Annotated in this window: 45 protein-coding genes and 1 pseudogene (1 of these 46 running past the window's edge); 10 read left to right on the forward strand and 36 right to left on the reverse strand. The window is 61.8% G+C overall.

All coding sequences use genetic code 11. The annotated features are described in order from the left end of the window. From AC04SI_RS11005 to AC04SI_RS11020, 4 genes are all read right to left on the reverse strand, one after another. Positions 1-1,393 carry the 5' portion of an ABC transporter ATP-binding protein gene (locus AC04SI_RS11005; protein WP_404277452.1) on the reverse strand. The gene continues 227 nt to the left of window position 1, outside the view, so the window shows 1,393 of its 1,620 coding nt (coding positions 1-1,393); it begins with the start codon at positions 1,391-1,393; its stop codon lies beyond the left edge, outside the window. Between the two features lie 17 nt (positions 1,394-1,410). Then, entirely contained in the window at positions 1,411-2,538 is a 1,128-nt protein-coding gene (locus AC04SI_RS11010) for an ABC transporter permease (protein WP_404277280.1), read from the reverse strand. Further along, entirely contained in the window at positions 2,531-3,454 is a 924-nt protein-coding gene (locus AC04SI_RS11015) for an ABC transporter permease subunit (RefSeq protein WP_192183720.1), read from the reverse strand. Before AC04SI_RS11015 ends, AC04SI_RS11010 begins: the two co-directional genes overlap by 8 nt. 173 nt (positions 3,455-3,627) lie before the next feature. Next, positions 3,628-5,220, reverse strand: coding sequence for a peptide ABC transporter substrate-binding protein (locus AC04SI_RS11020; protein WP_488474214.1), 1,593 nt, complete (start codon positions 5,218-5,220; stop codon positions 3,628-3,630). A 387-nt stretch (positions 5,221-5,607) separates the two neighbouring features. On the opposite strand from AC04SI_RS11020, the pseudogene AC04SI_RS11025 reads away from it, so the two are divergent. Further along, a pseudogene (locus AC04SI_RS11025) lies at positions 5,608-5,736 on the forward strand (hypothetical protein); the annotation flags it as partial. A gap of 6 nt (positions 5,737-5,742) precedes the next feature. On the opposite strand, the gene bglA reads toward AC04SI_RS11025, so the two are convergent. The 10 genes from bglA to AC04SI_RS11075 form a co-directional block, all read right to left on the reverse strand. Then, positions 5,743-7,371 (reverse strand): beta-galactosidase BglA, encoded by a 1,629-nt coding sequence (bglA, locus tag AC04SI_RS11030; protein ID WP_404277278.1) that lies wholly within the window; start codon positions 7,369-7,371, stop codon positions 5,743-5,745. After that, positions 7,372-9,384, reverse strand: coding sequence for a glycogen debranching protein GlgX (glgX, locus tag AC04SI_RS11035; protein WP_488474215.1), 2,013 nt, complete (start codon positions 9,382-9,384; stop codon positions 7,372-7,374). Positions 9,385-9,578: 194 nt separating this feature from the next. After that, positions 9,579-11,207 carry an alpha-D-glucose phosphate-specific phosphoglucomutase gene (locus tag AC04SI_RS11040; protein WP_404277276.1) on the reverse strand — a complete coding sequence of 543 codons (1,629 nt, stop codon included), beginning with the start codon at positions 11,205-11,207 and terminating at the stop codon, positions 9,579-9,581. A gap of 3 nt (positions 11,208-11,210) precedes the next feature. Then, entirely contained in the window at positions 11,211-12,656 is a 1,446-nt protein-coding gene (glgA, locus tag AC04SI_RS11045; protein WP_488474216.1) for a glycogen synthase GlgA, read from the reverse strand. A 22-nt stretch (positions 12,657-12,678) separates the two neighbouring features. Then, the gene (gene glgC / locus AC04SI_RS11050) at positions 12,679-13,944 is read right to left on the reverse strand and encodes a glucose-1-phosphate adenylyltransferase (protein WP_192183714.1); all 1,266 of its coding nucleotides are present in this window, start codon (positions 13,942-13,944) and stop codon (positions 12,679-12,681) included. Positions 13,945-13,979: 35 nt separating this feature from the next. Next, positions 13,980-16,193: a 1,4-alpha-glucan branching protein GlgB gene (glgB, locus tag AC04SI_RS11055; RefSeq protein WP_404277273.1), complete on the reverse strand. Its 2,214-nt coding sequence runs from the start codon at positions 16,191-16,193 to the stop codon at positions 13,980-13,982. Between the two features lie 121 nt (positions 16,194-16,314). Beyond that, positions 16,315-18,777, reverse strand: coding sequence for a glycogen/starch/alpha-glucan phosphorylase (locus tag AC04SI_RS11060; RefSeq protein ID WP_404277272.1), 2,463 nt, complete (start codon positions 18,775-18,777; stop codon positions 16,315-16,317). A 143-nt stretch (positions 18,778-18,920) separates the two neighbouring features. Then, positions 18,921-19,703, reverse strand: a complete 783-nt coding sequence (locus AC04SI_RS11065; protein WP_404277271.1) for an ATP-binding cassette domain-containing protein — start codon at positions 19,701-19,703, stop codon at positions 18,921-18,923. A gap of 2 nt (positions 19,704-19,705) precedes the next feature. Then, a complete protein-coding gene (locus AC04SI_RS11070; protein ID WP_404277270.1) occupies positions 19,706-20,767 on the reverse strand; it encodes an ABC transporter permease in 1,062 nt (353 codons plus the stop codon). A gap of 157 nt (positions 20,768-20,924) precedes the next feature. Then, complete coding sequence (locus tag AC04SI_RS11075; RefSeq protein ID WP_404277450.1) at positions 20,925-21,902, reverse strand: sugar ABC transporter substrate-binding protein; 978 nt, start codon at positions 21,900-21,902, stop codon at positions 20,925-20,927. A 269-nt stretch (positions 21,903-22,171) separates the two neighbouring features. On the opposite strand from AC04SI_RS11075, the gene AC04SI_RS11080 reads away from it, so the two are divergent. The 4 genes from AC04SI_RS11080 (at position 22,172) to AC04SI_RS11095 (ending at position 26,239) form a co-directional block, all read left to right on the forward strand. After that, entirely contained in the window at positions 22,172-23,395 is a 1,224-nt protein-coding gene (locus AC04SI_RS11080) for an ROK family transcriptional regulator (RefSeq protein ID WP_404277269.1), read from the forward strand. 3 nt (positions 23,396-23,398) lie between these two features. Next, positions 23,399-23,845 (forward strand): RbsD/FucU family protein, encoded by a 447-nt coding sequence (locus tag AC04SI_RS11085; protein WP_404277268.1) that lies wholly within the window; start codon positions 23,399-23,401, stop codon positions 23,843-23,845. Further along, positions 23,842-24,765 carry a carbohydrate kinase family protein gene (locus AC04SI_RS11090; RefSeq protein WP_404277267.1) on the forward strand — a complete coding sequence of 308 codons (924 nt, stop codon included), beginning with the start codon at positions 23,842-23,844 and terminating at the stop codon, positions 24,763-24,765. The genes AC04SI_RS11085 and AC04SI_RS11090 overlap by 4 nt, the downstream gene beginning before the upstream one ends. 331 nt (positions 24,766-25,096) lie before the next feature. Then, positions 25,097-26,239 (forward strand): DegT/DnrJ/EryC1/StrS family aminotransferase, encoded by a 1,143-nt coding sequence (locus tag AC04SI_RS11095; RefSeq protein ID WP_404277266.1) that lies wholly within the window; start codon positions 25,097-25,099, stop codon positions 26,237-26,239. A 29-nt stretch (positions 26,240-26,268) separates the two neighbouring features. Here the strand turns inward: AC04SI_RS11095 and cysQ are convergent, their stop codons facing one another. The 3 genes from cysQ to cysD are packed head-to-tail and all read right to left on the reverse strand — an operon-like array spanning position 26,269 to position 29,913. Continuing rightward, positions 26,269-27,057 carry a 3'(2'),5'-bisphosphate nucleotidase CysQ gene (cysQ, locus tag AC04SI_RS11100; protein WP_404277448.1) on the reverse strand — a complete coding sequence of 263 codons (789 nt, stop codon included), beginning with the start codon at positions 27,055-27,057 and terminating at the stop codon, positions 26,269-26,271. 10 nt (positions 27,058-27,067) lie between these two features. Then, entirely contained in the window at positions 27,068-29,005 is a 1,938-nt protein-coding gene (gene cysN, locus AC04SI_RS11105; RefSeq protein WP_404277265.1) for a sulfate adenylyltransferase subunit CysN, read from the reverse strand. Positions 29,006-29,007: 2 nt separating this feature from the next. Continuing rightward, a complete protein-coding gene (cysD, locus tag AC04SI_RS11110; protein ID WP_006206275.1) occupies positions 29,008-29,913 on the reverse strand; it encodes a sulfate adenylyltransferase subunit CysD in 906 nt (301 codons plus the stop codon). A 492-nt stretch (positions 29,914-30,405) separates the two neighbouring features. On the opposite strand from cysD, the gene AC04SI_RS11115 reads away from it, so the two are divergent. Both AC04SI_RS11115 and AC04SI_RS11120 read left to right on the forward strand, forming a co-directional pair. Beyond that, a complete protein-coding gene (locus tag AC04SI_RS11115) occupies positions 30,406-31,671 on the forward strand; it encodes an O-antigen ligase family protein (protein ID WP_404277264.1) in 1,266 nt (421 codons plus the stop codon). Between the two features lie 30 nt (positions 31,672-31,701). After that, on the forward strand, positions 31,702-32,646 hold the full coding sequence (locus tag AC04SI_RS11120; protein ID WP_488474246.1) for an NAD-dependent epimerase/dehydratase family protein: 945 nt from the start codon (positions 31,702-31,704) through the stop codon (positions 32,644-32,646). Here the strand turns inward: AC04SI_RS11120 and AC04SI_RS11125 are convergent. The 9 genes from AC04SI_RS11125 to AC04SI_RS11165 form a co-directional block, all read right to left on the reverse strand. Continuing rightward, complete coding sequence (locus tag AC04SI_RS11125; RefSeq protein ID WP_488474217.1) at positions 32,634-33,170, reverse strand: sugar transferase; 537 nt, start codon at positions 33,168-33,170, stop codon at positions 32,634-32,636. The two genes, AC04SI_RS11120 and AC04SI_RS11125, sit on opposite strands and share 13 nt — an antisense overlap. Before the next feature lie 3 nt (positions 33,171-33,173). After that, positions 33,174-34,085 (reverse strand): glycosyltransferase family 2 protein, encoded by a 912-nt coding sequence (locus AC04SI_RS11130; RefSeq protein ID WP_404277262.1) that lies wholly within the window; start codon positions 34,083-34,085, stop codon positions 33,174-33,176. 100 nt (positions 34,086-34,185) lie between these two features. Continuing rightward, entirely contained in the window at positions 34,186-36,174 is a 1,989-nt protein-coding gene (locus AC04SI_RS11135; protein ID WP_404277261.1) for an SDR family NAD(P)-dependent oxidoreductase, read from the reverse strand. 253 nt (positions 36,175-36,427) lie between these two features. Beyond that, positions 36,428-37,318 carry an NAD-dependent epimerase/dehydratase family protein gene (locus tag AC04SI_RS11140; protein WP_404277260.1) on the reverse strand — a complete coding sequence of 297 codons (891 nt, stop codon included), beginning with the start codon at positions 37,316-37,318 and terminating at the stop codon, positions 36,428-36,430. Further along, on the reverse strand, positions 37,318-38,544 hold the full coding sequence (locus tag AC04SI_RS11145) for a methyltransferase domain-containing protein (RefSeq protein WP_488474218.1): 1,227 nt from the start codon (positions 38,542-38,544) through the stop codon (positions 37,318-37,320). Before AC04SI_RS11145 ends, AC04SI_RS11140 begins: the two co-directional genes overlap by 1 nt. Further along, positions 38,541-39,104: a dTDP-4-dehydrorhamnose 3,5-epimerase family protein gene (locus tag AC04SI_RS11150; RefSeq protein WP_488474219.1), complete on the reverse strand. Its 564-nt coding sequence runs from the start codon at positions 39,102-39,104 to the stop codon at positions 38,541-38,543. Before AC04SI_RS11150 ends, AC04SI_RS11145 begins: the two co-directional genes overlap by 4 nt. Next, complete coding sequence (gene rfbG, locus AC04SI_RS11155; protein ID WP_404277257.1) at positions 39,101-40,177, reverse strand: CDP-glucose 4,6-dehydratase; 1,077 nt, start codon at positions 40,175-40,177, stop codon at positions 39,101-39,103. Before rfbG ends, AC04SI_RS11150 begins: the two co-directional genes overlap by 4 nt. Then, on the reverse strand, positions 40,174-40,944 hold the full coding sequence (gene rfbF / locus AC04SI_RS11160; protein ID WP_192183697.1) for a glucose-1-phosphate cytidylyltransferase: 771 nt from the start codon (positions 40,942-40,944) through the stop codon (positions 40,174-40,176). Before rfbF ends, rfbG begins: the two co-directional genes overlap by 4 nt. A 42-nt stretch (positions 40,945-40,986) precedes the next feature. Beyond that, positions 40,987-45,570 carry a glycosyltransferase gene (locus tag AC04SI_RS11165; protein ID WP_488474220.1) on the reverse strand — a complete coding sequence of 1,528 codons (4,584 nt, stop codon included), beginning with the start codon at positions 45,568-45,570 and terminating at the stop codon, positions 40,987-40,989. A gap of 404 nt (positions 45,571-45,974) precedes the next feature. Between AC04SI_RS11165 and AC04SI_RS11170 the strand changes: the two genes are divergently transcribed. Both AC04SI_RS11170 and AC04SI_RS11175 read left to right on the forward strand, forming a co-directional pair. After that, positions 45,975-46,787, forward strand: a complete 813-nt coding sequence (locus AC04SI_RS11170) for an ABC transporter permease (RefSeq protein WP_404277255.1) — start codon at positions 45,975-45,977, stop codon at positions 46,785-46,787. A 4-nt stretch (positions 46,788-46,791) separates the two neighbouring features. Next, positions 46,792-47,535: an ABC transporter ATP-binding protein gene (locus AC04SI_RS11175; protein WP_404277254.1), complete on the forward strand. Its 744-nt coding sequence runs from the start codon at positions 46,792-46,794 to the stop codon at positions 47,533-47,535. Between the two features lie 82 nt (positions 47,536-47,617). Here AC04SI_RS11175 and rfbD read toward each other — a convergent pair whose 3' ends face one another. The 5 genes from rfbD to AC04SI_RS11200 all read right to left on the reverse strand — a co-directional run bounded on the left by rfbD (position 47,618) and on the right by AC04SI_RS11200 (position 51,903). Next, positions 47,618-48,514 (reverse strand): dTDP-4-dehydrorhamnose reductase, encoded by an 897-nt coding sequence (rfbD, locus tag AC04SI_RS11180; protein WP_404277253.1) that lies wholly within the window; start codon positions 48,512-48,514, stop codon positions 47,618-47,620. Beyond that, on the reverse strand, positions 48,511-49,608 hold the full coding sequence (gene rfbB / locus AC04SI_RS11185) for a dTDP-glucose 4,6-dehydratase (protein ID WP_404277252.1): 1,098 nt from the start codon (positions 49,606-49,608) through the stop codon (positions 48,511-48,513). The genes rfbD and rfbB overlap by 4 nt, the downstream gene beginning before the upstream one ends. 25 nt (positions 49,609-49,633) lie before the next feature. Beyond that, positions 49,634-50,188 (reverse strand): dTDP-4-dehydrorhamnose 3,5-epimerase, encoded by a 555-nt coding sequence (gene rfbC / locus AC04SI_RS11190; protein WP_404277251.1) that lies wholly within the window; start codon positions 50,186-50,188, stop codon positions 49,634-49,636. Further along, the gene (gene rfbA / locus AC04SI_RS11195; RefSeq protein ID WP_192183691.1) at positions 50,189-51,070 is read right to left on the reverse strand and encodes a glucose-1-phosphate thymidylyltransferase RfbA; all 882 of its coding nucleotides are present in this window, start codon (positions 51,068-51,070) and stop codon (positions 50,189-50,191) included. It abuts the gene before it with no gap. 239 nt (positions 51,071-51,309) lie between these two features. Beyond that, positions 51,310-51,903: a biotin transporter BioY gene (locus AC04SI_RS11200; RefSeq protein ID WP_192183690.1), complete on the reverse strand. Its 594-nt coding sequence runs from the start codon at positions 51,901-51,903 to the stop codon at positions 51,310-51,312. A gap of 114 nt (positions 51,904-52,017) precedes the next feature. Here AC04SI_RS11200 and AC04SI_RS11205 point away from each other — a divergent pair, with 114 nt between their 5' ends. Further along, positions 52,018-52,938, forward strand: coding sequence for an MBL fold metallo-hydrolase (locus tag AC04SI_RS11205; RefSeq protein WP_404277250.1), 921 nt, complete (start codon positions 52,018-52,020; stop codon positions 52,936-52,938). Between the two features lie 4 nt (positions 52,939-52,942). Here the strand turns inward: AC04SI_RS11205 and AC04SI_RS11210 are convergent, their stop codons facing one another. From AC04SI_RS11210 to AC04SI_RS11230, 5 genes are read right to left on the reverse strand one after another with little or no spacing between them, the layout of a single operon-like run. Further along, the gene (locus AC04SI_RS11210; RefSeq protein ID WP_488474221.1) at positions 52,943-53,863 is read right to left on the reverse strand and encodes a phosphorylase family protein; all 921 of its coding nucleotides are present in this window, start codon (positions 53,861-53,863) and stop codon (positions 52,943-52,945) included. Between the two features lie 14 nt (positions 53,864-53,877). After that, positions 53,878-54,669: an ABC transporter permease gene (locus AC04SI_RS11215; protein WP_404277249.1), complete on the reverse strand. Its 792-nt coding sequence runs from the start codon at positions 54,667-54,669 to the stop codon at positions 53,878-53,880. Then, complete coding sequence (locus tag AC04SI_RS11220) at positions 54,662-55,546, reverse strand: ABC transporter permease (protein ID WP_488474222.1); 885 nt, start codon at positions 55,544-55,546, stop codon at positions 54,662-54,664. Before AC04SI_RS11220 ends, AC04SI_RS11215 begins: the two co-directional genes overlap by 8 nt. Then, positions 55,543-56,580 (reverse strand): ABC transporter ATP-binding protein, encoded by a 1,038-nt coding sequence (locus AC04SI_RS11225; RefSeq protein WP_404277247.1) that lies wholly within the window; start codon positions 56,578-56,580, stop codon positions 55,543-55,545. Before AC04SI_RS11225 ends, AC04SI_RS11220 begins: the two co-directional genes overlap by 4 nt. Positions 56,581-56,609: 29 nt before the next feature. Beyond that, positions 56,610-57,653 carry an ABC transporter substrate-binding protein gene (locus AC04SI_RS11230; RefSeq protein WP_488474223.1) on the reverse strand — a complete coding sequence of 348 codons (1,044 nt, stop codon included), beginning with the start codon at positions 57,651-57,653 and terminating at the stop codon, positions 56,610-56,612. Positions 57,654-57,671: the final 18 nt, after the last annotated feature.

A 57,671-nucleotide genomic window follows, 5' to 3' on the forward strand; every position in this document is an offset into this window, starting at 1 on the left:
CGATCTGCTTCTGCACGGAGCGGTCGAGGGCCGAGGTCGGCTCGTCCAGCACCACCAGCTTCGGCTTCAGGATCATGGCCCGCGCGATGGCGATGCGCTGGCGCTGGCCGCCGGAGAATTCATGCGGATAGCGGTTGCGCGAATTGGGATCGAGCCCGACCTCAAGCAAGGCCTCGACGGCACGCTGGTCACGCTGCTTGCCCGAAAGGTTCGGCTCATGCACCAGGAGCCCTTCGGTGATGACCTGGCCGACGGTCATGCGCGGTGACAGCGAGCCGAACGGATCCTGGAAGACGAGTTGCATTTCGCGCCTGAGCGGCCGCATCGCCTGCCGGCCGGCACCGGAAATGTCGCGATCGCCGAAGCGGATCAGGCCGTCGCTGGGCAGCAGCCTGAGCAAAGCGCGGCCGAGCGTCGACTTGCCCGAGCCGGATTCGCCGACGATGCCGATCGTCTGGTTGCGCTGCAGCCGGATTGAGATGCGGTCGACGGCGCGCAGCATCAGCGGCTCGCCGGAAAGAAAGCCGCCGCCGATCCTGAACACCACTTCGACATTCCTGCCTTCGAGCAGCACCGGCGCGTTGACCGGCGGCGGCGCCTTGGAACCGGTCGGCTCGGCGGCAAGCAGCATCTTGGTGTAGGCGTGCTGCGGGCTGGCGAAGAGCGCTTCGGCGTCGCCCTCCTCGACCACTTCGCCCTGGCGCATGACGTAGACGCGGTCGGCGAAGCGCCTGACGATGCCGAGATCGTGGGTGATGAAGACAATGGCCATGCCGAGCTTGCGCTGCAGTTCGGCGAGCAGCATCAGGATCTGCGCCTGGATGGTCACGTCAAGCGCCGTCGTCGGTTCGTCGGCGATCAGTATGTCGGGATCGTTGGCCAAAGCCATGGCGATCATGACGCGCTGACGCTGGCCGCCCGACATTTCGTGCGGATAGGATTTCATCCGCCGCTCGGGATCGGGAATATGCACCAGCCGCAGCAGCTTGAGGGCCTCCTCGCGTGCTTCGGTCGCATTCAGCCCGCGATGCCTGCGGATAGGCTCCATCAGCTGGTTGCCGATCGAATAGAGCGGATCGAGCGAGGTCATCGGCTCCTGGAAGATCATGCTGATCTTGCGGCCGCGGACCTTGTTTAGCTCGGACTTGCTCAGCGTCAGAAGGTTGCGGCCACGGTAGTCGACACTGCCGGTGGCTTCGCCGTTGGAGGCCAGCAGGCTCATCGCCGCCATCATCGTCTGGCTCTTGCCGGAACCGGATTCGCCGACCACGGCAACGGTTTCGCCTGCCTTGACGTGGATGTTGATGCCCTTGACGGCTTCGACTGCGCCGTCGAGCGTGCGGAAGCGGACACGAAGGTCCTTGACGCTGAGGATCGTTTCGGGAATTCCCATATCAACGGTTGCCATCTTTATCGATCTCTCGGGTCGAGCGCGTCGCGCAGGCCGTCGCCGACGAAATTCAGCGCGAACAGCGTCGAGACGAGGAAGAAGGCGGGGAACAGGAGCAGCCAGTTGGCGGTGCCGATGTTCTTGGCGCCGACCGATATCAGCACGCCCCAGCTGGTCATCGGCTCCTGCACGCCAAGGCCGAGGAAGGACAGGAAGCTTTCAAGGATGATGACCTGCGGCACCAGCAGCGTCATGTAGATCACCACCGGTCCGAGCAAATTGGGGATGACATGGCGGATCAGGATGCCGCGCTGGCCGACGCCCATGGCCTCGGCCGCCTGAACATATTCCTGGCGCCGGATCGACAGCGCCTGGCCGCGCACGATGCGCGCCATGTCGAGCCATAGCACCGCACCCACCGCCAGGAACATCAGCACGAAGTTGCGGCCGAAGAACACCACCAGCATGATGACGAAAAAGATGAAGGGCAAGGAATAGAGCACATCGACGATGCGCATCATCACCTCGTCGATCTTGCCACCGGAAAAGCCGGCCGCCGCCCCGTAGAGGACGCCGATGACCACGGCGACAACGCCGGCAAGCAGGCCGATGGCGAGCGATATGCGGCCTGCCATCAGCGTGCGGGACAACAGATCGCGGCCGGTATTGTCGGTTCCGAACAGGAAATATTGCTGCTTGACCGAGGTACTCATCGTCACTTCGAGCCCGTCAGGCGACTTGCTCTCTATCTTGGTGTCGTCGAAGGCATCGGAGCGGTCGAGATAGCGGATGTTGCGCTCGTCGATCGGCTTGGTCGAGGTGACGGTTACGGTGACGCGATCGCCCTTCTGCTTCCACTCCTTGATGTCGACGCGCATGCGCTTGATCGCATCCTTGAGCGCAGTCTCGATCATGTCGGCCTTCGGATAGGCTGAAAAACTTGGCGGCGTGCGCACGTAGTCGGCGTAGATGGTGGTGTATTGATGCGGCACGAACCAGGGGCCGAACACGCTGATGACGCCAATGAAGGCGAGATAATAGAGGCTGAACATGGCGGCGCGGTTGGCCTTGAGCCGCGCCCAGGCATCGCCCCAGAGTGAGCGGCCGACGACGGCCGGAGGAGCGGCGGTGGCTGCGATGTCAGTCATAGCGCACCCTCGGGTCGACGACCGCGTACATGACGTCGACGATCAGGTTGAAGACGATGGTGAAGAGCGCAATCACCACCACGGTCCCCATCACCAGCGTGTAGTCACGGTTGAGCGCGGCATCGACGAAATAGCGGCCGACACCGGGAATGGAGAAAATGGTCTCGACGATGACCGAACCGGTGAGCAGCGCCGCGGCCGCCGGACCGGTGAAGGAAACGATCGGCAGGATGGCGCCGCGCAGCGCGTGCTTGACCACCACCGACCAGTCGGAGAGGCCGAGCGCACGCGCCGTTCGGATATGATGCGAACGCAAGCTCTCAATCATCGAACCGCGCATCAGGCGGGCAACGATGGCGATCTGCGGCAAAGCCAGCGTCAGCACCGGGCCGACCTTGTTGATGAAGGCGCCATCACCCCAGCCGCCGATCGGCAACAGCTTCCAGGTCAATCCGAACACCAGCTGAATCACAGGAGCGATGACGAAGGTAGGGATGGTGCTGCCGGCGGTCGCCAGCGCGATCACCGTATAGTCGCCAAGCTTGTTCTGGTTGAGCGCGGCAACGGTGCCGAGCACCGAACCCAGCAGAAGCGCCAGGATCAGCGCGGAGGTGCCAAGCTGGACTGAAATCGGCAAGCCTTTGGCGAAGAGTTCGGTGACGGTGAAGTCAGGCAAATTGTAGCTCGGCCCGAAATTGCCGCGCAAAAGATTGCCGAGATAATGGGCATATTGCAGCCAGAGCGGATCGTCGAGGCCGAACTGAGCTTCCAGATTGGCCCTGATCTCGGGGCTCAAGCCCCGCTCCTGATTGAATGGGCCGCCTGGTGCGACGCGTATCAGGAAGAACGCCATGGTCACGATGACGAATAGCGTCGGTATGGCGGTCAGAAGCCGCCGGAGAATATATCGCAGCATCGGCGCCCCGCTTCGGCCAGAGCGACATTACGTCAATGCGGACGCATTGCCATGCTCCGGCGCCAAATCTTCGCACCGGGCTTGCCGAAAATCGAGCACGACTTTCGGACCGATGCGATGACCGACCAGCCCGCCGCGCCCAGATGAGGCGCGGCGGGCTGGTCAAGGATGATTCAGTCCTTGGAGACGAAGCGGGACGGATGGATGTCCATCACATTGTCATCGAAGCCATGCAGCTTCGAGGAAACGATATCGTGGAAGCTGTAGTAGAGAAGCGGAATGTTGCCGACGTCATCGACAAGGATGCGCTCGGCCTCAGTGAGGTCCTTCATGCGCTCTTCTGGCTTGCCGCCGGCAGCCGCGGCCTTGTCCATGGCCGCTTCATATGCCGGGCTGACATAGTTCGAATAGTTGTTGCCGCTGGCCTTGCGTGTGATGCCGAGGAAGGTCTCGGGATCCTTGTAGTCGGCGATCCAGGCGGCACGCGCCACGTCGTAGTTGCCCTTCTGCTCAAGGAAGGAGTAGTGGGTCTTGGTGTCGGTGTTGAGCAGCGTGACCTCGACGCCAAGCGGCTTCAGCTGTTCCTGGATGGCAACCGCGGTGTTCTTGTGGTTTTCCGAGGTGTTGTAGCGGATCTCCATCTTCAGCGGATGCTCGGGCGTATAGCCGAGTTTCTCGAGAATCTTCTTGGCAGCGTCCTCGCGGTCGATCTGCGGCATGTCGGCGTATTTGGCCATTGCCGGGGTGTAGCCCGCGATGCCCGGAGGCACCATCGAGTAGCCGGGCAGCATCGAGTTCTGCCAGACTTTCTCCGCGAGGAAGTCGCGGTCGATCGCCATCGAGATGGCGGTGCGCAGCTCTGGGTTGTCCCACGGCGCTTTGTCGGTCTTGATCGCATAGTAGTAGGTTCCGAGATACGGTCCGACGCGGACCTGATCGCCGAACTTGGTCTTGAGGTCAGCGAGCTGTTCGGTCGGCAGGTCGCCGTAGCTGTCGAGTTCGCCTGCCTCGAAGCGCTTCATCGCCGATGAGCGGTCTTCGGTCGGGATATAGTTGACGACGTCCATCTTGACGCTCGCGGCGTCCCAGAATTTCGGATTCTTGACCAGCTTCATGTGGTCATTGGGAATCCACTCGGCCAGCGTATAGGCGCCGTTCGAAACCAGATTGCCCGCCTTGATCCAGTCGGCGCCGAGCTTTTCGATTGAGGCCTTGTTGACCGGATAGGTGGCCTGGTGGGTCAGCATCTCCAAGAAGTATGGTGTCGGTGCCTTCAGCGTCACTTCCAGGGTGTTGGCGTCAATCGCCTTGACGCCCATATCCTCGGGCTTGCCTTTCTTGGTGTTGACTTCCTCGGCGTTCTTCACCGGATAGAGCATGGAAGCGTATTCGGCGGCGGTCGCCGGATCCTCCAGCCGACGGAAGGAGTAGACGAAGTCGTCCGCCGTCACCGGGCTGCCATCCGACCATAAGCCGTCCTTGCGCAGCTTGAAGGTGTAGACGGTGCCGTCATCCGATACCGTCCAGCTTTCGGCGGCGCCCGGAATGAGGTTCGTCTTCTGATCGTGCATGACCAGTCCCTGGAACAGGTCGCGTATGATATCGGCTTCGTAGACGGTCGAGGTCTTGTGCGGATCGACCGTCTCCGCTTCGGCGGCGCTGCCTCTGTTATAGACGGTCTCGGCGAAAGCCGGCGTGTAGAACGTTCCGGCCGTCAAAGCCATCGTCGTAGCGAACAATGTCGCCTTCAGCATATTTTTCAGCATGACGTTTCTCCCTGTCGGCACTGCCGTCGGCGCGCCTTTACGTGTTGACGCCCCGGAACCGATATCTGGCCCCTTTTGAGCGCGCTGCCGGTTCCCTGTCCGGCGGCTGGTGGCAGGAGACTAGACAGACGGAAATGCGATTTCAACCGAGTCTTGCTTGACGCTAAGTGAGCAACCTTCCGCTAAAACAGCGACGTCTAAAGTCTAACGCCCTTCAACTTGGCACACCCAACGGTTGCTCGGCCTGTTTTCTGTTTTTGCAGTCGGGATTTGGCATGCTCGGCACTATGCCGCAGAGCCCCAAAAGCCGCAGTTCATGACCTCGCTTCCGGACAGACGCCGCGGGAACTTCGTCCGCTTCTGCTCGGCATGGTTGCACGCTGGGCCTTGGCCTCGACAACCGCGCCAGTCGACGACCTGGTCTACAATGTGCTTGCCGCGCTCGTCGTGTATGTCGGCGAGGCCGATATCCGTGTTACCGGCGCGACCTGCGGGCGCTCCGTGCTTGTTCAATAGGATGCTTCAGCCTGCCCGCCCGAGAAACCAGCCGAGCGGCGCCAGCGACAGACCCTCTTCTTGCGCAACAGCAGCAGCGCCACCCGGATCGATCGCCTCGACGCTGGCCAATTCCGGCGGCAACGCCCAGCTTGCCGGCTCGTCGGCGAAGTTGAAGACGCAGAGCAGCGTCTCGCCGCCGCCTTCACGGATAAAGGCAAGAACATCGCCTTCGGCATCGAGGAAGCGGATCGAGCCGGTGACCAGCGCCGGATGCCGCTTGCGCAAGCCGAGCATCGCCCGGTAGGCGGCAAGCACCGACGCCTGCTCACCGTTCTGGATGTCAACGGCGCAGGCGCGATAACCGACCGGCACGGGAAGCCACGGCTTGCCCGAGGTGAAGCCGGCATTGTCGGCGCCCGCTTCCCAGGCCATCGGCGTGCGGCAGCCGTCCCTGCCCTTGATGCCCGGCCAGAAGCGGATGCCGAACGGATCGCGCAAATCCTCGAAGGCGAGTTCCGCCTCCTCCAGCCCGAGTTCCTCGCCCTGGTAGAGGCAGATCGATCCGCGCAGGCAGGAGAGCAGCGCGATGGAGAATTTCGCTACCACTTCGGGGTCGCCGCCCGGGCGCGTCCAGCGGCTGACATGGCGCACCACGTCATGGTTGGAAAAGGCCCAGCAGACCCAGCCGTCGGCGACCGCGGTCTCGAACGCCTCGACGCAGCCGCGAATGTGCGCGGCCGAGAATTGCGGGCCGAGCAGGTCGAAAGTGTAGCACATCTGCAGCTTGTCGCCGCCGGAGGTATAGGCGGCGAGCGTCTGCAGCGAGCGGTCTTCGTCGCCGACCTCGCCGACCGCGGCGCGGCCGCCATGTTCGTCGAGCAGCGCCCGAAAGCGCCCGAGGAAAGTCAGATTTTCCGGCTGCGTCTTGTCGAACAGATGCATTTGAAAGGCATAGGTGGTGGTGGCCTCGTTGGTGCCGGCGACGCTTGCCGCCAGAGGCGGGTTGTCGCGCAGCCATTGGTCATGAAAATAGTAGTTGACCGTGTCCAGCCGGAAGCCGTCGACGCCGCGCTCCAGCCAGAACCGCACCGTTTCCAGCAGCGCGTCCTGAACCTCGGGATTGTGGAAATTCAGGTCCGGCTGCGAGGCCAGGAAATTGTGCATGTAGTACTGCCGCCGCGTGGCATCCCATTCCCAGGCCGGGCCGCCGAAGAGCGACAGCCAGTTGTTGGGCGCGCTGCCATCGGGCCTTGCGTCGGCCCAGACATACCAATCGGCCTTGGGATTGTCGCGGCTGGCGCGGCTTTCGACGAACCATTCATGCTTGTCGGAGGAATGCGACAGGACCTGATCGATGATGATCTTAAGCCCGAGCCGGTGCGCTTCGGCGATCAGCGCGTCGAAATCCTCGAGGCTGCCGAACATCGGATCGACGTCCTGATAGTCGGATACGTCATAGCCCATGTCGGCCATCGGCGACTTGAAGAAGGGCGACAGCCAGACGGCGTCGACGCCGAGCGAGGCGACATGCTCCAGACGGTTGGTGATGCCACGTAGGTCGCCGCTGCCGTCGCCCGTCGTATCCTGGAAGGAGCGCGGGTAGATCTGGTAGATGACGCAGCCGCGCCACCATTCGGCATTTTGGTCAGCCATTTACGAACCCTTCCTGGCGCTGGCCTTTCCGGCTCGGCGCTCAATCATGAAAATCACCGTCCGCCCCGGCACAGGCCGTGCGATGTCGACGCCGCCGGCCGGGGCTTCGATCGCCGGAACCCAATGAAATCCCTCACGCCCGGGTAGCGTGAATATCGATTGGCGACGGTCGCCATTGACGATGACGGCAAAGCGGCCATCGCTAGCGCCGGCGCCGCCAAGCAGCATGACCAGGCGATGCCGCCGCAGATCGTGCCAGTCCGCCTCGCGAAGCGGCGCTCCCGTCTCGGTCAGCCAGGCGACGTCGGGAAAGTCCGAACCCGCCGGCGGCTCTCCGGTCAGAAAATCTGTGCCGGAAAGCACTGGTGCGGCGCGGCGTATTGCGGCGAGCACGAATGCGTGGGCTTCCAGCTTCAGGTCGCGCCCGGCCCAGTCGAGCCAGGTGATCGCATTGTCCTGGGCATAGGCGTTGTTGTTGCCCTTTTGCGTGCGGCCGAATTCGTCGCCCGCCGTCAGCATGATCGTGCCGCGCGAGGCAAACAGCGTGGCGAGCAGCGCGCAGCGGTCGTGAAAACGGTCTTCGGCAATCCCAGTATCCGAGGTCTCGCCTTCGACACCGTTGTTCCACGACAGGTTCTCGTTGTGGCCGTCGCGGTTCTGCTCGCCATTGGCCGCGTTGTGCTTGCGCTCGTAAGCGACGAGGTCGGCCAGCGTCATGCCGTCATGCGCGGCGATGAAGTTGACAGTGCGGTTCACCGACTGATCTGCCTTGGCGAACACATCGGACGAGCCGGCGAGCCTTGTCGCCAGCGCGCCGACCATGCCGGCGTCGCCGCGCCAGAAGCGCCTGACATCGTCGCGGTATCTGTCGTTCCACTCGAGGAAGGGCGCTGGAAAATTGCCGAGCTGATAGCCGTCCAGGCCGATGTCCCAGGGCTCCGATATGAGAACCCTGTCGGCGAGAACGGGGTCGGCGGCGATGGCCTTGAGCAGTGGCGCGGCCGGGTCGAACACGCCGTCGATGCGGCCGAGAATGGGCGCGAGGTCGAAGCGGAAACCATCGACCCCGGCATGGCGGACGAAATGACGGAGCGTGTCCAGCACCATCTCCGCGACGATCGGGTGATCGCAGGCGACTGTGTTGCCGGTGCCGGTGTCGTTCACCAGCCTGCCGTCCGGTTCGTGCCGGTAGTAGGCGCTGTTGTCGAGGCCGCGCAGCGACAGCGTCGGGCCGATCCGGTCGCTTTCGCCGGTGTGGTTGAAGACGAGGTCGAGGATGGTGCCGATGCCGGCCTTGCGCAGTGCCGAGACCGTGTCGCGCAATTCGGTCAGCCCGCCTGGCGCCAGGCGCGGGTCGAGCGCCATGAAGGTGACGGGATTGTAGCCCCATGCGTTGCTGAGCCCGAGCGGCGGCAAATGCCGCTCGTCGATCGAGGCCGTGACCGGCATCAGTTCGACGGCGCCAACGCCGAGTTTCTTCAGGTGCTCGATAATTGCAGGATGGGCAAGGGCCGCAATCGTCCCGCGCTGTCTCTCGGGGATATCCGGATGCAGCATGGTGAAGGCGCGCACCGGCACTTCGTAGACGAGGCCACCAGGTCGGAACAGGGGCGGCAAGACAGGCAGCGGCTTCGGCAAGGTCTTGGCCACGGCCTTCGGCATCAACGGCGCGGTGTCTGCGCCCTCGTTGCGCCGCGCGGCAAGCCGCCAGTGATGGGCATAAGGCCTGTCGATCTCAACGGCATAGGGGTCGACGAGCAACTTCTCCGGATCGAACCAAGAGCCGCGATCGGGCGCATAATCACCATCGGCGCGAAGGCCGTATCGCGCGCCGGCACCGAGGCCAGCGACGAACAGGGCATGGACGCCCTCGCCTTCCGGCTGGAGCTCGAGCCGGTCGATTTCGCGGTTTCCAGTCTTGTCGAAGATCGAGACCCAAAGGCGCCTCGCCGACGACGACCAGGCGGCAAAACGGATGCCCTCGCGGCTGACGGTTGCGCCGAGCTGGCTCACGCGAGCGCCTCCCCTTCTCCCCTTGTGGGAGAAGGTGGATCGGCGCGCAGCGCCGAGACGGATGAGGGGTGTTGGAAGAAATGAGGCATCAGTGATTTGAACGCCGATTGCGCCAAGCTGGAGCACCCCTCATCCGACCGAGCTTCGCTCGGTCCCCTTCACAAGGGGAGAAGGGGGAGCCCTCTCAACCAACCTCAAGTAATCACGCTCGGCTTGTTGCGGCCGGTGTGGCTCTTGATCCCGGCGATATCGTCTGCAGCCTCGATCAGATCGGCAAGCGCCTCCTGCGTGTCCAGATCGTGCCTCGCCTTGTCGGGCTCGTAGCGCTCGATATAGACGCGCAGCGTCGCGCCCGAGGTGCCGGTGCCGGACAGGCGGAAGACCACGCGCGAGCCGCCTTCGAACAGCACCCGGATGCCCTGGTTCTTGCTGACCGAGCCGTCGACCGGATCGTGGTAGGCGAAATCATCGGCGCTGGCGATTGTCATGCCGCGCACGCTGGTGCCCGGCAGCGAGCCAAGCTTGGCACGCAGCTCGTCGACCAGGGCGTTGGCGCGATCGGTCTCGACCTCTTCATAGTCGTGGCGCGAATAATAGTTGCGGCCGTAGGTTGCCCAGTGCTCGGTGACGATCTGCTTGGCGCTTTCGCCGCGCACCGCCAGGATGTTCAGCCACAACAGCACCGCCCACAGGCCATCCTTCTCGCGGACATGGTTGGAGCCGGTGCCGGCACTTTCCTCGCCGCAGATCGTCGCCATGTCGGCATCGAGCAGATTGCCGAAGAACTTCCAGCCGGTCGGCGTCTCGTAGATGCCGATGCCGAGATTTTCGGCGACGCGGTCGGCCGCACCGCTGGTCGGCATCGAGCGGGCGATGCCTTTGAGGCCTTCCTTGTAGCCCGGCGCCAGATGCGCGTTGGCGGCAAGCATCGCCACCGAATCCGACGGCGTGACGAAGATGCCCTTGCCGATGATCAGGTTGCGGTCGCCGTCACCATCGGAGGCGGCGCCGAAATCCGGCGCGTCCGGTCCCATCATCTCGTCGTAGAGATGCTTGGCATGGACCAGGTTCGGATCGGGGTGATGGCCGCCGAAATCCGGCAATGGCTTGAAGTTGCAGCAGGTGCCGTTGGGAGCGCCAAGCCGCCGTTCGAGGATTTCCTTGGCATAGGGCCCGGTGACCGCATGCATGGCGTCGAAGCGCATGCGGAAGCCGTATTTGAAATTGGCGCGGATGGCGTCGAAATCGAACAGGCTTTCCATCAGCTCGGCATAGTCGGTGACTGGATCGATGATCTCGACGGTCATGCCGTCCGCCTTGACGGTACCGATCTTGTCGATGTCGATCGGCCCGATGTCGGCGATCTTGAAGCTCGCAATCGTCTTGGTCTTTTCGAAGATCAGGTCGGTCAGCTTTTCCGGCGCCGGGCCGCCATTGCCGGCATTGTACTTGATGCCGAAATCCTCATGCGGACCGCCGGGATTGTGGCTGGCCGACAGGATGATGCCGCCGAAGGTCTTGTATTTGCGGATGACGTGCGAAGCGGCCGGCGTCGACAATATGCCGCCCTGCCCGACCATCACCTTGCCGAAACCGTTGGCTGCGGCCATGGCGATGGCCTTCTGGATGACCTCGCGGTTGTAGAAGCGGCCGTCGCCGCCGATCACCAGCGTCTTGCCCTCAAATCCCTCCAGCGCGTCGAAGATCGACTGGATGAAGTTCTCGGCATAATGCTCCTGCTGGAATACCGGCACCTTCTTGCGCAGGCCGGAGGTGCCGGGCTTCTGGTCGAGATAAGGTTTGGTGGCGACGGTTCTGATCATGCCTCAGGCAGCCCTTTTCGATAGCAGCAAGCGATAGAGTTCGACGTATTTTTCGGCGCTCTTGTCCCACGAGACATCGGCCTTCATGCCCTGGCGCTGGATCGATTGCCAGGTTGCGGCGCTGGCATGCGCGTCGACCAGCCGGCGGATGGCGTGCAGCAGCGCGCCGGCATTGTTCGGCGCGAATTGGAAGCCGGTCGCCACGCCGGCCGAAATCGCCGCTTCATTGGCGTCGATGATGGTATCGGCAAGGCCGCCAGTGCGGGCGACGATGGGCACGCAGCCATAGCGCAGGCCGTAGAGCTGGGTCAGCCCGCAAGGCTCGAAGCGCGACGGAATGATGATCGCGTCGCAACCGCCCTGCATGGTGTGGGAGAGCCCCTCGTCATAGCCGACGACGACGCCGATACGGCCGCGATGGCGGGCGGCGGCGGCGAGCAGCGCACCTTCGAGACCGGCGTCGCCAGAGCCCAGGATCGCCAGCCGCGCGCCGGCCGCGACGACGCCGTCGACGACCGCGGCGAGTATGTCCATGCCCTTCTGCCAGGTCAGCCGGCTGATGACGCAGACGATCGGGCTGTCGTCGCGCTCGAGGCCGAAGCGGTCCTCGACCGCCGTCCGGTTGGCGCGCCGCGCCTCAAGCGTCGCGCCCGAATAACTTGCCACCAGATGCTTGTCGGTTTCCGGGTTCCAGATGTCGACATCGATGCCGTTGACGATGCCGTAGAGATCGGTCGAGCGCATGTTGATCAGGCCGTCGAGGCCCATGCCGAATTCGGCCGAGCGGATCTCCTGCGCATAGGTCGGGCTCACCGTGGTGATCGCCCAGGCGGCCTGCAGGCCGGCCTTGAGGAAGCCGACACCGCCGTAATATTCGACGCCGTCGAGCGCCATCGCCACCGCCGGCAGGCCAAGCTCGCCGAAGATGCCGGCGCCGAACTGACCCTGAAAAGCGAGATTGTGCACGGTGATCAGCGACGGTATGCCGACCGCCTTGCCGTAACGCATATAGGCCAGCGTCATCGCCGACTGCCAGTCATGGGCGTGCACGATGTCGGGCTGGTAGCCGGAGATGGCGCCACCGGCTATGTCGCCGCCGGCCTGGCTCAAGGCGGCGAAGCGCCGCCAATTGTCCGGCCAGTCGGCGCCTGTCGCATTGCCATAGGGGCCGCCGGGACGGTCGAACAGATGCGGCGCATCGAGCACGAACAGGTCGAGCCCGGCGATCTGGACGGCATGGATCGAGGCCTTGCCGCCCTGCAATAGCGGGTATTGATAGACCGCCTTTTTTTTCTTGAAAGCGTCCATGACGACAGGATAGCCGGGGATCAGCGTGCGCATGGCGACGCCCTTGCCGGCCAGCGCAATGGGCAGCGCGCCGGTCACGTCGGCAAGCCCGCCGGTCTTGATCAGCGGGAAGATCTCGGGCGTGACCGACAGAACCTGCATGCGCCTACAAATCCAATTCTGCCTACAGCTTCAGCTTGTCGATCATGTCCTGCGTGACCAGGCAGATGCCTTTTTCCGAGACGCGGAAACGCTTGGCGTCGAGCACGGGATCTTCGCCGACCACCAGCCCTTCCGGTATCCTTACGCCGTGATCGATGACCACGCGCTTCAACTTTGCGTTCCGGCCGACATGAACGTCGGGCAGCATGACGACTTCTTCCAGCGTCGAATAGGAATTGATGCGGGCGCCGGTGAAGATCAGGCTGCGCTTCAGCGAAGCGCCCGAGACGATGCAATCGCCCGACACCAGCGAGGAGACAGCCGAGCCGCGCCGGCCATCCTCGTCGTGCACGAACTTTGCCGGCGGCTTCAATTCGGCATAGGTCCAGATCGGCCAGTCGCGATCGTAGAGGTCAAGCTCCGGCGTCACGTCGGTGAGGTCGATATTGGCCTCCCAATAGGCGTCGACTGTTCCGACATCGCGCCAGTAGGCCTCGTTCTCGGCGGTCGAACGCACGCAGGATTTGGCGAAGCGGTGGGCGATCGCCTTACCGTTCTGGACGATATAGGGAATGATGTCCTTGCCGAAGTCGCGGCTCGAGCCGGGCTCGGCAGCATCGCGGCGCAGTTGCTCCATCAGGAACTTGGTCTTGAAGACGTAGATGCCCATCGAGGCCAGGGCGAACTCCGGCTTGTCGGGAATGCCGGGCGGGTCGGCCGGCTTTTCGACGAAGGCGATGATGTTGTCCTTGGCGTCGACATGCATGACGCCGAAGCCGGTCGCTTCCATACGCGGCACTTCGAGGCAGCCTACAGTGACGTCGGCATTGGCGTCGACGTGCTGGCGCAGCATCAGCTCGTAGTCCATCTTGTAGATGTGGTCGCCGGCGAGGATGACCATGTATTCGGGCCCGTAGGCCTCGATGATGTCGATGTTCTGGTAGACGGCATCGGCCGTGCCCTCATACCACTGCGTTTCCGAAACCCGCTGGCTGGCGGGCAGGATGTCGAAGCTTTCGTTTCGCTCGGGGCGCAGGAAGTTCCAGCCACGCTGCAGGTGGCGGATCAGCGAATGCGCCTTGTACTGGGTGGCGACACCGAGGCGGCGAATGCCTGAGTTGAGAGCATTGGAGAGCGCGAAATCGATGATGCGCGTCTTGCCGCCGAAATAGACCGCTGGCTTGGCGCGCCGGTCGGTCAATTCCTTGAGGCGGCTGCCGCGCCCGCCCGCCAGCACATAGGCCATAGCGTCGCGCGCCAGCGGCTGGGTCCGTTTCGTGTCTGCCATATTACCCTCCCAAGTCACTCAGTCTGAAACATCACTCAGTCCGGAACAAATTCGAGCATGGTCGTCGACAGCGGCGGCAAAAGCATCGTCACCGATATGCCTCCTCCTTCCGCCCGTGCCTCGACCTCGCCGCCATTGCCCTGGCCAGAACCGCCATAGTCCGAAGCATCCGTGTTGATGATCTCGCGCCATTTGCCGGCCTGCGGCAACGGCACGCGGTAATTGTCGCGCGGCACCGGCGTGAAGTTGGAAATGACAGCGATCGGGTTGCCGCCCGGCGCGCTGCGCAGCCAGGCAAACACCGAGTTGGCGCTGTCGTCGACGATCAGCCACGAAAACCCCTCCGGCTCGCAGTCGCGCGCATGCAGCGCCGGGCGCGAACGGTAGAGGTAGTTGAGGTCGCGCACGGTCTGCCAGACGCCGCGATGCAGCCTGAAATCGAGCAGGTTCCAGTCGAGCGCGCGCGCCTCGCTCCACTCGCGGAGCTGCGCGAATTCCTGGCCCATGAACAGCAGCTTCTTGCCGGGATAGCCCCACATGAAGGCGTAATAGGCGCGCAGCGTCGCGAATTTCTGCCAGTCGTCGCCGGCCATCTTGCCGAGCAGCGTGCCCTTGCCGTGCACGACCTCGTCATGGGAGAGCGGCAGGACGAAATTCTCGGAGAAGGCGTAGACCAGGCCGAAGGTGATGTCGTTGTGGTGATGCTTGCGGAAGATCGGCTCCTTGGAGAAATACTCCAGCGTATCGTGCATGAAGCCCATGTTCCACTTGAAGCCGAAGCCCAGGCCGCCCTCATGCACCGGCTGCGACACCTTCGGCCATGAGGTCGATTCCTCGGCGATGGTCATCACGCCGGGATGATGGCCGTAGATCTCCTTGTTCATCTTCTGCAGGAAGCTGACCGCTTCGAGATTTTCGCGTCCGCCCTTCTCGTTGGGGATCCATTCGCCGGCCTTGCGCGAATAATCGAGGTAGAGCATCGAGGCCACCGCATCGACGCGAAGACCGTCGACATGGTATTTCTCGGCCCAGAACAGCGCGTTGTTGACGAGGAAAGACACCACCTCGCGGCGGCCGAAATTGTAGATCGCCGTGTTCCAGTCGGGATGAAAACCCTTGCGCGGGTCGGCATGCTCGTAGAGCGCGGTGCCGTCGAAATTGGCCAGCCCATGCGCGTCGACCGGGAAATGCGCCGGCACCCAGTCGAGGATGACGCCGATGCCGGCCCGATGGGCGCCATCGACGAAACGGGCAAAACCGTCCGGATCGCCGAAGCGGGCCGACGGCGCGTAGAGGCCGGTGGTCTGGTAGCCCCAGGACGGATCATAGGGGTGTTCGGAGATCGGCATGAATTCGATATGGGTGAAACCGGTTTCGGCGACATAAGGGATCAGCCGGTCGGCGAGTTCGTCCCATGACAGGAAGGTGCCGTCGTCGCGCAGCTGCCACGAGCCGGCATGGACCTCGTAGATCGAGATCGCTTCGCGGCGGGGATCGGCGTTGCGCCAGAAATTGCGGTGCGCTTCGTCGCCCCATTCATGCGCCGGCGGTACCGCCGTCACCGAAGCGGTGGCCGGGCGCAGCTCGGATTTGAAGGCGAACGGATCGGCCTTGAGCGGCAGGCGCACGCCATCGGGCGCGATGATCTCGTATTTGTAGGGCCGGCCGGCGCCTATGTCGGGAATGAACAGCTCCCAGATGCCGGTGTCGCGGCGGTCGCGCATCGTATGCCTGCGACCGTCCCATTCGTTGAAGTCGCCGACCACCGAGACGCGCCGCGCATTGGGCGCCCAGACGGCGAAATGCACGCCCGACGCGCCCTCATGGTCGATGAGATGAGCGCCGAGCTTGTCGAACAGCCTGAGGTGCGATCCCTGGGCGATGTAGTAATCGTCCAGCGGGCCGAGCACGGGACCGAAGGAATAGGGATCGGTCAGCCACCAGTCGCCGCCGGCATTCCTGGCGTGATAGCGCAGCGGCTGGCGTTTCTTGAGCGACAGCTTGCCCTCGAAGAAACCGCCATCGTCGCGCCGGGACAATTCGCCGGCATTCTTGCCGGTCAGCGTATAGGCGGTGACGAACTCGGCATGCGGCACGAAGCAGCGGGCGACAAAGCCCTTACCGGCTTCATGCACGCCCAGCACCGCGAATGGATCGCCATGCGTGCCGGCGACAATCGCCGCGACATCGCCGGCTGGCGCCAGTCCGTCCGGCCCGCTTGTCGCAGCGGTCGCGCGCGGCTTCCTCATCAGGCAGTTACCCTCCCCGGGCGGCACCTTTGTTGTTGCGCATGTCGTCGTCCCAAAACCGCTGCACACTTTTGGGCGACATGCACGCGGACCACATTGTTCGTGGTCTCATGCAAGCATATCAGGCGGGCACGTTCCAGATGTCTTTCGCATATTGGCGGATCGTGCGATCGGACGAGAACCAGCCGACGCGAGCGACATTGCGGATCGCCCGCGCGTACCAGTCGGGACTGTTGCGCCAGACGGTGTCGACGTCGCGCTGGGTGGCGGCATAGGTGTCGAAGTCGGCCGCCACCATGAACCAGTCGCTGCCATAGAGGCCGTTGATCAGCTCGCGATAACGGTCGGGATCGTCAGGCGAGAAGACGCCCGACGAGATGGCGGCGAGCGCTTGCGACAGTTCCGGCGATGCCTCGATCACGGCGCGCGGATCGTAGCCGTTGTTGCGCCGCTCGGCGACCTCGGCGGTGGTCAGGCCGAAAATGAAGATGTTGTCGTCGCCGACGCATTCCTTGATCTCGACATTGGCGCCGTCGAGCGTACCGATGGTCAGGGCGCCGTTCAGCGCGAACTTCATGTTGCCGGTGCCGGATGCTTCCATGCCGGCGGTCGATATCTGCTCGGAGAGGTCGGCGGCCGGCATCAGGATCTCGGCCAGGCTGACATTGTAGTTCGGCACGAACACCACTTTCAGCAGGCCGCGCACAGCCGGGTCGCGGTTGATGACCCTGGCGACGTCGTTGGCAAGTTTGATGATCAGCTTGGCGTTGTGGTAGCTGGGTGCCGCCTTGCCGCCGAAGAACTTCACGCGCGGCATCCAGTCGCGCTCGGGGTGTGAGCGGATCTGGTCGTAGAGCGCGACCGCTTCCAGGATGTTGAGCAGCTGGCGCTTGTATTCGTGAATGCGCTTGACCTGGATGTCGAAAAGCGCCGAGGGATCGAGCTTGATGCCGAGCCGGTCGGCGACCAGGTTGGCGAGCCTGGCCTTGTTCGCCCGCTTGACGGCGGCGAACTTGTCACGGAAGGCGGCGTCGTCGGCAAAGGCGTCAAGCCCCTTGATCGCATCGATGTCATCGAGGAAGCGGTCGCCGATCGCCTCGCGGGTCAGCGCGGTGAGGCCGGGATTGCACTGGATCAGCCAGCGCCGGGGCGTGATGCCATTGGTCTTGTTGTTGATGCGACCAGGGTAGAGCTTATGGAGATCGGCGAAGACCGTCTCCTTCATCAGTTCGGTGTGCAGCGCCGAAACGCCGTTGATCGAGTGCGAGCCGACAAAGGCCAGATTGCCCATGCGCACCCGGCGGTCGCCGTTTTCCTGAATCAGCGAGATGCGGCTGATCTGCTCGCCCGAGAACTTGTTGGTGGCGCGCGCCTCCAGAAGCACCTCGGCGTTGATGGCGTAGACAATCTGCATGTGGCGCGGCAGCAGCCGCTCGAACAGCGGCACCGGCCAGCTTTCAAGCGCTTCGGGTAGCAGCGTGTGGTTGGTGTAGCCGAAAGTGCGCTTGGTGATGTCCCAGGCCTCGTCGAAATCCATGCCGTGGACATCCATCAGGAGGCGCATCAGTTCCGGCACGGCGATGGCCGGATGGGTGTCGTTCAAATGGATCGCCGCCTTGTCGGGCAGCGACTGCAGATCGCCATACTGGCTGAGATGACGCTGGAGAATGTCCTGCAGCGAGGCGGTGGAGAAGAAATACTCCTGCCGCAGCCGCAGTTCCTGCCCGGCCTTGTGGGAATCGGCCGGATAGAGCACGCGCGACAAGGCATCGGCCTTGTTGCTCTCGGCAAGCGCGCCGATGTGGTCGCCGGCATTGAACTTGTCGAGCAGGATCGGATCAATCGGCATACCGGACCACAAGCGTAGCGTGTTGACTCGGTTGGCCCGCCAGCCGACCACCGGCGTGTCGTAGGCGACGGCCAGCACATGCTCGGTCGGTTTCCAGACGTGGCGTTCGAGCCGGCCGTCCTTCGAGGTGATCGACTCCACCGAGCCACCGAAGCCGACCTCGAAGGAGCGTTCGCGACGCTCGAACTCCCAGGGGTTGCCGTGGTCGAGCCAGGTTTCGGGCAGCTCGACCTGCCAGCCGTCATGGATTTCCTGGCGGAACATGCCGTTGGCATAGCGTATGCCGTAGCCGTGCGCGGGAATGTCGACGGTAGCCATGCTTTCCATGAAGCAGGCGGCAAGCCGGCCGAGACCGCCATTGCCAAGCGCTGCATCCGGTTCGAGCCCGGCGATGAGGTCGAGGTCGACGCCGAGAGACTTGAGCGCCTCGCGCATATTGTCCATCAAACCGAGATTGGAGAAGGCATCGCGCATCAGGCGGCCGATGAGGAATTCCAGCGACAGATAGTAGACGCGCTTTTCCTGCTGGGCGTAGGCCTCCTGCGTCGCCTGCATCCAGTGATCGACGATGCGGTCGCGCACGACCTTGATCGAAGCGGTGAGCCAGTCGTACTGGGTGGCGACGTTGGTGCCCTTGCCGACCCTGTATTTGAGGGCCAGCAGGACTTCGTCGGCGAGCGTCTTGGGGTCGGGGATTTCGAGGACGGGGGCTTCGGATGTCATCGTGCGCGTCATAATGCCTCTCGTGATCGTGCCGCGATCATACCGGCTTTCACCGCTACTCCCAGCCCATCCTAGTGCATTGCAGCATATGTTCAATCGATTTAGATCGGGACGCCACCGGGTTCACCTGCGGCAATTTTACCCGTCGAGGCAGATCAGGCCGCCAGCGCGTCCTCCGGCGGCTTCTTTGCGCCGGTCATGAGGGCCACAGCATCCGACATGGAAATCTGCTTCGGATCGACGACGCAAAGGCGTCGGCCGAGCCGGTGGATGTGGATACGGTCCGCGACCTCGAAGACATGCGGCATGTTGTGCGAGATGAGCACGATCGGCAGGCCGCGCTTCTTGACGTCGAGGATCAGTTCGAGCACGCGGCGGCTCTCCTTGACACCAAGGGCGGCCGTCGGCTCGTCCATGATCACCACGCGACTGCCGAAGGCAGCAGCGCGCGCCACCGCCACGCCCTGGCGCTGGCCGCCCGACAGCGTTTCCACCGCCTGGCTGATATTCTGGATGGTCATCAGGCCGAGTTCGGTCAGCTTGTCGCGAGCCCGCTTTTCCATCGCCGGACGGTCGAGCATGCGGAACCAGCTGCCGAGCGGGCCCGGCTTGCGGATCTCGCGGCCGAGGAACATGTTGTCGGCGATCGACAGCGCCGGCGACAGCGCGAGGTTCTGGTAGACGGTCTCGATGCCGGCTTCGCGGGCCTCCATCGGTGACTTGAAGGCAACGGGTTTGCCTTCAAGCCGGATTTCACCTTCGTCGGGCACGGCCGCGCCGGAAATCGCCTTGATCAGCGATGACTTGCCGGCGCCGTTGTCGCCGATGACGGCCAGGATTTCGCCCGGATAGAGGTCGAAATCGGCATTGTCGAGGGCGGTGACGCGGCCATAGCGCTTGACTAGGCCGCGCGCGGTGAGGATGGGTTCCTGGGTCATGACTATGCCGAAACCTTTCTGATCCATTGATCGATCGCCACGGCGCCGATGATCAGCACACCGGTGAGCAGCACTTTCCATTGCGGATCGGCGCCCAGCATGTTGAGGCCCATCGAGACGACACCGACGATCATGGCGCCAAACAGCGTGCCGAGGATCGAGCCGCGTCCGCCGAACAGAGAGATACCGCCGATCACCGTCGCGGTGATGGCCTGCAGATTGTAGTCGGTCACGGCGGCCGACGGCGAGATCGAGCCATTGCGGCCGATCGAGACCCAGGCCGCGAAAGCGGCGATCAGCCCGGCAAGGGCGTAGACCGTCATCAGCACCTTCTTGGTCTGGATGCCCGACAGTTTCGCGGCCTCCTGATCGTCGCCGACGGCGTAGACATGACGCCCCCATGCGGTGTGGTTGAGCACGTACCACAAGAGGAGCACGAGCAAGACCATGGCGATGACGCCGAGCGTCAGCACGGCCGTGCCGACCTTGAAACTCAGGGCAAACAGATGCAGCAGCGGCGCCTGGACGTCGACGTCGGTGTCGCGGATCGTCTCATTGGCCGAATAGATGAAGTTGGTGGCCATGACGATGTTCCAGGTGCCAAGCGTCACGATGAAGGGCGGCAGCTTCATGTAAGCGACCAGCACCCCGTTGAGCAGGCCGCAGGCGCCACCAGCGGCAAGGCCGATGGTTACCGCAAGAATGGCCGGCATACCGTAGGTGACCGCGCAATTGCCCATGATCACGGCCGAAATCACCATGATGACGCCGACCGACAGGTCGATGCCGGCGGTCAGGATGACCAGCGTCTGTGCGGCGCCGAGAATGCCGACAATGGCGATCTGCTGCAGGATCAGCGTCAGCGTATAGGATGAAAAGAAACGCCCGCCGATCGTGATACCGAAAATGATGATCGACAGGACCAGCACGATCAGCGGCACCGCGGCCGGCGTGGAATGCAGGAAATGCTGGGCGCGTTTGACGGCCGATTTGTGCTCGTCAAAAGCGGCAACGCTTGTGTCGCTGCCCGAGAGGACCTTCTCGAATTCCTGAGCTTGAGCCATGTTTTCTCCCCTGGGCTTCAGCCACATGCCGACGCCGTCCACGCCTTTCCGGGTCTGCTGCCGGGATTATTCGCGTTTGCAGTGACACATCGTCCACCCGATGCGGCCGGGGATCAAGCCCCCGGCCGTCAGGTTGTTGCTGGCTGTCAGGCAGCCATCAGCCCCAGCACTTGGCCAGGCCTTCCTTGGTGTCGATGGACTTCACGCCGTTGGCCGGCTTGTCGGTGACGAGGTTGACGCCGGTGTCGAAGAAGTTCTTGCCTTCGGTCGGCTTCGGCTTGGTGCCGTCCTTGGCGAAAGCGGCGATCGCCTCGATGCCGAGCGCCGCCATCTGCAGCGGATACTGCTGCGAGGTGGCGCCGATCACTCCTTCAGTCACCGACTTCACGCCGGGGCAGCCGCCGTCGACCGAGACGATCAGCACCTGGCTTTCGAGACCGACGGCCTTGAGCGCCTGGTAAGCGCCGACAGCGGCTGGCTCGTTGATGGTGTGGATGACGTTGATGGTGTTGTCCTTCTGCAGAAGGTTCTCCATCGCCTTGCGGCCACCCTCTTCGTTGCCGTTCGTCACGTCATGGCCGACGATGCGCGGATCGTCCTCGTCGCCGATCTTGTTGGGGTCCTTCACGTCGATGCCGTAACCCATCATGAAGCCCTGGTCGCGCAGCACGTCCACCGTCGGCTGCGACGGCGTCAGGTCGAGGAAGCCGATCTTGGCGTCCTTGGCCTTGTCGCCGAGCGTCGCGGCGGCCCAGGCGCCGATCAGCTTGCCGGCTTCCAGATTGTCCGTGGCAAAGGTCGCGTCGGCGGCGTCGATCGGATCAAGCGGGGTGTCGAGCGCGATCACCAGCAGGCCTGCGTCACGCGCCTTCTTCACCGTCGGCACGATGCCCTTGGTGTCGGAAGCGGTGATCAGGATACCCTTGGCGCCGTCGGCGATGCAGCTTTCGATCGCCGCCACCTGGCTCTCGCTGTCGCCGTCGATCTTGCCGGCGTAGGTCTTGAGATCGACGCCGAGTTCCTTGGCCTTGGCGGTGGCACCTTCCTTCATCTTGACGAAGAAAGGATTGGTGTCGGTCTTGGTGATCAGGCAGGCGCCGACACCGGCGGCCGATGCCGTCGATGCAAAAGCCATCAGGCCGAGGCCGGCCGCGGCAAACACGGTGGATTTCAACAGTTTTGACTTGGTCACGATCTTCCTCCCATGGGAACCATTCAGGATGCCGGCCAACCGGCATCTCAAGCGCATCCAACGATATTCTCCCAGCGCGGACGCCGGCCCAACAGACACCAGTCCGGGCGGCGTGTCAATAATTAAATCACTCTTATTTATTATTGACACACTTGCCTCGTTCGCTCATTCTGGCCCAAAAGCAGTGTGGGGAAATGACGGGAGGAACAAGGGTGGAGACCGGCATTGCGAGGCACGGTTCGCCCGAGGCAGCAGAGAGTCGTCTGCACCGTGGCACCAACCAGAGCGGGATGCGCGACCACAATGAGCGGCTGGTGCTGTCGCTCGTGCGCCAACATGGCAGCCTGGCCAAATCCGACATAGCGCGCATGACCGGGCTTTCGGCGCAGACCGTCTCGGTCATCATGCGCGAGCTGGAGGAAGACAGCCTGCTCGTCCGCCAGGCGCCGCTGCGCGGCAAGATCGGCCAGCCTTCGATTCCAATGGCGCTCAATCCCGAAGGTGCCTTCTTCATCGGCCTTAAGATCGGCCGCCGCAGCGCCGAGCTGGTGCTAATCGACTTCCTCGGTACCGTGCGCTCGATGCTGCACCACTCCTACCGCTATCCGGCGCCGCGCGAGACGGTAGAATTCGTCACCGCCGGCATGAAGACAATGCGCGGCGAACTGACGCCGGCGCAGGACAAGCGCATTGCCGGGCTTGGTATCGCCATGCCGTTCGAATTGTGGAACTGGGCGGACACGGCGGGTGCGCCGCGCGAGGTCATGGACGAATGGCGCCATCGCGACATCCGCTCAGACATCCAGGCGCAGTGCGATTTTCCGGTCTATCTGCAGAACGACGCCACTTCGGCCTGCGGCGCCGAACTTGTCTTCGGCCAGGCGGCGGCGCGCGACTTCGTCTATTTCTATATCGGCGCCTTTGCCGGCGGCGGCATCGTGCTCAACGGCCGGCTTTTCGGCGGTCCGACCGGCAATGCCGGCGCGCTGGGTTCAATGCCGGTGCCCGGACCCGACGGCAAGCCGACGCAGTTGATCGACGTCGCCTCGATCGCCATGCTGGAAAAGGCGCTCAATGCGCGCGGCGTCGAGGCTTCGCATCTGTGGACTTCGCCGCAGGACTGGGGCGACATCGGCGACGAGCTCGACACGTGGATCGCCACCGCCTCCCAGGCGCTCGCCTATGCCATCGTCGCGGCGTCCTCGGTGATCGATTTCGAAGCGGCGGTGATCGACGGCTGGATGCCGCTCACCGTACGCCGCCGTCTCGTCGATGCCGTCATCGAGGTGATCGGCACGATCGACGGCGAAGGCCTCAAGCTTCCCGCCGTGCGCGAGGGCACGGTCGGCATCCATGCGCGGGCGCTGGGCGGCGCCAGCCTGCCGCTTTCCGAGCGCTTCCTGATCGGCTCGACCACGATTTCCAGGAGCGCCTGAGCCATGCTGATTGGCATTCCGGCGCTGCTCGGTCCGGAGCTTCTGGCGATCTTGCGCGGCATGGGCCATGGCGACGAGATCGCGCTTGTCGACGGCAACTATCCGGCCGAGGAACAGGCGAAGCGGCTCATCCGCGCCGACGGTCATCCGCTGGTCCCGGTGCTCGACGCCATCCTGAGTGTCCTGCCCGTGGACGACGCCGTGCCGGAAGCGCTGTTTCGCGCCTCGGTCAAGGGCGATCCCACGCTTGCCGATCCGGTTCATCACGAGATGGAGGCGGTCTGCGCCAGGCGCGCGCCGGGCCACAAGGTGGTTGCGCTGGCCGGCCCCGACTTCTATGCACGGGTCAAGGCCGCGCACGCGATCGTAGCGACCAGCGAACCCAGGCTCTACGCCAACATCATCATCCGCAAGGGCGTGATCTATCCGCCGGAGACCAAGAAACAATGATCCTCTGCTGCGGCGAAGCCCTGATCGACATGCTGCCGCGCACGACGACCGAGGGCGAGCCGGCCTTTGCGCCCTATGTCGGCGGCGCGGTGTTCAACACGGCGATCGCGCTCGGCCGGCTGGGCGCCCCCGCCGGCTTCTTTTCCGGCCTGTCGTCCGACCTGTTCGGCGGCCAGTTCCGGGACGCTCTGGGGGCAAGCAAGGTCAGCTCGACCTACGCGCACACCTCGCCCCGTCCGACGACGCTTGCCTTCGTGCGGCTGAACAACGGCCAGGCGACCTACACCTTCTATGACGAGAACACTGCCGGACGCATGCTGACCATCGAGGATCTGCCGGAACTCGGCGCCGAGATCGAGGCGATGCTGTTCGGTGCCATCAGCCTGATCTCGGAGCCGGCCGGATCGGCCTATGAGGAGTTCATGCGGCGCGAGCACGAGCGCCGAGTCATGATGCTCGACCCCAACATCCGGCCGAATTTCATCCCCGACAAGGCCAAGCACCTCAGGCGCATTCGCTCGATGATGGCCATGGCCGACATCGTGAAATTGTCGGACGAGGACCTGGACTGGTTCGGCGAAGCCGGCTCACATGAGGACGTCATCCGCAATTGGCTCGATCGCGGGCCGAAGCTGATCGTCGTCACCCATGGCAGCGAAGGCGCTGTCGGATACAGCCGGAAGCACAAGGTCACGGTCATGCCTCAGAAGGTCACGGTGGTCGACACGGTCGGCGCCGGCGACACCTTCAACGCCGGCATCCTCGCCTCGCTGCACGAACAGGGCCTGCTCACCAAGGCGGCGATCGGCGACCTGCCCGAGGACGCGATCCGCCAGGCGCTGGCGCTCGGCGCCAAGGCCGCAGCGGTGACCGTATCGCGGGCCGGCGCCAATCCGCCTTGGCGGCATGAAATCGCCTGATCGGAGCGCAGAACGGCCGGAAATGCGCTTTGCCAACTGATCACTTTATGTTTCGCGAGGCGAAAAGACGCGATGAAAGGGACGTGTCGCGCCCAGCGAAGGCCGGAATTCCGGCATCCTGCGGCAATGCACCCTGAAATCGCGGTAACAGGCTGCGACACCTAGGCAATTCGCGGTTTGGGCGGTTCGGCTTTCTCGACCGCGCCAAGTCTGGTACCAGCGGGCCGATCAAGTTTGTTGTGCGTGTCGTTGTCCCGAAATCGGCACACCCTCGGGTCCGGCCCGTGGGCAAGCTTTTGGGCGACACGCACTAATCCGTTTTGAGGCCGACATGCAGTTCATCGATCTTGGCGCGCAGCGCGAACGAATCCGCGACCGGCTGAAAGCCGCGATCGACCATGTCGTCGAGGATGGCCGCTACATCCTTGGGCCTCAGGTCACGGAATTCGAGAACAACCTCGCCGCCTATGTCGGCACCAAACATGTCGTGGCCTGCGCCAACGGTACCGACGCGCTGCTGCTGCCGTTGTTTGCGGCCGGCATCGGACCGGGCGATGCTGTGTTCGTGCCGAGCTTCACCTTTGCCGCGACGGCGGAAGTCGTGGCGCTGGCCAAGGCCGAGCCGGTGTTCGTCGACGTCGATCCGGAGACCTACAACATCGACATCGCCAGCCTCGAGGCGGCGATCGCCATGATCAAAGAGGAAGGCCGGCTGCAGCCGAAGGCGATCATCCCGGTCGACCTGTTCGGGCTCGCCGCCGACTACGAGGCGATCATGGCGATTGCCAACCGCGAAGGGCTGCTGGTGATTGAGGATGCCGCCCAGTCGATGGGCGGCTCGCTCGACGGCAAGATGTGCGGGGCGTTCGGCCATGTCGGCTCGACCAGCTTCTATCCGGCGAAGCCCCTCGGCTGCTACGGCGATGGCGGCGCGATGTTCACCAATGACGATGCGATGGCCGACAAGCTCCGCTCCTTCGCGTTCCACGGCAAGGGCGAAACGCAATACGACAATGTCCGCGTCGGCATCAATTCGCGACTCGACACGCTGCAGGCAGCGATCCTGATCGAGAAGCTGGCGATCCTGGAAGACGAGATGGTCGCCCGGCAGGTGGTCGCCAAGCGCTATGCCGAAGGCCTCGGCGACATCGTCAAGGCGTCCCGCAATCTGGACGGCAGCCGGTCAGCCTGGGCGCAATATGCCATCGAAACGCCGAAACGTGACGGGCTGAAGGCGCATCTGGGCGAAAAGGGCATCCCCTCGGTCATCTATTACGTGAAGCCGCTGCACAGCCAGATCGCCTATCGCGACTATCCACGCACACCGACCGGCCTTGCCGTTTCGGAGGAACTGCCGAAGCGCATCCTGTGCCTGCCGATGCATCCCTATCTCAGCGAAGCCGACCAGGACCGGATCATCGAGACGATCCGCAACTACATCGGCTCGAACTCTGCGCACGTTGCCGCGGCGTAAAATGCGAGCGCCGTCAGCCAGGTGAATCGTCAGGCCGGACTTGCTGCCTTCCCGCTGGCGATGAAATGCGGGTTGGCGAAATCCGCGTCGTCAGCCTGCTTGCGCTTGCCGTAAGCCAGCGGCTTGCCGTCCAGCGTGCGCGTCACGCCGCCTGCAGCGCGCAGCACCGCGTCGCCGGCCGCCGTGTCCCATTCCATGGTGCGGCCGAAGCGCGGATAGATATCAGCCTCGGCTGCCGCGACGAGGCAGAATTTCAGCGACGAACCGACCGACACGATCTCCGCGGCGCCGAGATCACGGATGAAGGCGTCGGTTTCCGGCGTGTTGTGGGAGCGGCTGGCGACGACGGCCGGCGGCTCAGCGGCCGGTCGCGCAGAAATCGGCCGGCGGCCGACGATGCGAAAATCGTCATCGACTTCGATTGTTTCCGCCCTGCCTGGCCGTCCCGAGAAGAAGCGCCCGGTGCAGGGCGCGAAGACGACGCCGACTTCCGGCACGCCATGGCGAACCAGCGCGATGTTGACGGTGAAATCGGTCCTGCGGTTGACGAATTCCTTGGTGCCGTCGAGCGGATCGATCAGGAAGAAGGCATCACCGAGATCGCTCGGCATGACGCCGACCGAGGCTTCCTCCTCGGCCACGCATGGAATTTCCGGAAATGCGGCGCGCAGGCCGGCGAGGATGATCTTCTCGCTCTCGCGATCGGCTTCGGTCACCGGTGAACTGTCGGACTTGCGATCGACCGCGCAGCCGTCGTGAAAGACGCGCATGACCTCGCGACCGGCCTCCAGCGCAAGGCGCTCGAATACGCCGAGCATCGCCTCGTCGTCAGATACCGCCGCCGTTGTCGTATTGGTCTTCGGCAATGTCGCGCTCGTTCAGCCAGAGTTCCAGGGCCTCTACCATCTCCTCGGCAGATTTGCCGAGTGTCTCGAGATGGATTTCGGGTTTTTCCGGAGCCTCATACGGTGAATCGACGCCGGTGAAATTCTTGATCTCGCCATTCAGCGCCCGCGCATAGAGGCCCTTCGGATCGCGCCTGGCGCATTCCTCGAACGGCGTGTCGACGAACACTTCGATGAACTCGCCGTCGGCCATCAACTCCCTGGCCATGCGCCGCTCGGCGCTGAACGGGGAAATGAAGGATACGATGACGATCAGCCCGGCATCGGCCATCAGGCGCGCCACTTCGGCCACGCGGCGGATGTTTTCGACGCGGTCGGCATCGGTGAAGCCGAGATCGCGGTTGAGGCCGTGGCGAACATTATCGCCATCCAGGATGTAGGTGTGGCGGCCCGAGGCGAAGAGCTTTTTCTCGAACAGATTGGCGATGGTCGACTTACCCGAGCCGGAAAGCCCGGTGAACCAGAACACGGCGGGGCGCTGGTTCTTCAGGTCGGAGCGGCCATGCTTGCCGACATCGAGCGACTGCCAGTGGATGTTTTCGGCGCGGCGCAGCGAATGCAAAATCATGCCGGCGCCGACCGTGGCGTTGGTGATGCGGTCGATCAGGATGAAGGCGCCGGTGGTGCGGTTCTCGCCAAAGGTGTCGAAGGCGATCGGCGACCGGGTCGAGATGTTGCAGATACCGACTTCGTTCATCTCCAGCGACTTCGCCGCCTCATGGGCAAAGTCGTTGACGTTGACGCGGTATTTCAGGTCGGTGACGGTGGCGCTGGTCTGGTCGGTCTCGGTGCGCAGGATGTAGGAGCGGCCGGGCAGCAGAGCGTGTTCGTCGAACCAGACGATGTTGGCGGCGAACTGATCGGCGACCTGCGGTCTGGCTGCCGGCGACACCAGCATGTTGCCACGCGAGACCTCGACCTCGTCGTCGAGAACCAAGGTGATGGCCTGGCCGGCAACGGCCTTTTGAAGATCGCCGCCATGCGCGACGATGCGCCTGACACGCGAGGATTTTCCGGATTTGGCGACGACGACCTCGTCACCCTGTGCAACCGTGCCGGACGCGATGGTGCCGGCAAAGCCGCGGAAGTCGAGATTGGGGCGGTTGACATACTGCACCGGGAAACGGAACGGCAGCTCGGCGGCAGCTTCATCGACCGACACGTTTTCGAGATGCTCGATCAGCGTCGGGCCGGAATACCATTTCGTCTTGTCGGAGCGGCCGGTGACGTTGTCGCCGTAGCGGGCGGACATCGGGATCGGCATGACCGTCTGGAAGCCGAGTTCCTGCGAGAACTGCCTGTAGTCTTCGACGATCCGATCGAAGACGCCATGGTCGAAACCGACGAGGTCGATCTTGTTGACGGCGAGCACGATGTGGCGGATGCCGAGCAGCGAGGCGATGATCGAATGACGCCTGGTCTGGCGCAGCACACCCTGGCGGGCGTCGATCAGCACGATGGCGAGATCGGCAGTCGAGGCGCCGGTCGCCATGTTGCGCGTGTACTGTTCGTGGCCGGGCGTGTCGGCAACGATGAACTTGCGCTTCGGCGTGGCGAAGAAGCGATAGGCGACGTCGATGGTGATGCCCTGCTCGCGCTCGGCCTCGAGGCCGTCGACCAGAAGCGCGAAGTCGATGTCGTCGCCAGTGGTGCCGTGCTTGCGCGAATCGCGCTCGAGCGCGGCGAGCTGGTCCTCGAAAATCTGCTTGGTGTCTGACAGCAGGCGGCCGATCAGGGTCGACTTGCCGTCGTCGACGGACCCGCAGGTGAGGAAGCGCAGCAGTGACTTCTTCTCCTGCGCCGCCATGTATTCGCGGATGCTGTCGGTCGGGGCGAGGCTCTTGGCCAGGATGTGGCGCATGCTCAGAAATACCCTTCGCGCTTCTTCTTTTCCATGGAGCCGGCTTCATCGCGGTCGATGAGACGGCCCTGGCGCTCGGAGGTGCGCGCCGTCAGCATCTCGCCAACAATGGCCTCAAGTGTGTCGGCGTCGGATTCGATGGCGCCGGTCAGCGGATAGCAGCCAAGGGTGCGGAAGCGCACAAGCCGGTTCTCCACCGTTTCGCCCGGTCGCAACTGCATGCGCTCGTCGTCCTTGAGAATCAGCATGCCGTCGCGCTCGACGACCGGGCGCTCCTTGGCGAAATAGAGCGGCACGATCGGGATGTTTTCCTGCAGAATGTACTGCCAGATGTCGAGCTCGGTCCAGTTCGACAACGGAAACACGCGGATCGATTCCCCAGCTGCGATGCGGGTGTTGAATATCTTCCACATTTCCGGCCGCTGGTTCTTCGGATCCCAGGCGTGCTGGGCGTTGCGGAAGGAAAAGATGCGTTCCTTGGCGCGCGACTTCTCCTCGTCGCGGCGGGCGCCGCCGAAGGCGGCGTCAAAACCGTATTTGTCGAGCGCCTGGCGCAGCGCCACGGTCTTCATCACATGGGTGTGGGTGTTGGAGCCATGATCGAAGGGATTGATGTTGTCACGCACCCCATCTTCGTTGACATGGACCAGAAGGTCGAAACCGAGCTTCTGCGCCATCTGATCGCGAAAGGTGATCATTTCGCGGAACTTCCAGGTCGTGTCGACATGCAGAAACGGGAAAGGCGGCTTGGCGGGATAGAAGGCTTTCATCGCCAGATGCATCAGCACCGAGGAATCCTTGCCCACCGAATAGAGCATGACCGGCTTGCTGAACGCAGCCGCGACCTCGCGGAAGATGTGGATGGATTCGGCCTCAAGCCGCTGCAGGTGCGTTAGTGCAATATTCATGGACTGTGAGCGTTCTCTCGTGCCATCCAGACCTTGCATCGACGCATCAGGCACAGTTTTTCAACAGCCCGGTTCAAGCTTCACGTCTGGACATTATGATTTCGTGCCGGCGTTCTAGCAGATCGCCATTGCCGGGAACAATGCCAGAGAGGTCCGCTACCGGGCGGATAGAGAATGAATTTTCCACACAAAGCTTAAAAACCGGAAATTCCTGCCTGACTGGTTGATGGGCCTGAAAGGCAGCGAAAAACTATTGCCGCCACAAGATGCCGCCCGGCCACAGGCTGATGTCACGGGGGCGTAAAGGCCATGCTGGTGATTTTTGATCAGGAGCCGGGCCTCTCCGCACTATCGAAGATCGGACCTAGCCGCTATACCGGACGCAGAAGATGGGCCAGCGGCCGCCTTGCGGCGCGTGGATTTCGAAGGTGATCTTGTTTGCTGCCACCGGAAAGCAGCGTCCCCCAACCCCCGCAATTGTGAACCAGAGCATTGAACCGGCTTTCATCCACAAGACGTCACTTCACGCCTTCGCAGATCAACATTTACTTCTCCATCGTCTGCTTCTTTTCTCCGCCGGTTCTGGGATCGGTGGTCAGCTTTGTGTTCAGCGGCGGCGCCCTGTGGTCCGTCCTGCTGCTCGCCGTGAAGCGGCGGCGCTTCAACATCGACCGGCCGATGCTGGCGATGACCGTGGCGATCTATGCCTATTGCGCCGCGATGATCCTCGCTTCGATCGTCAACAATACGCTCAGGGCTGACGCGGTCTATTTCCTGCCGCTGATAACCTTGCTGTTTTTCCCCCTCTCCTACTCGACCTGGAGCATTACCGAAAAAGCCACCCTTGTGCGCATTGTCGTGCTGGCCAGCATGGCGGCATGTTTTGGCGCCCTGGCTTTGGCCATCGTGCAATATTACTGGCTTGGCATGAGGGCTGAAGGCGGGGCGGGAAATGCGATCATATTCGCCACCGTCGCCTGTCTCAGCGTCATGATGTGCCTGGCCGGCGCCCTGTCGGGCATAGAGAGGGCGTGGAAGCCGTTGATCTTAGCGGCGCTGGCCGGTGCCGTCGCGATTGTCTGTTCGGGTTCGCGCATCATCTGGCTGGCCATGCTGATCGCCGGCATTGCCGTGCTTCTGATCAACCGGCGCAAGCTCACCGGCAAGAATTCCATGCGCCTGCTGCTGATCGCCGCCGGGATCGGGCTGGTGATCGCGGCGGTCGGCTTTCCCATCATATTGGAGCGCGCCGATTTCCTGTTCAGCGACTGGGATGCGCTGAACACCAAGGGCGACCACTCGACGGCACTCGGGCTGCGCGTGGCGCTTTGGCAGATCGGCCTTGGCGCATTCCGCGAGATGCCGATTTTCGGACATGGCATCGCCGCCAGCCGTGACCTCATGCATCAGGGTTTCCAGGACCAGTTCGGCATGGACCGCGGCTTCAGCCATTTCCACAACGGCTTCCTGACGGTCATGGTAGAGGCTGGAATTCTGGGCGCCATCGCGCTGGCTGGGATATTCGTGGTTGCCGCCAGAAATGCGGCCAGGGTGCTGCGCATCAGCGCCGATCCGCTGGAGCGCTTCGGCGCAACGATGCTCGTCGTCACCGTGATCACCTATCTGATCGGCGGGCTGACCGGCATCCTGGTTGGCCATGACATTCTTGATTCGACCTTGATGGTGTTCCTGGTCTGCGGGACATATCTTGCCTCGGGCCGCCAGCAGGCATTGCCGGAAGCATCGGCAGTTGGCTGACAGTTTTCGGACAAGGCCATGAACAAGGCCATGAAAGTGCTGGTCACAGGCGCGACGGGGTTTATAGGGCGCCAGGTCGTGCAACAACTCCGCGAAGCCGGGTTCGAGGTGCGGATCGCCTCCCGCCATCCCGAGCCGGCAAGCGATGCCGTCCTGCTGCCGGCCCCAGATGCGCCGGCCGCAGCGTTCACGGCCATCACGCAGGATGTCAGGCATGTCGTTCACTGCGCCGCCCTGAACAACGACCGCGACGCAAGCGAGGCCGACTATCTGAGTGCCAACGCGGATCTGACCGGACGGCTGGCGCGTGCCGCCGCCGTGCAGGCCGGCGGACGCTTCGTCTATTTGTCGTCGATACGGGCGGTGGCCGGTCCCGGCTTCAGCGGCACCATCGACGAGAAAACACCCCCTGCCCCGCAATGCGCCTATGGGCGTTCGAAGCGCGAAGGCGAGATCAGGACGCTGGACGCCTACGCGTCCAGGCCCTCCGATGCCACGGCGCTCCGCCTGCCGCCGGTTTATGGCGAAGGCATGAAGGGAAACCTGGCGACGCTGATGCGCCTGGGTGGCATGCCTGTGAATTTGCCGCTGCCCGCGGCGCTCTTTAGCGGCATGCGATCGCTGATGTCATGCGAAGCGGCAGCGCGGACTGTGGTGTATTTGTTGAGCTGTCCGCAGCCGCTTCGGCCCGTCTATGTCGCTTGCGACCTCCCTCCTCTCCCAATCTCGGCAGTCCTCGGCGCCTTCCGGCAGGGTTTTGGGCTCTCGTTGCGGCTGTCTGCCGTGCCTGCCGGCCCGATACGGGCGGCGGCGACCTTGCTGGGCAAAGGCAAGGCATGTGACGCGATGACAGCGACTCAGATTTGCGATCCGTCGCTGCTGGTTGCCGAAGGCTGGGTGCCACAGACCGATACGCTCGAGCGGCTGGCTGAACTTGCGCGGCGCCATAGATCAGGTACCGCTCAGCCCCGGTAGATTGTGCCGATGAGAATGCGAATATCCAGGCCGATCGAGGCCGTCTTCAGATATTCGGCATCGGTTTCGGCGCAGAGCTTGGGAACCGACATGTCGATCCCCCTGACCTGGGCGAGGCCGGTTATGCCAGGGAGCGCCTGCAGCACGCCCAACTCTCTTCGGTGCCCGATCAGTTCCGTCTGCGTGGGCAGGCATGGGCGCGGCCCGACGAGGCTCATCTCGCCTTTCAGGACGTTCCAGAGCTGCGGCAACTCGTCGATCTTGGTCCCGCGCAAAACCTTCCCGACGGCGGTGACGGAATTGGCCGGCGCCTCGTGCGTCGGCAAGGACGGCGTTCCCTGATGCATGGTGCGCAGCTTGTGACAGGCAAAGAGCGCGCCTGCGCGCCCGACCCGAACTTGCGAAAAGATGGCGGGCCCGGGCGATGTCGCCCGGATGACCAGCATCGCGACCACCAACACCGGCGATGTCACCACCAGCATCGCGGCCGCGACAACGAGATCGAAGGCCCGCTTCGCGTCCATGCTCTAGATCCGGCGCCAGAGGAAAGCCAGATAAAGCCCAAGCGTTCCCAAAAACGTCTGTCGGTAGACGCCGCTCCTGCGCAGCAGGCGCAAGCGGCGAACGACATTGCCCTTGCGTGCCCTTATGAACAGGCCGAGGCAGGCCGCCGCATCCTTGGTGAGGATATCGCGGTTGACGGCGAGGCCGCCGAGATTGGTGTCGGTCCAGCCGGCAAACTCGCCCCTGGACAGGCGCGCGAGCCTGGAAAGCCTCGCCTTCCAGGAGACATTGGCGCCAACCAGATTTGCCGCGTGCTGGCGGTAGCGCACCAGGGGCCGCGGATCGTAGCGGACAATGCCGCCGGCGGCGGTGACGATCAGGTAGGCCCACCAGTCGTGGCTGACGAACTCCGTCCTTGCCGATGCCTTGGCCAGGAGGTCACGCGCGGTGCGGTTGATCATCATCGTGTTGCCGCCGGCGATGCTCTGTACGAGGGCATTGCGAAACGATGGCGGCTGCCCGAACAGCGGCGAATGGCCTTCGGCGGTTCCGGTTTCGGAAATGGTCGCGGTTCTGGAGCAGAACAGAAGCGGGGTCGCCGCATCCAATGTCTCGATCCAGCGCAGCGCGCTTTCCAGCCGGTCGGGCTCCCAGACGTCGTCCTGGTCGCAAAAGGCGTAGCAGTCGGCATCGATGCGCGGATCGACGATCATCGAACGGAAATTGGCGGCGAAGCCCCGGCACGGTCCTTCCACCAGGGTCAGCCGGCCCTTGTGCCAGCGGGCCTGCCACGCGCGGATCAGATCGGTCGTGCCGTCCGTGGAGCCGTCGTCGGAGACCCACAGGTCTATGTGGGGATGCGACTGCGCGAGCAGCGACTCCAGCTGCTCGGCGATGAAGGCCGCGCCGTCCTTCGTGCCCAACAGAACGGCCACGCGCTGGTCTTGTCTGATCACGGGTTTAGAATCACCTGAACTGCCCGAAATGGCTATCGGATTGGTTTCAATAGCCAATCACGGCCATCTGCGACAGAGTCTAGCCGACTTGTCCGACTGTTTTCGGTCTGGTTTCCTGGCGTGCGCCGCCGATTGGTTTTTCCGCCTGATACAGCGCCGCAAGCACGGCAAGTGCCGCCGCCTTGTCCTGGTCACGCATTGCCGCCTGCAGTATCGTCAGCGCGGCCTGGATCCTGGGCCATTCCACGACATCGGTCCGCAGGCCGAAAATCTTGGCAATATCGAGCTTGACGATCTCCTCGTTCTCGCCCTGAAGCGTCTCGTGCAGCTTCTCGCCGGGCCTGATGCCGGTGAAACGGATCGGAATGTCGGTGTAGGGGCTCTTGCCGGCCATGCGGATCATGGTTTCGGCGACCTCGAGGATCGGCACGGGCTTGCCCATGTCGAGCATATAGATGGCATAGTCGTCCTTGCCCTCGCGCCGCTCCGAATCGGCGGCCGACATGATGACAAGGTCGACGGCCTCGGCCACGGTCATGAAATAGCGCGTCATGCGCCGGTCGGTGATGGTGACTGGGCCACCCGCCTCGATCTGCGCCTGGAAGATGGTGGCCACGGAGCCGTTGGAGCCAAACACGTTGCCAAAGCGCACGGCGATGAATTTGGTGCCGGAGCGACGCCCGCCGAGCCCGGTGGCATGCGTCCCATGCAAGGAACTGACGATCTGCTCGGCCGCCCTTTTGGTGATGCCGAGCACCGAGGTGGGGTCGACCGCCTTGTCGCTCGAAATCAGCAGGAACTGCGGCACCCCGCATTTGGCGGCGACTTCGGCGCAGGCGAGCGTTCCGAAAATGTTGGTCTGAATGGCCGATTCCCAGTTCTCCTCGAGCAGCGGCACATGCTTCAGCGCCGCGGCATGGAAGATGATGGCCGGCTTGAATTCGCTGACAACGCGCGTCATCTGGCGCCGGTCGGTGACATCGATGATGCGACACTTCAGCCGATCATGGTCCTTTTCGTCAACGGACTGGTCGAGCTGGAAAATGCCGAATTCCGAGATATCGGCGACCAGAACGGCCTCGGCGCCGAGTTCCAGGGAGCGCTTGACCAGGATGCGGCCGATGGAGCCGGCACCGCCGGTCACCAGGACGCGCTTGCCGCTGACGAAAGCACCGATGCGCTCGATGTCGGGAGGCACGGTCGAACGGCGCAGGATCGTTTCCATCTCGACGGCGTCGAGAACCAGCTTGCCGCCCTGCCCGAGCTCCGAGAAGCCGGAGAACTGGACGACGGCGATGCCGCTGTGGCGTGCGACGCGAACCAGCTCCGAATACTCCTCGATCTCGCGTTCGGCGCCGTTGCCGAAAATCAGCAGGTCGAGATTCTCGGTGCCCTTGGTGTATTCCTCCAGCACTTCGACAAGGCGCGGGCGGAGCGCCACCACCGGAACGCCCTGGATCCGCGTGCCCCGCCGCGCCTCGCTCTCAATGGCCATGATGCCGGCGATGGCATACTCGGCCGGCTGCGCCGTGCGCGTGAAACGGATGATCACGTCGGCCTCGCTCAGCCTGCCGATGAACAGTGCCTGCTTGACCAGCTTGTTGTTGGTAGCGCGGCCGAGGATGCGCCAGCTCGCGCCGTCGCGAAGGAACCGGTAGTAGAGCCGGGGCGCCGATATGATGGTGAAGGAGACCAGGAAGAAGACGATGAACTGGCGCTCGTTGAGGCCGATCACCGGCTGGAAGGCGCGAAACGCCAGCGAGGCGCTATAGAGCAGCACAGTCAAGGTCGCGCAGCCCTTCAGGATGTTGAAGAAGTCGGGCGTCGAGGCGAACCGCCACACGGTGTTGTAGAGGCCGCAATATCTGAACAGCAAATGGCTGAGAACGACAATGCTCGCCCAGAATGCCAGGCCTGTAGGTGAGAACGTATCGAACGAAAGATTCGACCGCGACAGCACCAGGCTGAGCACCATCGCGATCAGGACCATGACGATGTCCTGAAGCATGATGATGGCGCGCCGTATCTTCGGCCGAAGTCCGGACACGGCTTCTACGTATGAGGTCATTGGCTAGTACTGAACTCCAGGCGCGAAGATAGTAGCGCTAAAGTGGCGCCAGATCGACTGTCATCCGCCACCGGCCACCTATCAGAGTGCCAAATCTTCAACCCGCCGCCCTCTATCGCATAGCGCGGAGTTGGGGGCATCGCCAGAGAATTTTTGCAAAGAGGTGGGGTTAAGAGACTGGGGTGCAGGGCTGCCACAGTGCCCCAGGCTCCGCTGCAGCCGTCATAGAAGGCAGCGGCAAAGGCATTTGCGCTCACGGCGCTTTTGATACTTCCATCGAAGCGGGTTGAACCGCATCCGCTATGGAGATGATCGTCGAAAGCTTGTCGGTCTTTCCCCAGAAGGCCATCGGCTCATAGTCTGGATAGGGATAGTGGCCAAGGTTGAGCTCTATCTTCCAGCCATATTCCCGAATCCAGGTCTCAACCAATCTACGAACCGAAATCGGCTTCCCCGAGCAGATGTTGATCGGGCCAATGTCTTGCCCCAGCGTCGCAAGTGTACAAAGAAACCTTGAAACAGTCGTCACCGGCAGATAGTCGCGTAACTGCTCACCGCCGGACATGTCGAAGACTTTCTTTCTTTCTGTAACCGCATTACGCAATTGCGAAAGAAGCGAGTTGGAGGACTGACCGTCGCCATACAGATAAAATAATCTTGCCCAAACGAGATTAAATCTATGTTGGGCCGAGAGAAATTGCAATTGCCTGTGTAAGGTGTTCTTAGCAAATCCGTAGCAATTGCTCGGCAAGCATATGGTCTCCTCACCGAGAGCGCCAGATTGCATACCATATTCGAAGCAAGTTCCTGTCACAGTTAGCGCCGGCAATCCGGTCTTTACGAGCCGAGCGAGGAATGAGTACTGGTCCGGCAGTTCTTTCTCAAAATGGTGCGGCGAGTGATAGTTCGGCAATCCATCCCATGCAAGATGGATAAGCACGTCCGGCGAACCTAAGCTCTGCCAGTCAGGCTCGTCGCCAGCGCCTATGGCAATCTGCCGGACTTCCGTCCCCATCTGCAGGAACTCATCCGGCAGACGCGAAGCGTCGCGCACGCACGCTGTCGTTTCATGACCGCGCCGACACAGTTCGGCCAGGACATGACGTCCAATAAATCCTGTCGCGCCTGTTACCGCGACGCGCATCAAAATACCTTGAGTTCGGGTATGGACGTCACGAAGCGTGCACCCCATTCGCGGACGTATGCAAGTTGGCTGGTTATCTCTTCAGACAGATTCCATGGAAGGATAACTATGTAGTCTGGCTTTTCGTCGCGAATCTTTTCCTCGCCGGCGATTGGAATCCTGCTTCCTGGCATGAACTTCCCCTGCTTGGCAGGATTGAGGTCCACCACAACGCTTATCAGGTCTGGCCGAATACCGGCGTAGTTGAGGAATGTGTTACCCTTTGCAGCGGCACCGTAGGCGACAACCTTCTTTCCGTCGTCCCGCGCTGCTATGAGAAATGAAAGCAGCGCGTTCTTTGCATGATTGGTTCTCGCCTGGAAACCGGCATAACCTTCGCGAGAAGTGAGGCCCGCAGCCCTCTCACGCGCCAGCATCGCTTCAACAGAGGTGCGTTTTTCGCGCTTCCCCGTGTCTTTCCTCTGCGCGAATACACGCAAGCTGCCACCATGAGTCGACAACTCTTCGACATCGAAGACAGACAAGCCATTCGCGTCGAATATTTGATCTACTGCGGTCAAAGATAGATAGGAGAAATGCTCATGATAAATCGTATCGAACTGGACGAGATCACGTAGATTGAGCAGGGAAGGAAATTCGAAAGTCGAAACGCCGTTCGGTTTCAAGATCCTCGCAAACCCCTTCACGAAATCATTGATATCCGGCACGTGAGCGAGCACATTGTTCGCGGCGGTAAGGTCAGCACTCCGGCCCTCGTTCGCCAGCTTTTGACCGAGTGCCTCGCCGAAAAACGACTGGACTATGTCGATCCCCTTTTCGCGCGCTGCCCTGGCAGTGCTTTCAGTAGGTTCGATGCCAAGACATGGAATGTCGGCTGCCTTGAAATATTGCAACAGATAGCCGTCATTGGCAGCAACTTCGACCACGTGGCTAGCGGAGCTGAGGCCGAACCGTGCAGTCATTGCCTCACAATAGTGTTTGGAATGCTTAAGCCAGGAGGCCGAAAAGCTGGAGAAATACGCATATTCCTGGTCAAATAGTTCGTCAAACCTGGCAAAATCCTCTGTTTGCACCAGCCAACATTGAGTGCAAACGAGAACGCGGAGCGGAAACCACTTCTCCGGACCCCGCATTGCCTCTGCAGTTAGATATGCGTTCGAAGGGGGCGCGCTGCCCAAGTCGACGAAGCTCTGCGTGACCGGTGCACGGCAGTGTCTACAAATCATGTCTTCAAACTCTCGAATGCGCTTGTGATGAAAGGATGGCCTTCGTCGCGAGCCGAGCGCTCGGTGATGGCCAAGGGCCATTCGATGCCGAATGCGGGATCGAGCATGTTGACGGCGTCCTCCGCCTCGGCGGCGTAGGGAGCCGTGTGGAAATAGAGCATCTCGCAATCGCTGCATAGCGTCTGAAAGCCATGGGCGAAGCCTTCGGGAATGTAGAGACTGCTATGATTTTCGGCGCTTAGAACAGCGCCATACCATTTGCCAAATGTGGCAGACCCCTTCCGAAGATCGACGGCAACGTCGAAGACCTCGCCGCGCAAACACGACACGATCTTCGTCTCTTGATAGGGCTCACGCTGAAAATGCATGCCGCGCGCCGCTCCGGTGTTTCGTGTCAGCGTGTGAGTGATCTGGACGATCTTGCGCCCCTCAAGGAAGGAGGCAAACTCGGTGGTGCAGAACAACCGCTCCAAGTAGCCACGGTGATCGCCGATGACCTTCCGCGCAATCAACAGAAGCCCGGCCAGGGGCGTTTGCTCGACGGAAAAACGCGCGCTCATGGGACGGGGCTATCCAGATAGCTGCCGATCTGTTCCCGACACAGCTCAGCCATGTCTTGGTCGCGCGTCCAGGCGTCATGCCATTGAACCGTCTCTTCGAGCGCGCGACGAAGCCTCCAGCGGGGCTGCCATTTCAATCTGACCCGGGCCTTTGAACTCGACAGGGTCAGCATGCCTGCCTCGTGCGGACGCTCGCCGTCGAAAATCTCCCAGCGCGTCTGCGGACGCAAGGCGTGCAGTGTCTCGACGATCCAGCGTACCGGCTTGGCGTCATCCTCGTCCGGGCCAAAATTCCAGCCTTCGGCGAAGCCGACATTGTCGCGCCACAACGCTTCGGCCACCAACAGATAGCCAGACAATGGCTCGAGCACGTGTTGCCAAGGACGGGTCGCTTCGGGTGAACGGATGACGAGTGTTTCATTGCGATCGATGGCGCGTAGAAAATCTGGCACCAACCTGTCTGCCGACCAGTCCCCGCCACCTATGACGTTGCCGGCGCGGGCAGTCGCGACGCCTACGCCCGCCGCGGCCAGGAACGAACGGCGGTACGCCGCGGTTACAAGTTCGGAGCAGCCTTTGCTGCTCGAATAGGGGTCGTGACCTCCCATCGCCTCGTCCTCGCGATAGGCCCAAACCCATTCGCGATTCTCGTAGCATTTATCGGTGGTGACGTTGACGACCACCTTGACGGACGGCGTATGTCGAACGGCCTCCAGGAGATGCGCGGTGCCCATGACGTTCGTTGCATAGGTCGCAAGCGGGTCGGAATATGAGCGGCGCACCAGCGGTTGGGCCGCCAGATGCAGCACGATTTCGGGCTCCGCGGACAAAACTGCGTCGCGTAGCCTGCCGGCGTCGCGAATGTCGCAGCGCAAGTCTGCCTCAAGGAACCTGCTCACTCCAGCGATATCATAGAGCGATGGGGTGGTGTCCGGGTCCAATGAGAGGCCGGTGATCCTCGCTCCCATCGTCGAAAGCCAGATGCAAATCCAGCTACCCTTGAAGCCGGTGTGACCCGTAACAAGAACTCTTTTGCCGGCCCAGAAATCCGGGTTGGGATTGACGGCTGTCATTGCCACACTCGCCATGGCGCCTTGCCGCCCTCCCACAACGCCTCGAGCTGGTGGCGATCACGCAACGTGTCCATGGGTTGCCAGAAGCCATTGTGGCGCCAGGCCGCAAGTTGACCATCCGACGCGAGGGTCTCGAGGGGCTCCCTCTCCCAAACCGTCGCGTCGCCGGAGATGCGGTCGATCACCTGCGGCTCCAATACGAAGAACCCTGCGTTGATCACTCCCCCATCAGCCTTCGGTTTTTCCTGAAATGATTTGACGTCATCACCGTCCAGGTTAAGCGCGCCGAAGCGGCCAGGCGGTGTCGCGGCCGTAAGCGTTGCGAGCTTGCCGTGGTGACGATGAAACTCAATGGTTGCCGCAATGTCTATATCACCAACGCCGTCGCCATAGGTGAAGCAGAAAGTCTCATCGCCTATGTATTCACGCACGCGACGAAGGCGTCCTCCCGTCATGGTGCTATCTCCAGTGTCAATAAGCGTAACCTTCCAATCCTCGGCTCGACTCTGATGAGTTACCATCTGGTTTTTTGCAATGTCAAAAGTTACGTCACACATATGCAGGAAGTAATTTGCAAAATATTCCTTGATCATATACCCTTTATAACCGCAACAAACTATAAATTCATTTATACCGTGCGCTGAATAGCTCTTCATAATATGCCAAAGAATCGGTCGGCCGCCAATTTCTACCAATGGCTTGGGTCGAATAGACGTCTCTTCCGCCAATCGCGTACCGAGTCCGCCGGCGAGTATCACCGCTTTCATTCATAAGCTCCATAGATCCGGGAAGGCGTCGACTACGAGCGCCTAGTTTGCTGGCCCTATTTCCCAAGCTGCTGTTGGCGACATCCTCGATGGATAGTATGCCTTGCCATCGGGGAACGGATGCTTCACCACCGGATGATAGGGTAGCTCCCCGACGGAGCCTCGCACAACCGCCTTCATGAATGGCGAAACGACGGTCCGATATCCGTTCTTGGCAGCTTCGACCGCGAGGATGCCGGCAAGTTCTGCAAACGATAGGTCAGCCGGCAGTTCTCTCAAGAGATTCTCCAGGCGCTTGGCAGGAGCCAACCAAAACATTGGCGTGAAAGTGTCAACACTGCGCTGCAAAAAGACGTCTCCATGATAGCCCGAATGGTATGAAGGGCGGCCATGGTAGGGGCATATCTCGCCATTGCGGTAAGTGCGATAGCCTCCGGTCCAGAGCATGGTCGCGCTATCAGAGTGCAAGGTGCCGCCGACGAAGGCGACATCATCCTGAACCTCACACAGCCCGATTGCCTCGGAAACCCAGTCGGCAGCGTCGATCGCGAGCGCCGAATCCACAACCGCGATGTATTCATAGTCGCTCGACTTTGCGCGAATGACGTCCATCAGCTCGGATACGGTGCTCACAGAGCCCTCGACCTTGCCGTCTGCTCCGCTTTGGTGGGTCGCGATCACAAGCGTTCCTGGCAGTTCGCCGGCCTTGCGCCGGAGCCGCCACATGCCGGCGTGGCCAAACAGCGCGTTTTCGGCGATTTCAACTCTGTCAGCGAGCCCCGTTAGCTCGAGATGCTGCGTCAGAACGTGGCTCTGCGAAGTGAGAGTAAAGGGCTTTACCGACGGGTCAGCCGAGGCCGTCGATTGGGAGTGCATGCGCCAGGAATAGATAATTTCGTTCATATGAATCGGAGTGGCCCCATCACGGATAAACCTCAAGAAGGTATCCCAATCGTGACAACCATCCGCCTTGTCGTCCGTGTAGGCTTCCAGTCTCAGCGCCACGTCTCGACGGATCGCACACATGTGCGCCACGTAGCAGCAACCGTAGAACATGATGGGATCCCAATCTCTCTTCATGAAGGGACTGGAGCGCGCGGAATGCACACCGCATTTGTCTTCGTCCGAATAGACCAATTCCGGACGACCGTGGTCGATCAGAAAGGTGGAGATCACTGCCATGGCATCGGAGGTAATGAGGTCATCGGAATCCATCGGCAGGATGTAGTCGCCTGTCGCGTTTTCGAGACCAACCCGCATACCGCCTAAAATACCCTTGTTCTTTTCCACCCGGACAAGGGTAGCGCGATTGCTTGTCGAGGCAATTTCCTGAAGCGTCGCAACCGTGTCAGGATCGGTTGATCCGTTGTCGACCAGAATCCACTCCAGCTTTTGATGGCTCTGGTTGTTGACGCATTGAGCAAGCTCAAGGAGGAAACGGCGCTCGGTATTATAGGCCGAGGTAACCACCGACAGGGTGAGTTCTTCAGTTCGACTCGGGCCTAGTGTGCCCGGCATGCGCGCGGCCACCCTCCGGTCGAGCCAGGCTTGATAGTCCTCCGACGGAAGATCGCGCCAGTTCCAGCCCGGCTTCGGATTGAACCATGGCTTGGAGCGATCGAAATTGACGTTGTAGTACGGATCGTCGATTTCGCCCCAGCGAGCGACAAACCGATCGAGTTCCGCCGAGAAGACCCCTTCCTTGGACAGGGACTCGAAATGGTAGAGCTCAGCCGACGGTTCCTGCACGACGCTGTGCCCCAGGTCGCGCAGGCGCAAACAGAAATCGACGTCATTGTAGTTGAGGGGGAAGCTTTCATCGAAGCCGTTCAGTTCCCAAAACAAACGGGATCCGACCATTAAGCAAGCTCCAGTCACCGCGACGACTTCGCGAGTCAGATAGGCCTCCAAATTGGGACCATACTCACGAGCGGGGCGGCCGATCATGGCATGCGTAGGGCCGGAATCCTGAAACACCACGCCTGCATGCTGAATCGTGTCGTTCTCGAACAGGAGCTTCGCACCAACGCATCCGACACCATCGAGGGCACAGATGCGTACCATGCTCTCGATCCAGTCCGGTGTCTTGACCTCGATGTCGTCATTCAACAGCACAAGGTATTCTCCTTGGGCCATTCGCGCTGCTTTGTTGATCTTTTCGGCGAGGTTGAGAACCGGGCTTTCATATCGAACAAGCTTGTGCCGCGGAAAACGTTGCAAGGCCTCCTGCGCTGCGGGTGGAAGCGGCTCATTGCAAGAGACCACGATTTCGAAGTTCGGGTATGTGGACCGTGCGAGACTGTCCAAGCAATTCTGCAGGATGTTTGTACTCCGGCCACGAATGACGCCATTTCGGCCAGCCGTTGGAATCACAATGGAGACCAAAGGAGCAGGGTTGGGTATGTCGGGAACAGGCCTCCAATTGCCTGGGTAGTTGGTGGCGTGAATGCTCCCTTCAATACCCCTGCGCTTAAAGCAATCTTCAAGCGCCTCCCTTTGTCTTTCCAATATTCCTGCCTTGGCATCGAGATCACCGGCAGTGCTGGTGGCTCCAACGCGCCAATGATACAATACCTTTGGTATATGGACGACTTTTGAGGTTTTTTCCGCAATACGCAGCGCAAGATCGTAATCTTGCGTCCCGTCAAACTCCGGCCGAAAACCTCCGACGGTGTTCACCAAATCCTTGCGATAAACTGAGAGGTGCCCTGTGCACATCCTTGTTAACAGATGCACTGGCGACCAATCAGGCTTGAAGTACGGCGCGTAGAACTCGCCGTCCGAGTTGGTCTTGTCCTCGTCACTGTAGATCAGATCGACTTCCGGATAGGCACCGATGACGCGCGCATTCTCGAGCAAGGCATCAGGGTGTAGAGTGTCGTCATGGTCCAGCAGGACGACATATTTGCCGCGAGCGCGCCGCAAAGCCTCGTTCGTTGCTTCCGAAATTCCATGATTTCTGTCGCATTCCACGACGGCAAACCGAGGGTCCGCGGCAGCATATTCCTTCAATGTTCGTACAACATTGGAATCGGTGGACCCGTCATCAACGAGAATGTGTTCCCAAATCCCAAACGACTGGTCCGCCACCGAATCGAGCATCGCCCGCAGTGCGCCGTCGTCCGTGTTGAAGACCGGCGTCAGAATCGAGAAAAGGAGTTCTTCAGGATCGTGACGGCTGTCCGCGAAATCGCTTACTTGCCGAAAATCAGGGACAATGTGCTTGCCGAGAACGGATGAGGCGTTGCCATTCATCTGGCGCCAGATGCTGCGGCGAACAACATCTCTGTGCCAGGCGTCGCCGGGTGAATTGGCGTTGGCGGCACGGCTCAATCTCGACCATAGGCCCGGTATGCCCTCATGCCGCAGCACAATCCAGCCTATCTTCAACAGGGGCCGCACGCCGCCGGCACGCCGGCGCATGGTCCTGGCAAGGCGGACCGTCTTGCGAGGCGCTATCAACACCTGAATCGCTCGCGACTGCCTGGAGATCAAACGGTGAGCAGAACCAAGCAAACGAGCTATCTTTCTCGCGATCACTCGGACCGCTCTTAGCGGCCCGGTTATTCGCCAACTGTTTGAGGCCCGCAGCGCAGCGACCTCTCCCCGGTATGAATGAAGTTCGCCTTTCAGCGCCTTGATAGTGTCCTCGGCGCTTGCGAATGCCTCCTGCAGTTTCGCTCTTGCTTCCAGCGATGCCGACAATTCGTCTTGCGCTGACGAGAGCCGCTCGCGGATGCCCTGCACTTCCTCACTGAACCTCTGCGTCTTCTCGCCAAGATGAGCGACTTCCGCCTCGAGATTCGCGATTGAATCCTCGGGATGAACCGTTCTCGCCGTGAGGGAAGCCCCGGCAGAGAAATGTGCCCGCTCATACATTTGACCGTCATATGGCAATCGACCAGGCAAAACCTGTTCGATCTCGCCGCGAATGCGCTCCCTGCCCAGTCGATTGTCTTCTGGCAGTCCCTTGCGCAAAATGACGCAGGAGTTTGTGAACTCTATCGAATCGATCGTCGCGAGCCACGTGAGATCAGTCGGGCCAATATCGTGCTGATTGAGGATGGGAATGACGAGTTCCCATGATTGTTGATCCACATCCCAATGTTCATGATTGACGACATCGGCGAGCCGCTTGAAGAAGGACATAGCCGAGCCAGGCGTGAAGAGCCCCCCTTGGAGCTCCGGGAAGTAGCTGGCGTGCATGTCCTCCACGACGTAGATTCCGTCTCGCGCCAGCTTCGGAAACAGCAGCAGGAACGATTTGATCATGTCGCCTGACCGGTGCGAACCGTCATCGATCACGATGTCGAGCGTTGCGCTAAGTGTGGCGCTCCATTCGGGATTCGTGGCGTCGGCAACTATCACGCCGATGCGTTCGTCGTCGAATGTCAGTCGGCCGACTGCTTGGTCGATGTCGACGCCTGTTATCTCCCGGGCATGCTTGAAATATTTAGCCCAAATCTCGAGCGAGCCGCCATTCTGCACACCGATTTCGAGCAGACGAAGCGGCTTGTGGCGCAGCGGCTCGAAGAGCCTTTCGTACATGTTGAGGTAGTGTTCCCACTTGTCTGACACTTTGCCACGGTGTGCGTCAAATAGCTCATTGAGCGGTCTTTGCGTCATTCAGCATCTTCGCGATTCACCGTTTTTTGGGATTTTCCAGCTGTGTTCGGCGGCCTTGACCGCCAACAGCTCCCTCAACAGCCCACGCTCTCCTGCGGGGTTATGATCCTTGCATTTGAATTCGGCGCCGTGATAGAGGACCGGCTGACCAGAAGCAATAGCTTGCTTCGAGGGTGGCCATGGCCGCCCAAAGTCGCCGAATAAGGATGGGTCGGCTGGTAATTGAGGTAGGTTGACGCCGGTCCTGTTGGCATGATGCGCATCGTATCAACCAGATTTGATGGTTCTTGGCCCCAGTGAGAGGCACGATGCTGGCGACAATCCCTCAGAACGAATGACGTGTGCTCTATCGCGAGTAGTGGAGACGCCTGAGTTTGGTTTGAGCGTCACCGAGTTTCCCTGAATTGGCCGATGAAATGACAGTTATGACTTTCCCCGACGCCGTCACGGACATCAGCGAGGCCATCAAGAAACACCATCTGGCGACGACGTTTGGCTGGCAAGATATCGCCCAGCGCTATCGCCGTTCACGGATCGGGGCATTCTGGCTCACCATCAACATGGGCGTGATGATCGGTGCCCTGGGGCTTATTTTCGGCAATCTTTTTCGAACGCCGATGCAAGAGTTCCTTCCGTTTGTCGGATGCGGCCTGATTGTCTGGGGTTTCATCTCCTCTTGTCTAAGCGACGGCTGCACCAGCTTCATAGGCGCCGAAGGCATCATCCTCCAAGTCCGAATGCCTTTGTTCACTCATGTGATGAGGACACTTTGGCGCAATACAATAGTGTTTGCGCATAATCTGGTGGTCATACCCGTTGTGTTGGTCATTGTAGCAGCACCTATCTCATGGGTCGCGATACTAGCCTTGCCTGGGTTCATACTCGTCTCGCTAAACCTTCTGTGGATGATGCTTGTCCTTGCGACAATTTGCGCGCGCTTCCGCGATATGACGCAGGTGATGCAAAACTTTCTTCAAGTGATTTTCTATCTGACCCCAATCATCTGGCAGACGAAGACATTGCCGGCGGGCATGCCTCAGTACCTTTTCGATTTGAATCCATTTTACCATCTGATTACGCTGATCCGTGGTCCGTTGCTCGGCCAGATTCCGTCACCTCTCACCTGGCTTTACGCAATAGCGATGTTAGCCGTTGGTTGGCTGTTCGCGTTGTGGCTGTTCGGCCGTTATCGCAAGCGCATCCCGTACTGGTTGTAGTTGAATGGCTAAGATTCATCTGGATAAGGCCTCGGTCTCCTTTCCCGTTTACAACGCTGCGAGCCGGTCTTTGAAGAACCGGGTTCTGAAGGTTGCGACCGGCGGCGCCATCGAAAGACGATTCGACGGGCTGGTCGTCGTCAAAGGTCTCGACGAGATTGACCTCGCAATCCATGAGGGCGAACGAGTAGGGCTTGTCGGCCACAACGGTTCCGGGAAGACGACGCTGCTTCGATTGCTTTCAGGCATCTACGCGCCGACCTCGGGAAGCGCGGCAATCGACGGCGAATGCGTCTCGCTTATCAACATTGGGCTTGGCATAGACCCCGAAGCTACAGGGCGTGAAAATATCAAATTGCGGGCCGCAATGATGGGCATGACGGCGAAGGAACTTAGCTCGAGATACGATGAAATTGCAGAGTTCTCAGGGCTTGGAGACTTTTTGGACATGCCCTTCCGTACATATTCCTCAGGGATGCAGCTGCGGTTGGCTTTCGCGACTTCAACTTCAATCCGACCCGAAATTCTGATCATGGACGAGTGGCTTTCGACAGGCGATGAAGACTTCAAGGATCGAGCAAGACAACGGCTCAACGAGATCGTGAGCTCGACCAAGATCCTGATCTTGGCCAGCCATTCGAGGGAATTGCTGCTAGGGAATTGCGATCGATTAATTTGGCTGGAGCACGGCCGGGTAAGAATGGATGGCCCGGCTAAAGCGATTGCGGATGAGTATTTCGGCCGATAGCGGTCGTGGCGTCAGCTTTCGCCGCCTCCTGCGGCGTCCCATCATGCAATGCTCGAACGACCGAGCTCGTTCACGCGCCCAATCACTGCCTCGTCTCGCCATCCATCAGCCGGCGCACCACCTTCTCCGTCGACCCCCGCCACGCCGGCGCGGTCCATCCAAACGTGGCCGCGAATTTCGCGCTGGAAAGCCGCGAATTGGCCGGGCGCTTTGCCTTGGTCGGATAGTCACTGGTCGCGATGTCGCGTACCCGCGCATGAGGGCCGCCAGACGCCTGGCTTGTGTCCATGATCTGGCGGGCAAAGCCACTCCAGTTCGTCTCCCCGCTGCCCGCCAGGTGATAGACGCCGTAGGCGGCAAAGTTGCTGTCGCCCTGCAGCATCGCCGCCGCATGCACAACGGCGTCGGCGATGTCGAGTGCTGAGGTTGGATTTCCCCATTGGTCGGCTACCACCGAAATCTCGTCACGATCGGCGGCAAGCCTGAGCATGGTCTTGACGAAATTCCTGCCGAAGGGGCTGTAGACCCAGGCCGTGCGCAGGATGAGGTGGCGCGGATTGGCCGCCGCCACGGCTTTTTCGCCGGCAAGGTTGGAGGCGCCGTAGACGCCGAGCGGCGCGCTCGCGTCGGTCTCGACATAGGCGCTGTCCTTTGCACCGTCGAAAACATAGTCGGTCGACAGGTGGATCACAGGAACACCGAGGCGCGCCGCTGCCTCCGCCACCTTGCCCGCGCCAACGGCATTCACCGTGAAGGCCAGGTCAGGCTCGTCCTCGGCCTGGTCGACAGCGGTGTAGGCAGCGGCCGAAACGATGATGTCCGGACCTGCCGCCGCCAGCGCCTCGAATACGGTCTCGGGCCGCGCCAGGTCGAGCGCCGGCCGGCCGACGGCGATCACCTCCACGCCCGTGACCGCGCGCGCCACCTCGCACAGGCTGGTAGCGACCTGGCCCTCGCGTCCGGTGACGACAAGCCTCACGCCGCGCCCTTCCTGTCTTCAGCCGGGCTGTCTTCAACCGGGCTCTGGCCCAGCCGCTCGCCGGCATAGCGATGCTCGCGAATCGGTCCCCACCACCATTTGTTCTCGAGGAACCAGTCGACCGTCCTTGCCAGGCCGCTGTCGAAATTCTCCTTTGGCGACCAGCCGAGGTCACGGCTTATCTTGGAGGCGTCGATGGCATAGCGGCGGTCGTGGCCGGGGCGGTCGGTGACGAAGGAGATCAGGTCGCGGTAGCGCTTGCCACCGGCGCGCGGCCTTCTCAGGTCGAGAAGATCGCAGATGGTCTCGACGACGCCCAGATTGGTTCGCTCGGAATTGCCACCTACATTGTAGCTCTCGCCCGCTTGCCCCTTTGTCGCGACAAGCTCGAGCGCGCGCGCGTGATCCTCGACGAACAGCCAGTCGCGCACATTGGCGCCGGCGCCGTAAACCGGCAGCGGCTTTTCGTCGAGCGCGTTCAGAATGACCAGCGGAATGAGCTTTTCGGGGAAATGATAGGGGCCGTAATTGTTCGAACAGTTGGAAAGCACCACCGGCAGGCCATAGGTCTCATGCCAGGCGCGCACCAGATGGTCCGACGCCGCCTTGGAGGCGGAGTATGGCGAGGACGGCGCATAGGGCGTCTCCTCGACGAACATGCCGCCGTCGAAGGGAAGATCGCCGAACACCTCGTCGGTCGAGACATGGTGGAAGCGGAAGCGGGCCTTGCGGTCCTCCGGCAAGCCGCGCCAGTATTCCAGGGTCGTATTCAGCATCCGGTAGGTGCCGACGATATTGGTCTCGATGAAGGTGCCTGGACCGTCGATCGAGCGGTCGACATGGCTCTCGGCGGCGAGGTTCATGACGATGTCGATGTCGTCACGGCGCAATATGTCGAGCACCGCCCGCTCGTCGCAAATGTCGGCCTGCTCGAAGCGGTAATTGTGCGCATTCTCGATCGGCCGCAGCGAGGCGAGGTTGCCGGCATAGGTGAGCTTGTCGAGATTGGTCACCCGGTAGGCCGGATTGGCGCACAAATGCCGGCACACGGCCGAGCCGATGAAGCCGGCGCCGCCAGTCACCAGGAAGTTCATGCCGCTCTCCTTCCACGAACAGTCCTCATGGGAACACCTCCGCGACGGCAAGGAGCGGCGCCTTGAGATCCTTGTCCGAAAGCTGGAACCCGCCCGATATCGCCGGCCATTCAATGCCGATTGCGGCGTCGTCGAAACGGATCGACCGGTCATGCGCGGGCGAATAGGTATCGGTGACCTTGTAAAGAACCTCGGTATCCGGCACGAGCGTGATGAAACCGTGGGCGAAGCCCTTCGGCACCAGGATCTGGTTGCCCTTCTCGGCCGAGACTTCGAGGGCGACCCATTTTCCGAAGCTTTTCGAGCCGCGACGGATGTCGACCGCGACGTCGAGGATCTTACCTCTGATGACGCGCAGCAGCTTGTCCTGGGCGCGCGGCGGAAGCTGGTAGTGCAGCCCCCTCACCACGCCCGCGGCGGCGGAATAGGAGTGATTGTCCTGCACGAAGCGCAGGTCGATGCCGGCCTCGGCGAAGCGCTCGGCATTCCAGGTTTCAATGAAAAAGCCGCGCGCGTCGCCGTGCCGCTTCGGTACGATCTCCAGCACGCCGTCGAGACCGAGTTGCCTTACCTCCAGCACCTAGTTCTCCGTCAGGTCGGTGACGCGCCTGCGTAGATAGGCGGCATATTCGTTCTTTCCGAGGCGGGTGGCGCGCTGCAGCACCTTGTCTGCCGTCAGCCAGCCCTGTTCGAAGGCGATCTCCTCCGGGCAGGCGACCTTGATGCCCTGGCGGTGCTCGATCGTGCGCACGAAAGACGAGGCTTCATGCAGGCTGTCATGGGTGCCCGTGTCGAGCCAGGCATAGCCGCGGCCGAGCTGATGGACGTGCAGGTGCCCGCGTTCGAGATAGACGTTGTTGACCGCCGTGATCTCAAGCTCGCCGCGCTCCGAGGGCCGGATCGTCGAGGCGATGTCGACGACGTCATTATCGTAGAAGTAAAGGCCGGTGACGGCCCAGTTGGATTTTGGCTTCTGCGGCTTTTCCTCGATCGTCAGGGCGGTGCCGCTGAGCTTGTCGAACGACACCACGCCATAGCGTTCCGGATCGTCGACATGATAGGCGAATACCGACGCGCCGCTTTCGCGGGCCGCCGCCGTGCGGCAAAGCTGCGACAGCCCTTCGCCGAAATAGATGTTGTCGCCAAGGATCATCGACACGTTGTCCTTGCCGATGAACTCACGGCCGATGATGAAGGCTTCGGCGAGCCCGTTGGGATGCGGCTGCTCCGCATAGGAGAACTCAAGCCCGAACTCCGAGCCGTCGCCGAGCAATTCCCGGAAAGCTGGCAGGTCACGTGGAGTTGAGATGATCAATATATGCCTGATACCGGCGAGCATCAGCACGCTCAGCGGATAATAGATCATCGGCTTATCGTATATTGGCAGGATTTGCTTAGAGACTGCCAATGTTAGCGGATAAAGACGTGTTCCGCTGCCTCCCGCAAGGATAATTCCTTTCAACAAGCTCTCCTTGAATTACCGAGGGCCCCGCCCCTGACATCAAGTTGCCCGTGCTTAGGTTTCGCGCAATGGCTTGTCAATCTCGCTGCTGGTCGCGCCTGGTGATCTCGCTGGCGAAACGAGCCGCAGCCGAAAGTTGGCCGGAGGAACCGGCCACCTATTTCCGCCACCACCTGGCAGTGGCCAAGGCATGAAAAAGCCGGTGGGATCTCCGCCGGCTGGCTTTCATTTAATAAATGTCAGGGCCGCTTCGGCAGCAGCGACCATACTGCCGGGACCAGGCTGGCTGCGAGCGCCACCTTGATCAGGTCGCCGACGATGAAAGGCACGACGCCGAACTGCCATGACTTTTCCGCGCCGATCAGCAGCGCCAGCCAGGCAAAGCCCATCGCCATCATGACGATTTCGGCGGCCAGCATCGCACTGAAAAGCTTGACCGGGTGACGATCCCAGCCACGGTCGGCAGCCCAGCCGACGATGGCGGCCATGACAACGAAGCCGGCAAGATAGCCGCCGGTCGGGCCCACCATATAGGCTAGGCCGATGCCCTTTTCCGGCGTGCCCTGGAAGACCGGGAAGCCCATGGCACCCTCGGCCATGTAAAGAAGCAGCGTGGCGACGCCGAGGCGCAGGCCGAATGCCGAGGCGATCAGGAGGACGGCCAGCGTCTGCAGCGAAATATCGACGGGGCCGAGCACGACCTTCGCCTTGGCCGACAAGGTCAGCAGCAGCGTGCCGGCAATCGCCAGCAACAGCTGCGTCGCGAGGCGTGTCGCGCCTTTTTCAGGCAGAGCCAGAGAAACAAGCGGACGCATCGTCGTTGCAATTGCCATGGTCTTCCCCATTCCGGACAGCCGCCAACATGCGGCCTCGCATTTTCCTATATTGGCTTCCGTGTTATGCGGCAATCGGTTTTGCCACCTCAGGAACAGAGCTCCCCGCCCCTCATGGCCCTTAAGTTCGACACCAGCTTCGATCCTGCTTACGGCCAGGCCGTAACCGTCGCGCCAGACATCCAGCGCATCACCGCCCGAAACCCGAGCCCGTTCACCTTTCACGGAACCAACAGCTACCTTGTCGGGCGGGACACGCTGGCGGTCATCGATCCCGGACCGGATGACGATACGCATCTCGAGACATTGCTCAAAGCCATCGGGCAGCGGCCGGTCAGCCACATCTTCGTCAGCCACACACATCGCGACCATTCACCGCTGGCGGCCCGGCTGAAGGAGCGCACCGGGGCGATCGTGCTGGCGGAGGGGCCGCATCGCCCGGCGCGGCCGCTGCGCATCGGCGAGATCAACCCGCTCGACGCCAGCGCCGACATGGCTTTCGCCCCGGACATGGCGCTCCAAGACGACACGCTGGTCGATGGCGACGGCTGGGCGATCAAAACGGTGCTGACGCCGGGCCATGCCGCCAATCACGCGGCCTTTGCGCTGGAAGGAAGCGGCGTCTTGTTTTCGGCCGATCACGTGATGGCGTGGGCGACCTCGATCGTGGCGCCGCCGGACGGCGCCATGGCCGACTACATGACATCGCTCGACCGCCTGATCGAACGCGGCGACCGTCTGCTTTTACCAGGTCACGGCGGTCCGGTGACGGCGCCGCGCAGCTTCATGCGCGGCCTGAAGACGCACCGCAAGATGCGCGAACGGGCGATCCTGGAGCGCATCCGGGGCGGCGACAGGACGATCAAGGAGATGGTTGCGGCAATCTATCGCGACACCGACCCGCGCCTGCATGGCGCCGCCGGCCTGTCGGTGCTTGCGCATCTGGAGGATCTGGTGGCGCGCGGCCTTGTCGCCACTGATGGTGACCCGGCCATCGACGGCATTTTTAGGCCGGTTGGCCAGGACCTTCCCTGACACCTCAGAAACGGCTGGAGCGTTCTTCCGGTTGAGGCGACTTCAAACCCTGGCAAGAGCATTCCGGATCGGCCGGAAGTCGTGCGGCGGTTTCCAGCGCGACACGCGAGGCTGTCATGGAGAGGTTCGGCAACACGTCCTCCTGCAGCAATTTCTGGCGATTGCGGTCCATATACTCGTTGAAGCCCGCCGTTACGAACGCGCATGGCACGAAACAGGCGCCGATCTCGCGCGACAAGGTCGCTTCAGGGGCGATCGAATGGTTAAGCACATCCGCCCCCATGCTTCGAAACGCCAGGGCTTCGGCCGGGCTTGTCAGCCGCGGCCCGTAACAGTGGGCGGCGACCAACTGCTGCTCGATGCCATGAACGCGGCATTCGGCTGGCCAATGACGGCGGGCGGTTTCGACCAGAACTGCCGCACATCTTGGGCATACGATCTGCTTGCCCGAGCAGTCGAAGCTCTGGCGGCCGGGAAGCAGTGAGAACGGGGTCTGCGTCAGCTCGATAATATCGGCGTTCACCACCATGTCGCCGGGCTTGATCGCCTTGTTGACGGCGCCAATGGTCGAGCAGGACAAGACTTGCCGGACACCCGCTTGCATCAACACCCAGAACGCGCGGCGATGGCAGGAATGATCGATATGGTCGCGGGGATTGCCGTGCGAATACATGCACAAGGCACGTTTCGGTTTGCCTTCGGCGGTAATCGACGCTTCGAACTCGAGCAGCTTCCAGTTGTCGGTGCGGCCGAAAGGCGTTTCGAAACTCATGTCGCGCCGCAAGGTGCGCACTCCGTCAACTTGGACATCTTCCGGGAAGGCAAGCCCCCAGTTTGCCGAGCCGGTGATGATCGCCAACCCTACCTGGGGTATGTCCGTTGGTTGATCCGTCAGATCGTCGGCTGCGTGATGATTGGCAGGCATGTTTCCAGTCTCGGTCAGGATTCTTGGCGAAGGGTCACGATCAGAACGACGACCACGACAATGGCGGTCCACAATGTTGATATCGCCGCGATGGTCGGATCGATCTGATCGCGCAGCGACAGGAACATCAGCTTCGGCAGCGTGCTGTTGCGGCCGCTTGCGACGAAGATCGAAATGACGGACTCGTCCAGCGAGGTCAGGAAGGCCATCAATGTCGCCGACAACAGGCTGATCCGGAGTTGCGGAACAATTATTCCGCCAATGGCCCTCGCCCAGTCCGCGCCAAGGCTGCGCGCCGCCTGGACCTGGTTCCAGTCAAAGCGGGCCAGAGCGGGCAACAGCACAATGCACGCGACCGGAATGGCCAGCACCACATGTCCGACCAGCACGCCAAACAGCGTTCCGACCAGACCTTGCGCCGCCAGCACGAAGAACAGGCCGATGGCAAGCAGGATCCCCGGCACGATGGAGGGGGTGAGCAGAACGCCCTGAATGGCCAAGGCGGTCTTTCCGCCGATCCGGATGATCGAGATGCAGGCCAGCAGCGCCAGGGGCACTGCGACCATCGCCGTCAATGTCCCGAGGATCAGGCTCGTCCTGAGCCCGGCCATCCATGTCGTCGAACCGAAGAAATTCTCGTACCAGCGCAACGAGTATGCGCGTGGCGGAAACTCGAGAAGATCGGACGCTGAAAAGGAGAGCGGCACGACCACCAGCGTCGGCAGCATCAGGAACGCCATCACGAGCGCGGAAAAGCCCCACAGGAGGATGAGGGCAAGCTTGTTGTCCGGATAGGCTTCAAGCATGGGCCGCGCCCACTTTGTTGCGCATCAGTCGCCGTGCCGCCAGGAACATAACACCGATCAGCGCCATGAGAACGAAGAGCAGAATGCCCAGGACGCTCGCCGACCCCCAGTCCTGGAAGGTCGACAGCGTGCGCTCGATCCGGATGGAGAGAGGATTTACCTTGCCGCCGCCAAGCACCGCCGGCGTGATGAAAAAACCTATGGTGTAGATGAAGACGATCATAGAACCCGAGAAGATGCCGCCCGCCGAAAGCGGCAGAATGACTGTGCGGATGACGTGCCCGAGAGTGGCTCCCATGCTCGCCGCCGCGCGAACAAGGTTGGCGTCGATATCGCGCATCGCGGCGTAGGCAGGCAGCAGAAACAGCGGCAGCATGTAGTGAACCATGCCGATCAGCGTTCCGGTGAAGTTATAAACCAGCGGCAATGGTTCCGCTGTCAGGCCCGAACCTTCCAAAGCCGCGTTGATCAGGCCTTCGCGCCGCAACAGCACGAGCCAGCCATAGGTGCGCACCAGAATGGAAGTCCACAACGGCAGCATGACGAAGGCCATCAGCACATTGGCCACCCTTGGCCGAGCACTGGCCAGAGCGAGCGCCAGGGGGGTGCCGAGAAGGATGCAGAACGCCAGCGTGCCCAGGGACAGCTCAACGGTTGTTGCCAGTGCCGACCATGTCAGCCCGCTCGAAAGCACCTTCTCGTAATTGCCGACCGTATAGTCACCACCGGTGGTCAGGAAGGATTGCCGGATGATCCACAGGATGGGCAGTATCGCCGCCAGTCCAACGATGAAAAGCGCCGGGAGTGACAGCGCAAGGAAGAAACGCCGCTCGCTTCGCGCATCGGCCGCGAGCGCGGAATCGACGGCGACGGTCACGCTGTTGCTCCCGGTATCGCGTGAACTTTCGCTGCCGAGGCATATACGGTCAGCCGCTGACCGGCGGCAAGCTCGGCGCAGCCGCCAGCAAGCGCCGACGGAATGCAGACAAGAACCTCCTGCCCAGCGTCGGGCGCCAGCGTCAAAAGCCAGTTCTCGCCGCGAAACGCCTTGGCGCGCAGCGTTCCCTCAAGCGCCACTCCATCTTGCCCGGCGAGCTTGACATCAAGGTGGAAGCTTTCCGCGCGGATCATCAGGGTCTCGCGCGACGCACCGCCGCCGTCGATTGTGCGCACCGACCCCGGGACCAGAATATTGGCCTCGCCCATGAACTCAGCGACGAAGCGGGTCGATGGACGATCATAAATTTGCTGCGGTGTGTCGATCTGCTGGATGCGGCCGGAATTCATCACCGCAACCCGGTCGGACATGGTCAGCGCTTCGCGCTGGTCATGCGTCACATAGATCGTGGTGATCCCCAGATCATCGTGCAGACGCCGGATCTCGTACTGCATGGTTTCGCGCAGATTCCTGTCGAGCGCCGACAGCGGCTCGTCCATCAACATCACGCGTGGTTCAAAGACGATGGCCCGCGCCAGCGCCACGCGCTGGCGCTGGCCGCCGGACAGTGCGGCGATGTTGCGCTCCGCCAGGCCCTCCAGCTTCACACGGGCCAAAGCGTCAAGCGCCCGCTGCCGGGCCTCGGCTTTCGGCGTCTTGCGCAGCGCTAGCGGATACTCGACATTCGCCAGGACGTTCATGTGGGGAAACAGGGCGTAGTTCTGGAATACGATGCCGATGTCGCGCTTGTTGGGGGCCAGGCGGGTGATGTCGCGATCCGCCAACAGGAGCTTGCCGGAATCGGGACGGACAAAACCGGCCAGAGCCATGAGCAGCGTGGTCTTGCCCGACCCGGACGGCCCCAGCAAAGTGAGGAATTCGCCAGCCCGAACGTCGAGCGAGACATCGTCCAGCGCGACGTAGGACCCATAGGCCTTGCGCACGCTGTCGATGGTGATCGGGAGCGACTTCATCACGGGCTCGAAGCGGATGAATTCGCGACTCAGTGGTTCATCATTTCGTCGAAGGCCTTTTGGGCGGCCTCGCCGTTCTTGACCCACCAGTCCGCGTTCGAGAACACCGAAGTGCCGGCATTTTCAGGCGCGGTCGCCAGGGTCTTCAAACGGTCGTTCGGGATGAGGCCACCCTCGTAGGCAGCAGGATTGACCGGACCATAGGCGATGAAATCGGTCAGCTTGGCCACGCGCGCGGGCTGCGTCATCGCCGCGATCAGCTTCATGGCCGCTTCCTTGTTCGGCGCTCCCTTCGGCACGCCAAGGCAGTCCGTGCCGATGACGGAACCCTTGAACGTGTAGTCAGCCGCGCCACCATCCGCTTTCACGGTTTGGGCCCGTCCGTTCCAGGTAACGACCAGATCCGCCTCACCATCTTTCAGCAACTGCGCGGACTGCGCTCCCGAGGTCCACCACACGGCGACATTTGGTTTGAGCGCTTCAAGCCGCTTGATGGCGCGCTCCAGACCTTCCGGCGTGCTGAGCACGGAATAGACGTCCGTGGGTGCCACGCCATCGGAGAGCAGCGCGATCTCGATCGAGTCCTGCGCATTGGCGCGCAGCGCGCGACGGCCCGGGAATTTGGCGACGTCCCAGAACTCCGCCCAGGTCTTCGGCGGAGTCTCGCCATAGGTCTTGGTGTTCCACGACATGACGGTGCCATAGGAGTCGAACGGATAGCAGTAGTCGGACCTTGCGCCGGCCGGCACGGAGTTGGGCTCGATGATCTTGTAGTCGAGCGGCTCCAGCAGCGACTGTGCGGCCGCCTGCGCGCCTTCCGGTGAGCCGAGATGGATGATGTCGGTGGTGACCGCGCCCGCGGTGACCTGCATCTTCAGTGCAGCCAGGCCGTCGCTCTGCGTCTCCTCGCGGACATCATAGCCAAGTTCCTTTGCAGCGGGGGCCCACATGGCCTCCTTCATGGCGTTGCCATAGTCGCCGCCCGCGGTCGTGATGGTGACTGATTGGGCATAGACGGGCACGGCAGCCGAGACTGCGATCGCTGCCAGCGAAATGCGTAGTAGCCTAGACATGAGTTCTCCTCCAGGATT

The sequence above is a fragment of the Mesorhizobium sp. CNPSo 4689 genome (assembly GCF_057784325.1).

Excerpts from the sequence above, each read along its gene's own strand:
- AC04SI_RS11120 (WP_488474246.1), top strand. The coding sequence starts at position 31,702 with ATGAAAGTGCTGGTCACAGGCGCGACGGGGTTTATAGGGCGCCAGGTC.
- AC04SI_RS11095 (WP_404277266.1), top strand. The coding sequence starts at position 25,097 with ATGCAGTTCATCGATCTTGGCGCGCAGCGCGAACGAATCCGCGACCGG.
- AC04SI_RS11230 (WP_488474223.1), bottom strand. The coding sequence starts at position 57,653 with ATGTCTAGGCTACTACGCATTTCGCTGGCAGCGATCGCAGTCTCGGCT.
- AC04SI_RS11210 (WP_488474221.1), bottom strand. The coding sequence starts at position 53,863 with ATGCCTGCCAATCATCACGCAGCCGACGATCTGACGGATCAACCAACG.
- rfbG (WP_404277257.1), bottom strand. The coding sequence starts at position 40,177 with ATGACAGCCGTCAATCCCAACCCGGATTTCTGGGCCGGCAAAAGAGTT.
- AC04SI_RS11135 (WP_404277261.1), bottom strand. The coding sequence starts at position 36,174 with ATGACCTCATACGTAGAAGCCGTGTCCGGACTTCGGCCGAAGATACGG.
- AC04SI_RS11065 (WP_404277271.1), bottom strand. The coding sequence starts at position 19,703 with ATGACCCAGGAACCCATCCTCACCGCGCGCGGCCTAGTCAAGCGCTAT.
- AC04SI_RS11125 (WP_488474217.1), bottom strand. The coding sequence starts at position 33,170 with ATGGACGCGAAGCGGGCCTTCGATCTCGTTGTCGCGGCCGCGATGCTG.
- rfbF (WP_192183697.1), bottom strand. The coding sequence starts at position 40,944 with ATGAAAGCGGTGATACTCGCCGGCGGACTCGGTACGCGATTGGCGGAA.
- AC04SI_RS11085 (WP_404277268.1), top strand. The coding sequence starts at position 23,399 with ATGCTGATTGGCATTCCGGCGCTGCTCGGTCCGGAGCTTCTGGCGATC.
- AC04SI_RS11150 (WP_488474219.1), bottom strand. The coding sequence starts at position 39,104 with ATGAGCGCGCGTTTTTCCGTCGAGCAAACGCCCCTGGCCGGGCTTCTG.
- glgC (WP_192183714.1), bottom strand. The coding sequence starts at position 13,944 with ATGGCAGACACGAAACGGACCCAGCCGCTGGCGCGCGACGCTATGGCC.
- AC04SI_RS11205 (WP_404277250.1), top strand. The coding sequence starts at position 52,018 with ATGGCCCTTAAGTTCGACACCAGCTTCGATCCTGCTTACGGCCAGGCC.
- AC04SI_RS11060 (WP_404277272.1), bottom strand. The coding sequence starts at position 18,777 with ATGACGCGCACGATGACATCCGAAGCCCCCGTCCTCGAAATCCCCGAC.
- AC04SI_RS11020 (WP_488474214.1), bottom strand. The coding sequence starts at position 5,220 with ATGCTGAAAAATATGCTGAAGGCGACATTGTTCGCTACGACGATGGCT.
- AC04SI_RS11070 (WP_404277270.1), bottom strand. The coding sequence starts at position 20,767 with ATGGCTCAAGCTCAGGAATTCGAGAAGGTCCTCTCGGGCAGCGACACA.
- AC04SI_RS11165 (WP_488474220.1), bottom strand. The coding sequence starts at position 45,570 with ATGACGCAAAGACCGCTCAATGAGCTATTTGACGCACACCGTGGCAAA.
- AC04SI_RS11015 (WP_192183720.1), bottom strand. The coding sequence starts at position 3,454 with ATGCTGCGATATATTCTCCGGCGGCTTCTGACCGCCATACCGACGCTA.
- AC04SI_RS11215 (WP_404277249.1), bottom strand. The coding sequence starts at position 54,669 with ATGCTTGAAGCCTATCCGGACAACAAGCTTGCCCTCATCCTCCTGTGG.
- cysN (WP_404277265.1), bottom strand. The coding sequence starts at position 29,005 with ATGCGCCACATCCTGGCCAAGAGCCTCGCCCCGACCGACAGCATCCGC.
- cysD (WP_006206275.1), bottom strand. The coding sequence starts at position 29,913 with ATGAATATTGCACTAACGCACCTGCAGCGGCTTGAGGCCGAATCCATC.
- AC04SI_RS11075 (WP_404277450.1), bottom strand. The coding sequence starts at position 21,902 with ATGGCTTTTGCATCGACGGCATCGGCCGCCGGTGTCGGCGCCTGCCTG.
- AC04SI_RS11145 (WP_488474218.1), bottom strand. The coding sequence starts at position 38,544 with ATGATTTGTAGACACTGCCGTGCACCGGTCACGCAGAGCTTCGTCGAC.
- cysQ (WP_404277448.1), bottom strand. The coding sequence starts at position 27,057 with ATGCTCGGCGTATTCGAGCGCCTTGCGCTGGAGGCCGGTCGCGAGGTC.
- AC04SI_RS11175 (WP_404277254.1), top strand. The coding sequence starts at position 46,792 with ATGGCTAAGATTCATCTGGATAAGGCCTCGGTCTCCTTTCCCGTTTAC.
- AC04SI_RS11200 (WP_192183690.1), bottom strand. The coding sequence starts at position 51,903 with ATGGCAATTGCAACGACGATGCGTCCGCTTGTTTCTCTGGCTCTGCCT.
- AC04SI_RS11225 (WP_404277247.1), bottom strand. The coding sequence starts at position 56,580 with ATGAAGTCGCTCCCGATCACCATCGACAGCGTGCGCAAGGCCTATGGG.
- bglA (WP_404277278.1), bottom strand. The coding sequence starts at position 7,371 with ATGGCTGACCAAAATGCCGAATGGTGGCGCGGCTGCGTCATCTACCAG.
- AC04SI_RS11090 (WP_404277267.1), top strand. The coding sequence starts at position 23,842 with ATGATCCTCTGCTGCGGCGAAGCCCTGATCGACATGCTGCCGCGCACG.
- glgB (WP_404277273.1), bottom strand. The coding sequence starts at position 16,193 with ATGAGGAAGCCGCGCGCGACCGCTGCGACAAGCGGGCCGGACGGACTG.
- AC04SI_RS11140 (WP_404277260.1), bottom strand. The coding sequence starts at position 37,318 with ATGCGCGTCGCGGTAACAGGCGCGACAGGATTTATTGGACGTCATGTC.
- AC04SI_RS11010 (WP_404277280.1), bottom strand. The coding sequence starts at position 2,538 with ATGACTGACATCGCAGCCACCGCCGCTCCTCCGGCCGTCGTCGGCCGC.
- AC04SI_RS11040 (WP_404277276.1), bottom strand. The coding sequence starts at position 11,207 with ATGATCAGAACCGTCGCCACCAAACCTTATCTCGACCAGAAGCCCGGC.
- rfbB (WP_404277252.1), bottom strand. The coding sequence starts at position 49,608 with ATGAACTTCCTGGTGACTGGCGGCGCCGGCTTCATCGGCTCGGCCGTG.
- glgA (WP_488474216.1), bottom strand. The coding sequence starts at position 12,656 with ATGCAGGTTCTGTCGGTCACGCCCGAGATCTTCCCGCTGATCAAGACC.